Genomic DNA, 44,174 nt, shown 5'->3' with positions numbered 1-44,174 from the left:
GGCGGGGCGTGCTCACCACACCAAACCCCCAGGGGCGGGGGGCCCCGCACGCCCCCGGCCCCCCCCGCGCCGGTGGACTTCTGCATTCGGGCGGGCAGCGTACATTGGGACGGGATTCGCCTGTGGGGAAGGGATCGTCATGACCTTGCGAGACCGTCTGAACGAACTGTCGCGGCCGGGTGCGACGCCGGTGTTCGGGGAGCCGTACGAAACCCAGGACGGCACAACGGTTATCACCGTGACCGAGTCCGGGTTGTTCGGTCCGCGAGCGTGCGGCGTGTTCGTGGTCAGCGGCGGCAACGCCGAGTGGGTGTGCGCCACCAACGGTGAACGGATCGCGCTGCTCGGCGTGCTCACCGGGCTGATCGCGGCGGCGTTCGCGACCGCGGCCATGATCAAGCGGCCGCCGTGGCCGGACACCCGGATCACGATGACGAAGCACCTCTGAGTTGAACGGCGAGTACACCTTTCAGCTGGGCGACGCTCGCCGGGGTGCCCGGCGTGAGGTCGGTGCGGGCGCCGGCGAAGCGGTCGAAGACCAGGCCTTCGATGACCGCGATGAAATCGGCTGCGGCGGTGGCGGGTTCGGACGCGCCGAGGGTTTCGAACAGGCCGGTGGCGTGCTGGTGGGAGAAGAGGCTGCGCACCAGTCGCGGCCGTAGTTCGGTGTCGCCGAGCAGTTCGAGAATGAGCGCCTGCCGTGCGATCAGATGGTTGCGGCGATGTGCCAGTAGATGATCCAGCCAGCCCGCGATGCCGGTCGCGAGCGCGTCCAGGTCGATGTCCGCGCGCGTGCCCGGCAGGGCCGCGGGCGTGATCAGACCGCCCTGTCCGGTCGTGAAATCGGTGCGGGAGCGGGTGGTGATGCGGTCCACGACGGCCTCGATGAGCGCGCGTTTGGTGCGGAAGTAGTACGACGTCGAGCCCGCGGGGAGTTCCAGCGCGGTGTCGAGGGCCCGATGGGTGAGGGCCCGGAGTCCTTGCGCGGCAATGAGATCTATGGCGCTGTCCACGATGAGACTGCGCCGATCGGTTGTGGGAGTGGTCACCTTCGCTCCTCTGCGGCTTCGCGATCCTCTACAACTATAGAGGAAGCTCTACAGCAGTAGAGGAAGCGGGAGGTCGCAATGGAAACCACGGAGATCGTGCTCGACGCCGACCAGCGGACGGCCGCCGAACGACTCGACGCCATCGCCGCCCGGGTGGGCAAGCGGTGGCGGCGGCCGCGCGGGCTCTACCTGTACGGCGGGCCGGGCCGCGGCAAGACCATGCTGATGAACCGCTTCTTCGAATCGGTCCCCACGGCGCGCAAGCGGCGTTACCACTTCCACGCCTTCTTCGCGCGGCTGAACGCGGGCATCCACGAGTACGGCGGCATCGACGCCTCGGCCGCCGCGCTGCTGGGCGACGCCGAGCTGATCTGCTTCGACGAATTCCACGTCCACGACTCGGGCGACGCCCGCCTGGTGGCCCGGCTGCTGGACACCCTGTTCGCCCGGCACATCACGCTGGTGGTGACCTCGAACTACCCGCCGCAGGACCTGCTGCCCAATCCCTATATGCACGCCATGTTCGTGCCGACCATCGACCGCATCCTCGAGCACCTCGATGTGGTGTCGGTGAACGGGCCGACGGACTACCGCACGCTCGGCGGGGGGCACACCGGATTCGCGGCCGGGCACTACGTGGTCGGCGCCTGCCCCGAGACCGGGGCCGTGGACCTGCCGGTCGCGCACCGGCGGCTGCACGCCCGTGCGGTCGACAACGGCGTGATCACCGTCGATTTCGCGGAACTGTGCGGCATCCCGGTGTCGGCGGCCGATTTCCTCGAACTCGCCGCCGACCTCCACACCTGGGTGGTGTGCGACGTCCCGCCGCTGGGCACGGTCCCGCCGGACTGGGTGATGCGCTTCGTGAACCTGGTCGACGTGCTCTACGACGCCGACCTCGAACTGTCGGTCTACGCCGAGGTCCCGCTGGCCGAACTCGGCGGTGAGGTGCGCCGCGTCCCCGATCTCTACCGCACCCTCAGCCGCCTCGGCGAGCTGCGGGAACCTGCCAATCTCGAGGCGCGATAGCCGTTCGGCGAAGCCCCGGTGAACTGGCCGGGGAGATCGACGCGCACGGTTCACGTTCCGGCCATGCGGAGGGGGGCTCGGGTTTCGGGCCGCTTCCTACCGTGGCGTCAGGAGCTGCACCGAACCGGAGGGGACCGATGCGAATCCGCGAGCAGGCAAGGGATTCCGCGCCGCGGAACCCGAGCAGACCGAGTAATAGCCCCCATCTCCGGAACAGTGCCCGCCTGCGGGTGTTGGTTGTCGCCGAGTCCTTTCTTCCCCAGGTCAACGGCGTGACCAACTCCGTTCGGCGGGTGCTGGATCACCTGGCCGCCAAGGGTCACGAAGCCACACTGGTGGCCCCGACCGGACCGGCGAAATACGCCGGGTTCCGCGTGCACGTGGTGCGCGGAGCCCGGCTGCCGTTCTATCGGGACTTCCGGATCGGGCTCGAGACCCGCCGGCGGCTGCGCAAGATCATGCGCGAATTCCGGCCCGACGTCGTGCACATCGCCTCCCCTGCCACGCTGGGTTATCAGGCGGCGAAGGTCGCGGGCGAACTCGGGGTTCCGACGGTCGCCATCTATCAGACCGATCTGGTGGGTTTCGCGCTGCGCTACGACCTGCCCGGCGGCGTGCGCGCCATGACCGCCCTGACCCGCCGCATCCACCTGCGGGTGGACCGCACCCTCGCGCCCTCCACCGCCAGCCTGCGCCAGCTGGAGCTGATGGGCATCCCGGGGCTGGGCCGCTGGCCGCGGGGCGTGGACCTGCAGCAGTTCGGGCCCTTCCGTCGCTCGGAGGAACTCCGAAAGCGTCTGGCCCCCAACGGTGAAGCCCTGGTCGGCTATATCGGGCGGCTCGCCCCGGAGAAGGAACTCGAGCTGCTGGCCGCACTGCGCCCGCTGCCCGGGGTGCGGCTGGTCATCGTGGGTGGTGGCCCGGAGGAGAAGCGGCTGCGCAAGCTGTTGCCGGACGCGGAGTTCCTCGGCGTCCTGCACGGTGAGGAACTCGCGGCCGCGTACGCCTCGCTGGACGTCTTCGTGCACACCGGCCGTCACGAAACCTATTGCCAGGCAGCGCAGGAGGCACTGGCCTCCGGGGTGCCGGTGGTCGCGCCCAAGTCCGGCGGCCCGATCGACGTGATCACGCCCGGCGCCGGGTTCCTCTACCCGCCCGGCGACGCCGACGCCATGACCGCGCTGGTGCGCCGCCTGGTCGAGGACGACCGGCTGCGCGAGCACACCGCGGCCACCGCGGTGCGCAGTGTGCGCGACCGCTCCTGGGCCGCGGTCAACGACCTGCTCATCCGCCACTACCGCGAGGTGATCGCGGAACGCGCGCAGCCCGATTCGGCGCTGCGGTCCGACCCGGTGCCGGGCGAGGTCCCGGCTGCCAAGGAGGCATCCTGATGCTGCGCATCTCCGTCATCGGCACCGGCTACCTGGGCGCCACCCACGCCGCGGGCATGGCCGAACTCGGATTCGACGTGCTCGGGGTGGACAACGACCCGGCCAAGGCCGCGGCGCTGTCGGCCGGGCGGGTGCCCTTCCACGAACCCGGCCTGCCGGACCTGCTGGCCGGGCACGTGGCCAACGGCCGCCTGCGCTTCGGCACCTCGCTGGTCGCGGCCGCCGAGTTCGCCGACGTCCATTTCCTCTGTGTGGGAACGCCGCCCGGCGTGAACGGGGCCGCGGACCTGTCGCAGCTCTACAGCGCGCTGGACGGCCTGGTGCCGCACCTGACCCGCAACTGCCTGATCGTCGGCAAGTCCACGGTGCCGGTGGGCACGGCCGAGGCGCTCACCGCGCGCATCGCCGAGCTGGCCCCCGCGGGCATCTCGGTGGATCTGGCCTGGAACCCCGAGTTCCTGCGCGAGGGGCACGCCGTCCACGACACCCTGCACCCGAACCGGCTGGTGTTCGGCGTGACCACCCCGGACGCCGAATGGGCGCTGCGGCAGGTCTACGCCACCCCCATCGCCGGGGGATCGCCGGTGGTGATCACCAACCTGCCCACCGCGGAGCTGATCAAGGTGTCCGCGAACGCCTTCCTGGCGACCAAGATCTCGTTCATCAACGCCATGGCCGAGCTGTGCGATCTGACCGGCGCGGACGTGACCCTGCTGGCCGACGCGCTGGGCCACGACGACCGGATCGGCCGCAAGTTCCTGGGCGCCGGTCTCGGCTACGGCGGCGGCTGCTTGCCGAAGGACGTGCGCGCCCTGATCGCCCGCGCGACCGAACTCGGTGCGGGGGAGTCGGTGGCGTTCCTGCGGGACGTCGACGCGGTGAACCTGCGTCGCCGCGAGCGGGTGGTGCGCGAGACCCTAGAACTGCTCGGCGGCGTGCACCGGCCGGTCGGCCGGGTGGGCATCCTGGGCGCGGCCTTCAAGCCGCTCTCCGACGACGTGCGCGACTCCCCGGCCCTGGACGTGGCGCGGCAGCTGCACGCGGCGGGCGTCGAGGTGACCGTCTTCGACCCGGCCGCGACGGGTCCGGCGCGCGCGGTGGCGCCGCAGCTGGTGTTCGCGGCCACCCCCGCCGCCGCCCTGCACGAGGCCGATGTGGTGCTGCACCTGACCGAATGGCGGGAATTCCGGGAGCTGGACCCCGGCTTCCTGCGCACCGTCGCGCGCGGGCGGGTGATCATCGACGCTCGCAACACCCTGGATCCGGAGCCGTGGCTGGCCGCGGGCTGGGACTTCCGCGCCCTGGGCCGCCTGGTGGAGCCGCGGACGGCCGCCGGTGCGGTCGGCGCACCGGCCGGGAGCTCCTACCCGGGCCCCACCGCGATCCGGGACGTGGCCGAACCGGCCCGTGCCCTGCCGTCGCCGCTGACGCGCCTGCGCGCCCGGGTGCGCCGCACGGCCTGATCGCTGTAGATTCCGGCACTCCCGGTCCCGCGCCGGCGCCGCCGTTCGATCTCGAGGGTCGGTCCGTCGCGCCCGTGATCCACCACCGATGGTGATAAGTGGGGTTGCGCGTCGGCTGCCCGGCGTGGGTGGGATGACCTGGGTTTTCGGGGCTGGTGACGCTCGCCGCGCAGGTGGGGGATTTATGCGCGGCGGGTATGTGATTCCAGCTTCCCGATTTTGGTCCTGACGAACCGCTTGGCATGTAACTATGTGCCTGTTTCTGCTGGACTCTGGTTAGGAGTGGTCGTGACTGGGGTGGGGACGGTGGCAACGCGGACGATCGCACTGATCGGTCTCGTGGTGCTGGCTGTCGTCGCACTGCGCGGGTACGTTCCGGGAACCGGAGGACCCGCGGCGCCGCATCCGTCGTCGGCGGTGTCCCTGGCATTGATGCCGGTGCTGCTGCTGGTCTCGATGGTGATCCTGGTGGCCGGTGTGATCAACAGCCGGCACCGGCTGCCGCTCGCCATGCCCGAACCCGATCGCGAGAACCTGGTGCGCGTCCCGGGACTGCGGCGGCTCGGGCTGCTGGTGGTGGTCGGCGTCGCGGCGCTGGCGCTGATCGTGACCGCGGTGCTGTCGGTCTACCTGGTGACCCCCGCACGGCACGGCGAGAGCGGCACCCAGCCCACCGTGGCGCCCACCACGGAACCGCTGGAGACCACCGCGCCCCCGATGGACTCGGTGCCGGAGCCGTCGCTGAGCGGCACCGCGCTGCTGCTGGTCGGCATCACCGCCACCGTGCTGGTGCTGATCGCCATGACCGGCCTGGTGGTGGTCGCGGTCAACTCGAACCGCCGGCCCGTGCTGACCCGCACCCCGCTGCCGCAGCCCAGCCCCACCGAGGCGGTCTCGCTGGCCAAGGTGGCCGAGATGGGCCTGGCCGCCATGATCGCGCCCGGACAGGATCCGCGCACCGCCATCATCGCCTGCTACGTGGCCATGGAAAGTGGTCTGGCGCAGGCGCGGGAGGTCGCGCCGCTGGCCTCCGACACCCCCTCCGAGGTGCTGGCGCGGGCGTTCGACCGCGGCTTCCTGCACGACGCCTCGGCGCGGGAACTGGTGTCGCTGTTCGAGGAGGCGCGGTTCAGTCCGCACTCCATGCTGGAGTGGCAGCGGATGCGGGCCGAGCAGCTGCTGCGTATCGTATTGGCAGATCTCCAGGGGCTGGCCGCATGAAAGCTGTTGTGGTGGAGGAGATCTGGTGGGACCGAACGGGGGATCGGCCATGAATCGGGGCGCGATCGTGACCGGCGCGGTGGTGCTGGTGGTGGTGTTCGAGTTCGTCGCGCTCGGCAATCAGCGCGAACTGCTGCCGTTGCTCACCGGCATTCCGGTGGCGGGCGCGCTCGGACTGCTGGTGTGGACGCTGGTCGAGCGGTCGCGGCGGCTCGCCCTCGTCGAGGAGGACAACGACATCGACAACGGCCCCGTCGAGATGCTGCGCCGCTGGCAGGCGCGCGCCACAATGCTGGCCGACCGGTCCGAGGGCACCCGCGCCGACTGGGACCGGCACCTGCGGCCGTTGCTGGCCAAGGAGTTCGAGCTGACCAGCGGGCATCGGATGAACAAGAACCGCCGGGCCCTCGAGGTGGCGGGGCAGCTGCAGTTCGGCCCCGAACTGTGGCGATGGGTGGACCCGGCCAACTCGGCGCTGCGCGACGAGGTCAATCGCGCACCCGGCCGTGAAGCCCTCGACGAGATCCTGCGTCGGCTACAAGACATGTGAGATGAGATGCGAGAGTTGCCATGACATCACCGATGGACGTGACCATCAAGCGCACCGACGCCGTACTGCGCGAAGTATCCCGGGTCGTGGTCGGCAAGCGGGACGAGCTGCAGCTGATCATGATCGCGGTGCTGTCCGGCGGCCACATCCTGATCGAGGATCTGCCTGGCCTGGGCAAGACCCTGATCGCGCGCTCCTTCGCGACCGCGCTCGGGCTGAACTTCACCCGCGTGCAGTTCACCCCGGACCTGCTGCCCGCCGACCTGATCGGCTCCACCATCTACGACATGCATTCGGGCCGTTTCAGTTTCCGGCGCGGCCCGGTGTTCACCAATATGCTGCTGGCCGACGAGGTCAACCGCACCCCGCCCAAGACCCAGGCCGCCCTGCTGGAGGCCATGGCGGAGGGCCAGGTCTCGATCGACGGTGAGACCTTCCCGCTGCCACAGCCTTTCGTCGTCTTCGCCACCGACAACCCGATCGAGTATGAGGGCACCTACCCGCTGCCCGAGGCCCAGCTCGACCGCTTCGCCATGCAGCTGCGGCTCGGGTACCTGTCGGAGAACGACGAGATGAACATGATCCGCCGCCGCCTGGAACGTGGCGCGCAGCCCGCCCAGATCGGGCAGGTGGTGGACGCCGAGGGCCTGCTCGAGATGCGGCAGTCCGTCGAATTCGTGACCGTGCACCCCGATGTGGTCGGCTACGTGGTCTCGCTCGCCTCCGCCACCCGCGGCCACCCGCAGGTGGAGGTCGGTGCCAGCCCGCGCGCCGAACTCGATCTGGTGCAGATGGCCCGCGCTCGCGCCCTGCTGAACGGCCGCGACTACGTGGTCCCCGAGGACGTGAAGGCGCTGGCCATTCCCGCCATGGCGCACCGCATCACGCTGCGCCCCGAGATGTGGGTGCGTCGCATTCGCGGCGAGGACGTCATCTCCGAACTGCTGCGCCGCCTGCCCGTCCCGCGCGCCACCACCGCTTGAGGCACGCATGAAGCATCGCGACACCACCGCCTCCGTCGAGGCCGAACTGCGCTGGCGGCCCGCGCCGTTGGTGTTCATGCTCGCCGCGGTGTCGGCGCTCGCGCTGGTGCTGGCGGTGATCCTGGGCAAATGGCAGCTGGTGGTGTTCGCCGCGCCCATGCTCGGGGTGCTGGCCTCCGCGCCCTTGCAGCAGTCGCGCACCCGGATCCAGATCGACGGGTCCGGGGTGTTGCGCTGCTTCGAGACCGAGGAGGTGGTGCTGACCGCCGCCGCCTTCGTGGAGAGCGGCCACGCGCTGCTGCGGCTGCATCCGGAACCCCTGCCGGACATGGAGATCCACGTCGAGGAGACCGTCGACTCCGGCGTCTCCCCGGCCGGGCTGCGGCTGGCGCTGTCGGCGGAGCGTTGGGGCCGATACCCGGTGCCCATGCGGATCACCGCGCTCAGCCCCGCCGGACTGGCGGTGGCCTCGGTGCGGCTGCCCGCGGGGGAGCTGTACATCTACCCGATCACCGACCCGCAGCGGATGCGGTTGCCGCGCACCGAACTTCCCGAACGCATGGGCTCGCACCTGACCCGGCGGCACGGGCCCGGCGTGGAGTACGCCGACATCCGGGCCTACACCCCGGGCGACCAGCTGCGCACCGTCAACTGGCCGGTGAGCGCGCGACGCGGGCAGCTGTTCGTGACCGAACGCTTCACCAACCGGGCGGCGGACGTGGTGGTGCTGGTGGACACCTCGATGCAGGCACCCGGCCCCGCCTCGGAGTCGCTGGAGCTGTCGGTGCGCGGCGCCGCCCAGGTGGCGCAGTCCGCGCTGCAGGCCGGTGACCGCACCGCGGTGGTGTGCCTGGGCCGCAGCCCGCGCTGGCTGCGACCCGATATCGGCCGCCGCCAGTTCTATCGGATCGTGGACGCGGTCCTCGACGTCGGCGACGAGCACATCGGCATGCAGGGCTCGCTGGCCCCGCACTCCGCGGTCCCGATCGGCGCGGTCATCGTCGCCTTCTCGACCCTGCTGGACACCCAATTCGCCCTGGCCCTCATCGATCTGCGCAAACGCGGCCACGTCGTGGTGGTGATCGACGTGCTGCGCGGGCCGCCGTTCGGCGAGGGCCTGGACAATACGCTCGCCCGCATGTGGCAGCTGGAACGCACCTCCATGTACCGCGACATGGGCACCGTCGGCGTCGACATCGTGCCCTGGCCGGAGGACACCCGGCTCGACCAGGTGATGCGGCTGCTGCCCGAACACCGCCGCACCGTGAGGGTCCGCCGATGACGAAGTTCCTGGCCGTTCTGTCCGGCGTCCTGCTCGCGGGCGCGGTGGCCGTCGTCCTGCCCTGGGCGGCACTGCCGGTGGCCGTGCTGGCCGCGGCGGGCTGGCGCTGGCGGGCCTGCGCGGTGCTGGCCGTGCTGGCCGCCATGGCGGCGCTGGCCTGGGTCGGCACCGGGGCGCTGGTCGCGGGCGGCATCGGGCTGGTCGCCACCACCTATCTGCTGAACATCGCCACCGTGTCGGCCCCGGCGGGCGTGGTGCCCACCACGATTCCGTCGGTCGCGGGCGCGCTCCTGTTCACCGTGGCGGCGGGGGCGGCGACCGTGCTGCCCGCCGGACTGACCTGGGTGCCGATCCTCGCGCCGTTCGCCGTGATCGCCTTGTACGCCATGGTGGTGCGCGGACTGTCGAGCGACCCGGCCGCCTGACGCCCGGGCGAAAATCGCTTCGAATCCGCGTGCGGGACTGATTCACTCGCGAACATGAACGACTATCGCATGAACGAGCAGCAGCTCGTCCGGACCTCCAAGCGGCTGTCCCGGCATCTGCGGCACGCACCCGAGGCGATCGGGCTCACCCTGGACTCGGCCGGCTGGGTGGACGTCACCGCGCTGCTGGCGGGACTGGCCCGGCACGGCCGCACCGTCACGCGGCCCGAACTGGACGAGGTGGTGGCACGGAACAACAAGCGCCGCTTCGAATTCGACGCGACGGGGACCCGGATCCGCGCGAGTCAGGGGCACAGTGTCGACGTTGACCTGGAGTACCGGGCGACCACGCCGCCCGAACTGCTCTACCACGGCACCGTTGCCGCGGCCCTGCCCGGAATTCGCGCCGAGGGCCTGCGGCCCATGCGCCGCCACGATGTCCATCTGTCGGCGGATACCGAGACCGCCGTCAAGGTCGGTTCACGTCGAGGCCGACCCATCGTGCTGACCGTGGACGCCGCCGCGATGCACCGCGACGGGCACGAGTTCCGGGTCAGCGCCAATGGGGTCTGGCTGGTGGCCGCCGTCCCGCCCGGTTACCTCACCGGTCTCTGAGGTCCCGGCAGGACTCGAGCAGGACGGAATCCACTGTGGGCGAGAATTATTGGAGCGCGGGCGGCATCCGGGTCGGCTTGATCCGGCCGGCGTCGATGAGCGCCCGGAATGCCGCGGCTTTGCGCTGACATTCGGCGACCGGGCAGCGGCGGTGCTGCTGCATGGTGCGGTGGGCTTCCTGGACGCCCAGGGGGTGATCGGGGGCGAGGTGCGACCAGGAGGATGGTGCGGTGGTAGCCAACGCCAAGGCGTTGTGCTCCTTGGTGATTCGATCGCGGATCCGATCCACTGAGAGCCGATCCGGATCCTGGTGGGGGTGGTGCAGGCTCATGATGGCGATTGCCGTGACCACGAGCGCTGCGAGGGTGGCCGTGAACACTTGCCAGGCGGCCATTCGTTCACCTTCTCCATGTCTATCGGATGTAGTCAGAGAGATATTCAGTTGGTTAGCTAGATATTCACCGTATGCCCTGAAACGTTACGCCTCCAGCGTGTCCTGGGTCAGGAACAATCGAATTTCGGCCGCTTTCAGCAACTTCCCCGCGTCAAAGCAAACCGAAACGGTCGGTTTGCTGGCGGTGGACTTCACGATCCAGGCAGGGAGCGGCGACCCACTCCGCCGAGTGGAAATTCCACTCGCACAGTTATTTTCGGACGAGACCCGAACCCGTCCGCGCATGGTGGTTCGTCTAGAGGAACCCCGCGCACATCTCCCCGATGAGCAACGCGGGCGCATTGGTGTTGCCGCCGGTGATGTCCGGCATGATCGACGTGTCGGCGACCCGTAGGCCCTCGATCCCGTGCACGCGCAGCCGCGGGTCCACCACGGCGCGTTCGTCGACTCCCATCCGGCAGGTGCCGACCGGGTGATACACCGAGTGGATCCGATTGCCGAGTTCGCGGCGCATCGCGGCGGGATCGGTGAAGTCCGGGCCGGGGTGCAGCTCCCCGAGGCTCTCGCGCGCGATCTCCGGATGGGCCATGATCTCGCGCATCATGGCGACCCCTTCCAGCAGCACCTCGGCATCGGCGGGATCGGACAGGTAGGCGGGGTCGATCAGCGGGGCCCGTCGCGGATCCCGGGAGGCCAGGCGCACGGTGCCGCGGCTGCGGGGGTAGATCATGGTCGGCAGGACGGTGAACGCGGGCCGGGGATCCACCCGGTGCAGAATGTCGCGATCCTGGTTGGGTGCGACGTAACCCCAGGGCAGTGCGTGGATTTGCAGGTCCGGGACGGCCTCGGCGCGTGAGGTGCGCACGAAACCGACGCCTTCGAGGAAGGTGCGCCCGAACCAGCTCGATCCCGGCCGCCGTGTCTCGGTGAGCATGCCGCCCAGGAAATGCCCGAGCGTTCCGCGATGCGGCGAGTTCTTCACGACGTAGGTGAGCGGCACGAACAGGTGGTCGTGCAGATTGTCGCCGACGGGCAGGTCGGCGTGCACGGCGATGCCGTGCTCGCGCAGGTGCGCGGCGGGGCCGATGCCGGACAGCATCAGGAGCTGCGCCGACCCGATCGCCCCGGCGGACAGCACGACTTCCTGTGCCGCCCGGATGATTCGGGGCCCGGACCGATCGAGCACCTCCACTCCGGTCGCCCGGCCGTGCTCCACCACCACCCGGGACACCTGGACGCCGGTTTCGATGCGCAGGCGCGACCGATCGGTCAGGTAGGCGTGGGAAGAGCTGTAGCGCACGCCGTTCCGGGTGGTCTGCTGGAACAGCGACAGCCCTTCCTGGGATGCGCCGTTGTAGTCCTCGATCACCGGCACGCCGAGCGTTTCCGAAGCGGCGGTGAGGAATCCGGTGGTGGCGTCGCTGATGTCGGTGGCCCGGGTGACCGCGATCGGGCCGTCGCCGCCGCGCACCGCGCTCGGGCCGCCTTCCCAGGTCTCCATGCGCTTGAACGCGGGCAACACCTGCTCGTAGCCCCAGCCGTCGCAGCCCTGCGCGGCCCAGCCGTCGTAGTTCTCCCGGTTGCCGCGCACGAACACCATGCCGTTGACCGAACTGGAACCGCCGAGCACCTTGCCGCGGGTCATCGGAATGCGCCGTCCCGCAGCGTGTTTCTGCGGTACCGAGTACTGCTTCCAGCACAGGCGGGCGCGCAGCTGCGGGACGGTGTGGACGACGAACGTCATCCCGGGCACCCGCACCAGCCGGGTGTCGTCGCCGCGCCCGGCCTCGAGCAGGACGACACTGGCGCCGCGTTCGGCGAGGCGGCCCGCGACCACGGCGCCGGCGCTGCCCGCTCCGACGACGATGTAGTCGTACTCGGACGCGCGCGGGTTCGGGTCACGCATGGGGAGTGCTCAACTGTCCCAGCCATTCGTCGACCAACTGCGCGGTCGTAGGCGCCTCGGTGCTGCACAGTTCGACATGTTGCGCGTCCACGGTCCGGGCGGTCTGCGTGGTGGACCAGGTTTCGACGGGCCACTCGTTGAGGTTGTGCGTCGGTGACGGTTTCGTGCACTTGAGCACGAGCGTCTCGCAGTCGACGGGTCGATGCTCGTACTGCAACAGCAGGTCGAGCCAGCACGCCAGCGCGGTCAACCGTTCGGTGGTGAAGCCGGCGAGATCGGGGATCATCGCGTCGGTGTCGACCACGGCGTCCTTCGCGGTTCCGATTTGGCGCTCGTTCGCCTCCGGAGCGATGAAGGAATCGAAGATGATCAATCCCCGCGGCCGGGTATGGCCCTGCTCGAGCATTCGAGCCGCCGTGGCGTGAGCGAGATTGCCGCCGCCCGACATGCCGCCCAGCACGAATTCATCCTCCCCGACGGTGTCGCGGACGGATTCGGCGATGCTCTCGATGGCGGCGTCGAGCGAAGCGGGCAGGGGCTCGCCCGGCTCGTATCCCGACAGCGGGATGACAGAGAGCCGGCGATGTCCGCCCAGGTGCGCGGCGAGCAGAATGTACTGAATGAATCCGCCGAGAAATGCCGGGGTGCAGATCAATACGACATGGGGCAGGACGTCTCCGCCACTATTGTTGGGCGTGCCGCCGCTGAGCGCGATGCCCTTCGGTATTTCTGCCGAATAATGGTCGAATGTCTCACGAAGCTGCGCGGCCGCTAGCAGGAACTCCAGGCCGTCGACGAATTTATCGTCTGCGATCGCCTGTCTGAACATGCGGACAATGGAGGAATCAGCGGACTGGGCGGTCGGCGCGACTGCCTCGGCGGGGGTGTATTTCATTCCGCCGCCGCGCGGTACGAGCAGGATATCTCCGCGCATGGCGAGATGCGGCTCGGCGCTGGCGATCGCGAGGACGGTCATATTCCGTACCGCCATGAGTCCGGACAATTCCGCGAGGCCCTTATCGGGGGAGTCGGTGTCCAGGAGAACGATCCGCCCCGGGTGCTCGGATTGTGCTGACCGCACGAGTTCCCATACCGCCGCTCCCGCCGGGTGCGCGACTTCATCGGGCGAAGCCGAAATCGCATCACGCGTGAGCACCAGGAAGGTGCTGGAATCGAACCGTCGCTGTCCAGACCACGACCCGATAGCCTCCGACACCTTCTGTGTCACGGCGCGTGTATCCGTTGGCAGCGCACCGGATTCGTCCCGGCGACAGTCCAGAACTATTACCTGGGCATTGTCGGCGTCGCCGTTCAGTGCTTCTGCCCAGTCGCAGGGCGCCACCGCGGGCACCGAAGTCGGAGTGGGAATTATCGACCACTCGACAGTGTGCTGCTCATTCATGGATCCCCCCGATGTCTCGACCTGCCTCGCCGCCAGCATGCCACGGCGAACTGGCGTCGTCCACGTCTTGACTAGAACGTGTTCCTACGCGAAGCTGACAAGTACTGCGAGTCAGCTTGATTGGGGTGGGCGGCGGCGGAGCTGGAACGATGGCGTCCGCCGAGGCATTCCGCGATCTGAACCCAAGTCTCAATCTGGATTGGGTTCTAGTTCTCTGGAATAGGGGTTCCGAATGGTTGATCAGCAGAAGTTGCAGCATCTTCTGCGACGTGTCACCGCCGAACTCCAGGAAACCAGGGCCAAGCTGCGGGAGGTGACGGAGCCGAACGCGGAGCCGGTGGCCATCGTGGGCATGGGGTGTCGTTTTCCGGGCGGGGTGGAGTCGCCGGACGATCTGTGGCGTCTGGTGGTCGACGGTCGTGACGTGGTGTCGGAGTGGCCGTCCGATCGTGGGTGGGATCTGGCGGGTTCGTACTCCCCGGAACCAGGTGTCGCGGGTAAGTCGTATGCGCGGGAGGGCGGATTCCTCTCCGCCGCAGCCGAGTTCGATGCGGAGTTCTTCGGGATCAGTCCACGTGAAGCGGTCGGGATGGACCCGCAGCAGCGCCTGCTGTTGGAGACGGCGTGGGAGGCGCTCGAGCATGCCGGGATCCGCCCGGAGACGTTGCGGGGCAGCGATACCGGCGTGTACGTCGGCGTCATGAACCAGGGCTACGGAGCTGATGCCGCCGACGAGGGTTACAGCCTGACGGGTGTGTCATCGAGCGTGGTGTCGGGCCGGGTGTCGTATGTGCTGGGGCTGGAAGGGCCTGCGGTGTCATTGGATACGGCGTGCTCGTCGAGTCTGGTGGCATTGCATCAGGCGATGTCGGCGGTGCGGTCGGGGGAGTGTTCGCTGGCGTTGGCCGGCGGCGTGGCGGTGATGGCGACGGCGGATACGTTCGTGGAGTTCTCCCGGCAGCGGGGGTTGGCCGCGGATGGCCGGTGTAAGCCGTTCGCGGAGGCGGCCGACGGGACGGGGTGGGGCGAGGGCTCGGGTGTGGTTGTGCTGGAACGGTTATCGGATGCTCGGCGCAACGGGCATCGGGTGCTGGCGGTGGTGCGGGGCAGCGCGGTCAATCAGGACGGTGCGTCCAATGGGTTGACCGCGCCGAACGGGCCTTCGCAGCAGCGGGTGATCCGCCGCGCGTTGGCGAATGCCGCGCTGTCGGTGGGCGGGGTGGATGCGGTGGAGGCGCACGGCACCGGCACCACGCTGGGCGACCCGATCGAGGCGCAGGCGTTGCTGGCGACCTATGGCCGGCGTGATCGTGCTCTGGAGCCGTTGTGGCTGGGTTCGGTGAAGTCCAATATCGGGCACACTCAGGCGGCTGCGGGGGTGGCCGGGGTGATCAAGATGGTGCAGGCCCTCCAACATGGGGTGCTGCCGAAGACTTTGCATGTGGATGAGCCGTCCACACATGTGGATTGGTCGTCGGGGCATGTGGGTTTGCTGACCGCGCAGCGGGATTGGCCGATTGTCGATCGGCCGCGGCGTGCGGCGGTGTCCGCGTTCGGTATCAGTGGCACCAACGCGCACGTGATTCTCGAACAGGCGCCGGAATCGGAGTCCGAGCCGGTGACCGATACCGGTGGGGACGGTCCGGCGGCCTGGGTGGTGTCGGGTCGGACGCCACAAGCACTGGCCGGGCAGGTGCGGCGGCTGCGGGATTTCGTGGCCGCTGACCCGGCGATGAACGTGCGGGACGTGGCACGGTCGCTGGTGTCTCAGCGGTCGCGCTTCGACCACCGCGCGGTGGTGGTGGGCGCGAACCGCGACGAGCTGCTCGCCGGACTGACCGCGCTGTCGGAGCAGACGCCGAGTCCCAGCGTGGTGACGGGAGTGGGTGCGGCGCACCGCAAAACGGTGCTGGTTCTTCCTGGCCAGGGAGCTCAATGGCAGGGCATGGGCAGGCAGCTCCTGGACTGCTCGCCGGTGTTCGCACGAAAGATGGCCGAGTGCGATGCCGCGTTCTCACCGCTGGTGGATTGGTCGTTGTTCGACGTGCTCGCGGGTGCCGAAGGGGCGCCGCCGCTGGAGCGGGTCGATGTGGTTCAGCCGGTGCTGTTCGCGGTGATGGTGTCCTTGGCAGAGCTGTGGCGCTCGGTCGGCGTTGTTCCGGACGCCGTTGTGGGTCACTCGCAAGGTGAGATTGCCGCGGCGTATGTGGCCGGGGCACTGTGCCTCGAGGACGCCGCCCGGGTAGTGGCGCTACGGTCCGCCGCGTTGAATGCTGTGGCCGGACAGGGCGGGATGGTCTCGGTGTCCACGCCCCTCGATCGGGTGACCACTCTGCTGGCCGGATACGACGAATTGTCGGTGGCCGCGGTCAACGGCCCGCAGGCGACGGTGGTTTCCGGTGCGGCGGCGCAGCTCGAGGAGTTCCTGGAAGCCTGTGCACGCGAAAACATTCGGGCCCGCCGAATCCCGGTCGACTACGGCTCGCATTCGCCGCAGGTCGATGGGCTCCGCGAACCGCTGCTGAAGGTGCTGGCCGAACTCGAGCCCCGATCGTCGAAGGTGGCGTTCTGGTCCAGCGTGACCGGCGGCGTCCTGGACGGCACCGGGTTGGATGCGGACTACTGGTTCCGGAATCTGCGGGAACCGGTGCGTTTCCAGCAGACGGTCCAGGCCCTACTGGAGGACGGCTACGACGTATTCGTCGAAGCCAGCCCGCATCCTTTGCTCACGGTCGGCATCGAGCAATCGTGTGACCTGCCGGCGAATACGGATCCCGTGACCGTCGTGGGTTCGCTGCGACGTGACGAAGGGGGCCTCGACGGCCTCCTGCGGTCGGCGGCGCAGTTGGAAGTGTCGGGCGTGGGGGTGAATTGGGAGGAATTGCTGGGACCCGCCCACGGGTCCGGGGTGTCCTTGCCGACGTATGCCTTTCAGCGCCGCAGGTATTGGCTGACCGGCGGCCCGGGGCGTGGGGACGCGTCGTCGCTCGGGCTCTCGGCGGCCGGTCATCCGCTGTTGGGCGCGGTGGTCGAGTCCCCGGCCGGTGACGGTGTGGTGCTGACGGGTCGACTCGACCTGGCGACCCATCCGGCGCTGGCCGAGCGTGCCGTGGATGGGGTCGCACTGCTACCCGCGGCCACCTACGTGGAGTTGATGTTCCGCGCTGCCGAGGAAGTGGGTTGTGCACTGGTGCGGGACCTGACGCTGCTGAATCCGCTGGTGCTGCGCGCCGAGGTCGGGATCCGATTGCAGGTGGTGGTGGACGGTGCCGACGAGCTCGGCTGCCGATCGGCGTCGATGTACTCCCGTGTCGAGGACGCCGATGGCACGTGGGTGCTGAACGCACAGGGCGTGCTGGGCATCGAGGGTGAGCCGGTGGATCCCGCCGTGCTGGAGTCGATGCTGGACGGCTTCTCGATGCTGGACGGGTTGCACGGAGTTCGGTGGACGCCACTGGCGGCACCGGACAGCTCGCTTGTCGACCCCGAAACCGTCGGCGATGTGGATATTTTCGATAGCGACCGCGGTGCGGTCGCTGCCGGCACCGACGATGTGCCGAGCCGTGTCCGCACTGCGACGCACGAGACGCTGAAGGTGTTGCAGGCCTGGTTGAGTGGGTCACGATCCGCGGCGAGCACCCTGGTCGTGGTCACCCATGGTGCCGTCGGTCCGGCCGGACACGATGTCACTGATCTGGCGGGCTCGGCGGTCTGGGGTCTGGTGCGTTCGGCTCAGTCGGAGGCTCCGGGCCGGGTCGTCCTGGTGGACACCGATTCCGATGAACTGACCGCCGAAGAACTGGCGGCCGTGGTCGTTTCGGGTGAGACCCAGGCCGTGATCCGTGCCGGCGTCGTGCATGCGGCCCGATTGACCCGACTGCCCGTCGACACGCGACAGCCGGTATCAGGCGCGGGCGGTGTGGTGTCGGCGGGGACGGTGCTGGTCACCGGCGGTACCGGTGGCCTGGGCGCGGCGTTGGCCCGGCATCTGGTGACCAACCACGGGGTGCGGTCGCTGGTGTTGGTGAGTCGTCGCGGTGCCGCCGCGCCGGGAGCGTCGCTCTTGGCGGCGGAACTGGGCGATCTCGGCGCTCAGGTACGAATCATGGCCTGTGACATCGCGACTCGCGATGGAGTGGCCGAGGTGCTGGCGGCGGTGCCCGGGCAGCTCCCGCTGACCGGTGTGGTGCATGCGGCCGGTGTGCTCGATGACGGTGTGATCGCCTCGCTGACACCGGACCGAATGGACGCGGTGCTGGCGGCGAAGGCCGATGCCGCCTGGCATTTGCACGAGGCCACCGGCGGTATGGATTTGCCGATGTTCGTGCTCTATTCGTCGGCGGCGGGTGTGCTGGGCGGAGCGGGTCAGGGCAACTACGCGGCCGCGAATGTCTTCCTGGACGGGCTGGCCGAGCATCGGCGGGCGCGTGGATCGGTCGCGACGTCGATCGCGTGGGGGTGGTGGGCTTCCCACACCGGGATGACCGGGCATCTCGCCGACGCCGACACCGCTCGATTGAGTCGTGCCGGGTTGTCACCCATGTCGACCGAGCAAGGATTGGCACTGTTCGACGCCGCGATCGTTCAGGACCGGGCCGCGGTGGTCGCGGCACCGCTGGATCACGCGGTGCTGGATGCGCGGGTCAAAGCTGGGACATTGAGCCCGCTACTGCGGGAATTGGCGACGAGCGCGGGAATTCGTTCCATCGCCGACCCCCCGGGAGATCCGGGAGCAATACTGCGAGAGCGGATTTCGGTGCTGTCGGACGCCGAGCGCCTGCCGCTGCTCTTGGGCGTGGTACGAGAACAGATGGCGGTCGTGCTCGGTCACGACGGTCCCGACGCGATCGATCCGGACCGCAACTTCCGGGAGCTGGGTTTCGATTCGCTGGCCGCGGTCGAGGCACGCAACCGGCTCAATGCCCTCACGGGACTGCGACTGCCCGCGACCCTGATCTTCGACCATCCCACCCCGGCTACCGTCGCCCGGCACATGCTGCGCGAACTGACCGGAGCCGATGCGGAGACCGTGGCGGAGGAATCCGCCTCGGATTCCGTTGTCGGTGTCATCCGGCAGGCGATCGCGGGCAACAAGCTCGAGCGCGGTCTGGCGTTCTTGCGAGCGGCGGCGAAACTCCGTCCGGTGTCCGACCAAGTCACCGTGGGAGTGCCGAGCGGCATCGGACTCAGCGGCGGGGATGCCCTGCCGCACTTGGTATTCGTCGATTCCCCGGAATTCCTCGGCGGGTCCATCCAGTACACGCAGCTCGCCGCCGACCTGGGCGGTGACCGCCGTGTCTCGGCTATCCCGCTGCCCGGATACGACCCGGATGAACCGCTTCCCGCATCGCTGGACGCCGCCGTCGACAGCATCGTGCAAGCGGTCCTCGACACGGTGGGCCAGGACGAATTCGTCCTCGGCGGTTACTCGATAGGCGCGAACATCGCCCACGCGGCGGCGACTCGCCTCTTGGAACACGAAAGTGCCCAGCTGCGAGGCCTGATCATTCTCGACGGCTTCATCGACCGAGAAGTGGACGAAGGCCAACTGAACGCCCGCGGGCACCACATGCTCGAGCTGGCCGCGACGATCCCCGACCGCGCGGGCCTGACCACCGCACGGTTGACCGCGTTCGGCTGGTGGTTCGACCTGGCGAGGCGACTCGAACACAAGCCCGTCGACACCCCGACGCTCCTCGTCGAGACCACGGATGCCGATCACGTTGCGCTGCACGGTGCCAAGGCCCGCGAAGCGGCGCGGTTGATAGATCAATGGCTCACGCCGCTGACCGCCGACACCCGACCTATCCAGTAAGGGACATTCACACATGGGTACTACGACAACGCGACCCGATCACGAGATCGTGGTGATCGGTGCCGGACCCGGCGGTATCGCGGCGGGGGCGCTGCTCAAACGCGCCGGCATCGAACAGTTCACCATCCTGGAACGCGCGGGTGAGGTCGGCGGCAGCTGGCGCGACAACACCTACCCCGGAATCAGTGTCGACGTACCCGCGCTCACCTACCAGTACTCGTTCGCCCGCAAGGCCGATTGGCCCACGTTGTTCCCGGCGGGCGCCGAGGTGCAGGCGTATCACCGGGACGTCGCCCGCCGCTACGGCCTCTATCAGCACCTGCGGTTCCATACCGAGATCGTCCGCGAAGTCTGGGACGAGAAGCACAGCCGATGGGAGCTGCACACCGCTGACGAGCAGATCATTACGGCCCGGTTCGTGATCAGCGCGGTCGGGGCCTTCCTGCGACCCAAAGCCGATTGCGGCATCGAGGGTCTCGCTGACTTCACCGGTACGGTGCTCTGCCCCGACGCCTGGGACCACGGTCTCGACCTGGCGGGTAAGCGCGTCGCCGTGGTCGGCACCGGCGCGAGTTCCGTACAGATCACGCCCGCGATCGCGCCCGAGGTAGCTCAGCTCGATGTCCACCAGCGGACGCCCGTATGGTGCGTGCCCAAGCCGAACTGGGCGGTCCCGCCGTGGTTTCAATCCGCGCTGCGGGTGCCGGGCGTGGCGGCGGCCCAGCAGGGAATGATCTTGCTCGCGATGGAACCCATCGCCCGACTCGCCACGTATCTGCCGTTGCGACTGGTGAAACCGTTGATGGCCGCATTCGACGCCTTCGCCATCCGGGCCTACGGAAGCTATCTCCGCCGGGTCATCGACGACCCCGAGACGGCCGCTGCACTGACGCCCGCCTACGGCCCCATGACGAAGCGACTCACCCTGTCGACCGGATATCCCGCGGTCTTCAATCGCGACAACGTCCGCCTGGTCACCGACGGCATCGAGCGGTTCACCGAGCACGGCCTCCGGACCAGCGATGGCACCGAGCACAAATACGACGTCATCGTGCTGGCGACCGGCTACCAGATGCACACCGATCCGGAGAGTTACGCCGAAGGCGCCATCGTCGGGCGCGATGGATTCGACCTCGGACAGTTCTTCCGCGCCAATGGCGTACAGGCCTATGAGGGCGTGGCCCTGCCCGGTCTGCCGAACCGCTGGATGCTGGTCGGGCCGTACTCGCTGGCCGATATCGGCTGGCACGGGATGGTGGAAACCACTGCGTCACACGCGATTCGAGCGATCCGCGAGGCACGGCGTCGCGGGGCCGCGGTGGTCGAGGTGAGCGAGCGGGCGCACACCGCTCACCACGCCGAGATCCGCAAGCGCGGCCAGGTGCTGCGCTACTACATCAGCACGCTGAACAAGGGCATTCCGACCTACTACAGCAACTCGCACGGAGACACTCCGTACTTCCGGCCCGCCGGCCTCCTCGAAACACGGTGGCGGGGTCGGCATTTCCCGTTCACCGACTACCACTTCGGTCGGTGAACGGGGCGGGACGCCCGCCTCAGCCGTCGGCCCGGGGAACGACCTTCAGCCGATACGGCTCGGGGCGCAGCGTCCCACGTTCCCGCATCACCAGCGGTGTCCCGTCGGTGCTCAATTCGAAGGCGGACAGAATGCGGGCGATCAGCAGGGTGGATTCGTGGAGCGCGAACTGACGGCCGATGCAGCCGCGAGGCCCGGTGCCCCACGGCTCGAAGAACCGGTCGGGATGGCCGCGCAGCCGGTCGGTTTCGAAGCGGTACGGGTCGAAGCCGGCGGCGTCCGGACCCCAGACGTCCTGGTCTCGGTGGGCGGCCAGGGCCAGGACGAAAACCATCTGCCCGGCGGGGATCCGATACCCGCCGAGATCCTGGTCGGTGCGGGCCCGCCGGAAGTAGCCCGGTGCGGGCGGCCACAATCTCAGGCACTCGTTGAGAACGTGCCGGATCAGGTGCATCCCGGTCACCGCTTTGTACTCGAACCCGCCGCGTGCCGAAACCTCGGCGCGAATTCGCTCTTGAAGTTCCGGGTCGGCGGCGATGTAGTGCAGTGTCGACTCGAGCAGTGCGGCGGTGGTTTCGTATCCGCCCGCCATGAAGGTCAGCACTTGCTCGCGGACGTTGTCCAACGGCAACCGCTCACCGGATTCCGGGTCGGTGGCCGTGAGCATCAGGTTGAGCAGATCCTCGTCATCGGTCGGACGAGTCTGTCGCTCGGCGATGATGCGGTCGGAAAAGCTGTGCAGCACCGCACTATTGCGCCGCACCCTGGGTTCGAGCAGCCGCCGTCGGATCGGGCCGATGACCGGGAGCGCATTGCCCGCGTCCGATGCCATCCGCAGCAGGTCCGAGAGCGCGTCGATGAACGCGCGAGAATCGCCGCTGTCGGGCGCATCATGGAAAAGCCCGAGATCCCTGGTGAATCCGGCCCGGCCGATGACTTCCCCCGCGGCCCGCGTCATCGCCGAGTGCGTGTCGACCACCCCGTCACCGGCGGACCACTCCGTGACGAGATCATCGGCGACCGACTGCATCGCTTGGTGATAGCTGCGCATCGCCTTCTGCGCGAAGGCCGGAGTGAAGATGCGGCGCGCCTGACCCCACAGCGGATTGTCGTTGTCCACCACGAACAGGCTGTCCGGCATGAACCGTTGGAACTCGAGCACCGGCCCGTACAGTGCACGCTCCCAATGTGTTTCATCGGAGCACTGCGCCGCGAGCTTGGCGCCCGCCACGTAGATGAAGTGCAGGCCGAGCACTCGTCGCTCGAATATGGGACCGAGCGATGCGGCCAAGGCCATTTCGTTCTGGATGGGGTTGTAGCGGTCGAGATGGCTGATGTCGCCCACGAGGGGCACGCGTCGAGGGGGGTGCGGCAGGTCTCGACGAATCAACGCGCTCCTCCCGCGGCAGGCTTGTCGGCGATAGCGACGATGTAGTCCAGCCACGGTCCCCACCAGGAGGCTCCCTTGTGGCCGAAGAACCACCGCATCACCGGATTGAGTCGCTTCATTTCCGGACGCTCGAGCCGCTCGCTCATATATTCCGTGTATTGGGGGTAGACGTGATGGCGAATGGAATAGACGCGGACTTCTGTGAAACCGGCCGCGATGAGCGCCTGGCGATATTCCTCCGCATCGGTCTGATTCTGCCGGGCGGTTGTGAAGGTGCCGCGCGCGATCTTGCCGATGAAACGCGACCGACCGGCAAGATTCGGAACATGCTCATCCGCGAGCGGCACCACATCGGCGGTCACCAATCGGCCGCCGGGCGCCAGGACTCGGAATGCCTCTTCGAAGAATTCCGAACGCGATGGGAAGTGCAGCGCCGATTCGAGTGCGGTCACCTTCGTCGCGGACGCATCGGGCTGCGGCAGATCGCTCGCGGACCCGTGCACATACTCGATGACGTCGCCCAGCCCCAATTCGGCGGCCCGCGCGGTCGCGACCTCGACCTGTTTCGCGGAGATGTTCACGCCGGTAATTCGCTTCGGGCCGAACTCGTTCGCCCAGAGAAAGTCCTGATCGCCGAAGCCGAAACCGACGTCGATCACCAGATCGCCGGGTCCGAGGTCTGCTTCGGTCGCTACCAGCCGAGCCAGCGCCGCACTCGCCTCATCGATGGTTCCGGGGTTGTCCTTCCAGTAGCCCAGGTTGATGAATAGGGATTCCTCGCCCAGCACGTTGGAGGAGTTGATGAAATTGTCGTACAGCCGGCTGAATCGATCGGAAATTCCGGGTACGAAGAGCAGGGAAGTCAACTGCCCCCATTCGCGAACCCATCGCAAAGTGCGTCCGGCTGAACTCTCGGACTTGCGGAATTCGATAGCCGTCATGGTTTTGCCACCCTCCCCATTGATCAACAGATCTCAATGGGACTGTAGCGGGAACACGTTCCAGTGTCCAGGGGTATCCCGGGGCTGATAGGCGGCGTCGAGCTGGTAAGAATCGTGGTACTGATTGGTTGCATGGCACATGAACGTGTTCTAGCTTGATTGGTATGACTCGGCTATTTCCGATCGACGAACAGGTTATGCGCCAGCCGATCGCGATAGTGGGCACCGGCTGCAGGTTTCCAGGCGATGTGGAGTCGTCCGAAGACCTCTGGCAGTTGCTGATCGACGGCCGTGATGGGCTATCGGACTTTCCGGCAGACCGGGGCTGGGACCTGGAACAGCTGTACGACCCGGAGCCGGGCGCGCCGGGCAAGACCTATGTGCGCACGGGCGGATTCCTGCATCGATCAGCCGAGTTCGACGCCGAGTTCTTCGGGATCAGTCCGCGCGAGGCGCTGGCGATGGATCCGCAGCAGCGGGTGCTGCTGGAAACCGCTTGGGAGGCAGTGGAATCCGCGGGTATCGACCCGGTGTCACTGCGCGGCAGTGACACCGGAGTGTTCTGCGGGGTGTTCCACAACGACTACGGGGTCGGCGGCGGGCAGGCTCCGGTCGACGTGGCGGGTTATCAACTGACCGGCGGGTCCTCCAGTGTGGTGTCGGGCCGGGTGTCGTACGTGTTGGGCCTGGAGGGCCCGGCGGTGTCGGTGGACACGTCGGCCTCGTCGTCGTTGGTGGCGCTGCATCTGGCGGTCCGGGCGTTGCGATCGGGGGAGTGTTCGCTGGCGCTGGCGGGCGGGGTGACGGTGATGTCCACACCCGCGACATTCGTCGAGTTCTCCCGGCAGCGGGGGCTCGCCGTCGATGGCCGGTGCAAACCGTTCGACGAAGCCGCCGACGGGACCGCTTGGGGCGAAGGCTCGGGTGTGGTTGTGCTGGAACGGTTGTCGGATGCCCGGCGAAACGGGCATCGGGTGCTGGCGGTGGTACGGGGCAGCGCGGTCAATCAGGACGGTGCCTCGAATGGGCTGACCGCGCCGAACGGGCACGCCCAGCAGCAAGTGATCCGGCGGGCGTTGGTCGATGCCGGGGTGCCGGCCACCGAGGTCGATGTGGTGGAGGCCCACGGCACCGGCACCAGGCTGGGTGATCCGACCGAAGCCGGGGCCCTGTTGGCGACCTACGGGCAGGATCGACCGGAGGATCGGCCGCTGTTCGTGGGCTCGGTCAAATCGAATATCGGGCACACCCAGGCGGCTGCCGGTGTGGCCGGGGTGATCAAGATGGTGCAGGCGCTCGCCCGCGGAATCCTGCCCGGGACGCTGCACGTGAATACCCCGTCGACTCAGGTGGATTGGGCCGCCGGGCGGGTGGAACTGCTCACCGCGCAACGGGACTGGCCGACGGTCGATCGGCCGCGCCGCGCCGCGGTGTCGTCCTTCGGGCTGAGCGGCACGAACGCACACGTGATCCTCGAACAGGCTCCCGTGCTCGACGAATCCGAGTCGGAGCCGGTGCCGGCGGGGACGCCGTTGGTGTGGGTGGTGTCGGCGCGGACCCGCGACGGACTGCTCCGCCAGGCTCGACGGCTGCTGGAGTATGTCGAACGACATCCCGATCTGTCGGCGGCGGATATCGGCTACTCGCTGGTGACGACTCGGTCGTTGTTCGAGTATCGCGCGGTTCTGGTGGGATTCGATCGCGACGAGCTGCTCGGCGAGCTGCGCGAACTGGCGGAGTCGTTGCCCGCGACCGTCATCGCGCCCGCGGCGGCGACCAAGTCGGGGAAGACGGCGTTCGTGCTGCCGGGCCAGGGCGCGCAATGGGCCGGCATGGGCCGGGAGCTGTACGAGACGTTCCCGGTCTTCGCTCGAGCCATGGATGCGGTGCTCGCCGAGCTGGAACCGTATCTGGGCGGTGAATTGCGGGCTGTGCTCTGGGGATCGGACGACGAGCGGCTCGCGCAGACCGGGTTCACGCAGGCGGGGTTGTTCGCCGTCGAGATCGCCGTGTTCCGGCTGGTCGAGGACTGGGGGCTGCGACCGGACTTCCTGATCGGCCACTCCGTCGGCGAACTGGCAGCCGCGCACCTGGCCGGTGTGCTGTCCCTCCGGGACGCCGCGCTGCTGGTCGCGACGCGTGGCCGGTTGATGCAGCAGTTGCCGACCGGCGGCGCGATGCTCGCGGTGCAGGCCGACGAGGACTACCTCCGGGCGGTGCTCGAAGACCTGGCGATCGAGGGCGTCGACATTGCCGCGGTCAACGGGCCGGACGCCGTGGTCGTCGCCGGTGCCGAACACTCGATCGACCGTATTGCGCTACACCTGCAACAGCATTCGCGTCGGGCGACCCGCTTGAACGTGTCGCACGCGTTCCATTCCTCGATGATGGATCCGATGCTGAGTGAGTTCACGGTGTCGGCGGCGACGATCGCGGCGACCGAACCGGCGATCCCGCTGGTATCCAATCTGGACGGCCGACTGGCGGGTCCGGGATACGGGTCGGCGCAGTATTGGTCCCGCCATATTCGTGAAACCGTGCGCTTCGGAGCCGGATTGGAGTCGCTCCGCGAGTTGGGCGTCACCACATTCGTCGAGCTGGGTCCCGCGGCCGGACTGGCAGGCTTCGTCGGACAGCTGTCCACGGCGAACGACATGCTCACCATCGGCACGATGCGGAAACGGCAGCCAGAAGTGCCGGCGGTGCTGCGCGGCCTGGCCAGCGCCTTCGTGGCCGGCACCGCGGTCGACTGGGTGAAACTGTTCCCCGGCGGCCGCCGGATCACGTTGCCGACCTATGCCTTCGGGCGGGATCGGTTCTGGCTGGACAACACCTACGCTGTCGTGGGGCCACCGGCGAGCGTCGAACCCGAGTCGGCTGCACTTCCGGTGGCCGAGACTCGGCCTCAGGTGACCGACATCGTTCGCGGCGAGAGCGCGCGGGTGCTGGGGCACGGCCGGGCCACGGCCATCGATGTCGACCGCAATTTCAAGGACCTGGGCCTCGATTCGCTGACCGCGGTCGAGCTGTGTCATCGGTTGAGTGCCATCACCGGGCTGCGGCTGCCCGCGACCCTGGTTTTCGACTATCCGACGCCCGACGCGGTCGCCGCGTACATTCACAGCCGGCTCGCTGATTCCGATACCGCCGCGGTATCGGAATCGGCGGCGGCGATGTCGTCATCGGATCCGGTGGCGATCGTGGGCGTGGGATGCCGGTTCCCGGGTGGGGTGTCCTCCGCGGAACAGTTGTGGCAGTTGGTGGTAGACGGGCGGGACGTGATCTCGGGGTTCCCGGCCGACCGCGGCTGGGGCGGGGTATTCGATCCCGTGCCGGGTAGCGCGGGCAAGTCGTATGTGCGCGAGGGTGGATTCCTTTACGACGCAGCCGAGTTCGATGCCGGGTTCTTCGGGATCAGTCCGCGCGAGGCGACCGGCATGGACCCGCAGCAGCGGTTGATACTCGAAACGGTGTGGGAGGCCCTCGAACACGCGGGGATTCGGCCGGAGACGTTGCGGGGAAGCGATACCGGCGTGTACGTCGGCGTGACCGACCAGTCCTACGGCACCGGCCTCGACACCGGCGACGGCGACGGCGGTTACGGGTTGACCGGTGTGACACCGAGCGTGGTGTCGGGCCGGGTGTCGTATGTGCTGGGACTGGAAGGGCCCGCGGTGTCGGTGGATACGGCCTGCTCGTCGAGCCTCGTCGCATTGCATCAGGCCGTGTCGTCGGTGCGTGCGGGGGAGTGTTCCCTGGCCTTGGCGGGCGCGGTGACGGTGATGGCGACAGCGGGCATGTTCGTGGAGTTCTCCCGGCAGCGGGGGCTGGCGCCGGATGGTCGGTGCAAGCCGTTCGCGGAGGCGGCCGATGGGACCGCCTGGGGCGAGGGTGTCGGCGTGCTGGTGGTGGAGCGGCTGTCCGATGCGCGGCGCAACGGGCATCGGGTACTGGCGGTGGTGCGCGGTAGCGCGGTCAATCAGGACGGTGCGTCGAACGGGTTGACCGCGCCGAACGGGCCTTCCCAGCAGCGGGTGATCCGGCGTGCACTGGCGGCCGCCGGGGTGTCGGCCGCCGAGGTCGACGTGGTCGAGGCCCACGGCACCGGCACCGCCTTGGGCGACCCGATCGAAGCCCAGGCCCTGCTGGCCACCTACGGGCAGGATCGGCCGGAGGATCGGCCATTGTGGCTGGGTTCGATCAAGTCCAATATCGGGCATACCCAGGCGGCGGCCGGGATGGCCGGGGTGATCAAGATGGTGCAGGCCCTGCGTCACGGGGTGCTGCCCAAGACTTTGCATGTGGATGAGCCGTCCACACACGTGGATTGGTCGTCGGGAAATGTGGGTTTGCTGACCGCGCAGCGGGATTGGCCGACAGTCGATCGGCCGCGCCGCGCGGCGGTGTCCGCGTTCGGCATCAGTGGCACCAACGCGCACGTCATTCTCGAACAGGCACCGGAATCGGAGTCCGAGCTGGTGACCGATACCGGTGGGGACGGGTCGGTGGCGTGGGTGGTGTCCGGTCGGACGCCGGAAGCGCTTGCCGGGCAGGCGGACCAGCTGTCACGTCACCTGCGCGAGTGCCCGGATGTGGATCCGGTGGACGTGGCGATGACATTGGCGGGCCGATCGCGGTTCGAGCGGCGTGCGGTGGTCGTGGGCCGAGACCGGACGGCGTTGCTGGCGGGGTTGGACGCGGTGGCGCGAGGGTCGCAGGACGATGGTGTGGTGTCGGGAACCGCACGCGCACAGGGCAAGACGGTGTTGGTCTTTCCGGGCCAGGGCGCGCAGTGGCTGGGGATGGGCCGGGAATTGCTGGTGTCGGCCCCGGTGTTCGCGCAGCAGATTGCCGCGTGCGATCGGGCGTTCGCTCCCCTGGTGGATTGGTCGATCCTGGACGTGCTCGCCACCGATGACACGGGGTGGCTCGAGCAGGTCGAGATCGTGCAGCCGGTGTTGTTCGCGATGATGGTGTCGCTGGCGGCGCTGTGGCGTTCGGTCGGCGTCGAACCCGATGCGGTGGTGGGGCATTCCCAGGGAGAGATCGCCGCGGCCCATGTCGCGGGCGGTTTGTCGCTCGAGGACGCGGCCCGGATCGTGATCGGGCGGTCGGCGGCGTTGCGGGCATTGGCGGGTCAGGGCGCGATGGTGTCGGTTTTCGCGCCCCGGGACCGGGTCGAGGAACTGCTCGACGGGTTCGACGGGCTGGCGGTGGCCGTGGTCAACGGCCCGGGATCGACGGTGGTCTCCGGCGAGACCGGGCAGATGGAATCGTTTCTGCGCGAGTGTGAGCGACGTGAGGTCCGGGCCCGGCGGGTGGCCGTGGACTACGCCTCGCATTCACCCCAGGTCGACCAGCTCCGGGATCAGCTGATGCGGGTACTGACCGCGAACCGGACCTCACCACCCGAGACCGGAGCGTCGCGGGCGGCGTTCTATTCGACCGTCACCGGCACGGTCCTGGATCCGGCCGGGTTGGATGCGGACTACTGGTACCGGAATCTTCGGGACACAGTGTGTTTCGAGCAGGCGGTGCGGCAGTTGTGCCGCGATGGGTACACCGTGTTCGTCGAGGCGAGCCCGCATCCGCTGCTGGGCGTCGACGTCGAACAGATCTGTGCCGCTGCGGCTTCGGACGGTGATGGTGAACCGGTGATCGTGGGTTCGCTGCACCGAGACCAGGACGATGCGCTCGCGTTCACCCGCTCGATGGCCCGCTTGGACGTGGCGGGTGTGGGCGTGGAGTGGGACGCGGTGTTCGGGGGTCGTGGACGGCGTGTGCCACTGCCGGGCTACGCGTTCCAGCGGCGTCGGTACTGGTCGAACCCGGCCGGAACCGGCGACGCGGCGTCGCTGGGGTTGTCGGGGGCCGGCCATCCGCTGCTGGGTGCGGTGCTGACGTCGGCGGATTCGGGTGGCGCGGTGTTGACCGGGCGGTTGTCGTCGGCGATACGGCCGTGGCTGGTCGATCACGCGGTCGGTGGGACGGTGCTGTTCCCGGGAACCGGGTTCGTGGAGCTGGCGCTGCGCGCGGGCGAAGAGGTCGGGTGCTCGGTACTGCGGGAGATGATGGTGACGACTCCACTGGTCTTGACCGCCGAGAACGCGGTGCAGCTGCAAGTCGTGGTCGACGGACCCGACGCGCAGGGTGCGCGGCGCGTGGTCGTCTACTCCCGTGACACCGGAGATCCGCAGGCGGGGTGGGTCACCCATGCCGAAGGGGTGCTCGATAGGCAGGCTGTCGAGTTCGCGAATTCGGCTGCCGCCGTGCCGGATACGGAAGCGTTGGCGGTGTGGCCGCCGCAGGGCGCGGAGGCTGTCGCGGTGGACGACCTGTATCCGCTGCTGGCCGACCGCGGATATGACTACGGTCCGGCCTTCCAGGGGTTGCGGTCCTGGTGGCGTCGCGGTGCGGAGCTGTTCGTCGAGGCCACACTGCCGGATTCGGTGAGTGACGCGTCGGGGTTCGGGCTACATCCGGCGTTGCTGGACGCGGTGCTGCACGCCGCCGTGCGCAGTGCGATGGCGGCCGATCCCGGTGCCCATGTGCTGCTGCCGTTCGCGTGGTCGGAGGTGTCGCTGCACGCGGTCGGCGCATCGGCCGTGCGGGCCCGGATCCGGCCTGCCGAATCCGGAACCGGCGCGGTGGCAATCGATGTCGCCGACCTGGCCGGGCGGCCGATCCTGACCGCCGGGTCGCTGACCCTGCGGCCGGTGTCCCCGGGACAACTGGGCGTCGCGCGTACCCGCGAGCGGTTGTGCGCGGTGCGGTGGACTCCAGCCTCGACGCCGATCCCGAGTTCGGTGCCGGAGTCCCGGGCGTTCACCACCGTCGAGGAGTTCGTGGCGTGGACGCGCGACGAGACCGCGTCGGTGCCACCGGTCGTGGTGTTCGATCAGCACGAGATCGACGACACCGCCACGGATGTGCCGCGGCGGGTGCATCGGGCGGCCGGTGGGATCCTGGTCGTATTGCAGGCCTGGCTGGGTGATCCGCGGTTCGCCGCGAGCACGTTGGTGGTGTCGACCTCCGGGGCGGTCGCACGGACGGGTGAGCAGATCGCCGATCTGGCCGGTGCCGCGGTCTGGGGTCTGGTGCGTTCGGCGCAGACGGAGGACCCGGGCCGGATCGTGCTCCTGGACACCGACCACCCTGGAGAGCCGGGGGTGGATCTGGCCGGGGTGCTGGCTTGTGGCGAACCCCAGGTGATGGTCCGCGGCGGGGTACTGCACCTCGCTCGGCTGACCCGGCTGACCGAGTCGCCGGACGCGGATTCCGGTGTGGCGGCGGCGGTTTCGGCGGGCACGGTGTTGGTGACCGGCGGAACCGGCGGACTGGGGGCGATGCTGGCCCGGCATCTGGTGACCGAGTACGGGGTGCGGTCGCTGGTGCTGGTCAGTCGGCGCGGTCCGGCGGCACCGGGCGCGGCGGAGCTGGTCACGGAGCTGTCCGGGCTCGGCGCGCGGGTGCGGGTGCTGGCCGGTGACGTGTCCGATCGGGCGGCGGTGGTGCGGTTGCTGGCCGCCGTTCCCGCGGACGCGCCGTTGACCGGCGTGGTGCATACCGCGGGTGTGCTCGACGACGGGGTCGTGGTGTCGCTCAGCCCGGGACAACTGGATACGGTGCTGGCGGCCAAGGCGGATGCGGCGTGGCATCTGCACGAGCTGACCCGCGAGCTGGATCTCCCGTTGTTCGTGTTGTATTCCTCGGTCGCCGGTGTGTGGGGCACGGCGGGGCAGGGCAACTACGCGGCCGCGAACGCGTTCCTCGACGGGCTGGCCGAACATCGCAGCAACCAGGGCCGGACGGCGGTGTCGATCGCGTGGGGGTTGTGGGCCGCGGGTACCGGGATGACCGGTCACCTCGGCGACACCGACACCACGCGTCTGGGCCGGAGCGGCGTGCTCGCGATGTCGGACGAGCAGGGCCTGGCGATGTTCGACGCCGCTGTGGCGCAACACCGTTCGGGAGTGGTCGCCGCCCGCGTGGACATGGCCGCCTTGGCAACCGGGGCGCGCGCGGGCACGCTCGCCCCGCTGTTCGAGGACTTGATCACCGGGGTGCGTCGGGCCACGGGAGTCGAGGTGGGTCTGCGGCAGCGGTTGACGGGACTGGCCGACGCCGACCGAAAGGCGTTGGCGCTGGACACGGTTCGCGACCAGGTCGCGGCCGTCTTGGGCCACGAGAGCGGCGCGGGTATCGACGCCGACCGCAATTTCCGGGATCTGGGCTTCGATTCACTGACCGCGGTCGAGGCGCGCAATCGACTGAACGCCGTGACCGGGTTGCGGCTGCCCGCGACCCTCGTCTTCGACTATCCGACACCCGATGCGGTCACCGCGTACATCCTCACCCAGCTCACCGACACCGGTGCCGCCGACTCGCCGGCGCACCTGGACTCGCTGTCGCGCTTGGAAAACGAGGTCACGGAGATGGTCGACGGCAACCGGATGACCGATGAGTTCTACGCGAGACTGGTGAATCTGGCACGAATCGCCGGACGGGCGAACGAGGACCCGTCCCCTTCGGCGGACATCATGGCGATGAGCGACGAAAACCTGATGGACCTGCTCGAAGACGAATTCGGCATCTCGTAGAAACGACGCTGGGCCGCAACCGAATTCGGTTGCGGCCCAGCGTCGAGAGGGTGGGTCAGGCGTTGGCGGCCGACTTCTCCTTTTCGCGCTGGAGTTCCAGGGCGATGTCGATGAGCTGGTCCTCCTGGCCGCCGACGAGCTTGCGCTGGCCGGCGCGGACGAGCATTTCGGCGGCGGAGACGCCGTAGCGTTCGGCCTGGCGCTCGGCGTGACGCAGGAACGACGAGTAGACGCCCGCGTAGCCCATCATGAGGGCCTGGCGGTCGAGGAGGCATTCGCTCGGCATGGCCGGGCGGACGACGTCTTCGGCGGCGTCGGTGATGGCGAAGAAGTCGACGCCGGTCTTGATGCCGAGCTTGTCGCAGACGCCGATGAAGGCCTCGACGGGCAGGTTGCCCGCGCCCGCGCCGAAACGGCGTGCGCTGCCGTCGATCTGGGTGGCGCCCGCGCGCACGGCGTACACCGAGTTCGCGACCGCGAGGCCCAGGTTCTCGTGGCCGTGGAAGCCGACCTGCGCGTCGTTGCCGAGCTCGGCGACCAGGGCGGAGACGCGGTCGGAGACCTGCTCCAGCACCAGCGCACCGGCGGAGTCGACGACGTAGATGCACTGGCAGCCCGCGTCGGCCATGATGCGGGCCTGCTTGGCGAGGTTCTCCGGGGTGGTGGAGTGCGCCATCATCAGGAAGCCGACGGTCTCGAGACCGAGGTCGCGGGCCATGTTGAAGTGCTGGATCGAGACGTCGGCCTCGGTGCAGTGGGTCGCGATGCGGCAGATCGACGCGCCGTTGTCCTGCGAGATCTTGATGTCTTCCTTGACGCCGACGCCCGGCAGCATCAGGAAGGCGATCTTGGCCTGCTTGGCGGTCTCGGCCGCGACCTTGATCAGTTCCTGCTCAGGGGTCTTCGAGAACCCGTAGTTGAACGAGGAACCGCCCAGGCCGTCACCGTGGGTGACCTCGATGACCGGCACGCCGGAGTTGTCGAGGGCGGCGACGATGTCGCGGACCTCTTCGACGACGAACTGGTGGCGCTTGTGGTGCGAGCCGTCACGCAGCGAAGTGTCGGTGACCCGGACGTCCAGATCAGCGGAGAACGGCTTCAGAATGTTCGAATTGCTCACTGTCGGTACTCCTTACACCCGAGCCGAGATGATCTGGTCGGCCAGCACATTGCCCACCTGGGTGGCGGCCGCGGTCATGATGTCGAGGTTGCCCGAGTACGGCGGCAGGAAGTCGCCCGCGCCCTCGACCTCGACGAAGATCGACACCTTCGCCATGCCACCGGAAACCAGCGACGGCTCGTCGAACTGCGGCTCGTTGAGCAGGCGGTAGCCGGGCACGTACTCCTGGATGGCCTTCTCCATGCGGTGCACCGACTCGGTGATCGCGTCGCGGTCGGCATCCTCGGGGATCGAGCAGAAGATGGTGTCGCGCATGATCATCGGCGGCTCGGCCGGGTTCAGGATGATGATCGCCTTGCCGCGCTTGGCGCCACCGATGTTCATGACACCCGCGGAGGTGGTCTTGGTGAACTCGTCGATGTTGGCGCGGGTGCCCGGACCGGCGGACACCGAGGACACCGACGCCACGATCTCGGCGTAGTCGACCGGCACGACGCGGGACACCGCGTGCACCATCGGAATCGTCGCCTGGCCACCACAGGTGATCATGTTGACGTTCATCTCGTCACGCAGGGTGTCGAGGTTGACCGGCGGGATGACGGCGGGGCCGACAGCGGCGGGGGTGAGGTCGATGGCACGGATGCCGGCCTCGGCGTACTTCGGCGCGTAGGCGCGGTGCACGTACGCGGAGGTCGCCTCGAACAGCAGGTCCGGCTTCTCCGGCAGCGCCAGCAGCCAGTCCGCGCCCTCGGCGGAGGTCTCCAGGCCCAGGCCGCGGGCGCGCTTGAGGCCCTCGGAATCGGGGTCGATGCCGATCATCCAGCGCGGCTCGATCTTGTCCGAACGCAGCAGCTTGTACAGCAGGTCGGTGCTGATGTTGCCGGACCCGACGATCGCGGCGGTGACTTTGCTTGCAGTCACGGCTTTCTCCTACTCGGTGAGGTCTGTGTCAGTCGGGGCGGCGCTTACGCGAAACCCAGGTGGACGGAACCGAGTCCGGCGAACTCGGCGATGAACTCGTCGCCCGGGCGGGCGTCGATGGCACGGGTGCAGGAGCCGGGCAGCACGATGTCGCCCGCCTTCAACCGCACGCCGAACGAGGCGACCTTGCGGGCCAGCCACGCCACGGCGATGGTGGGGTCGCCGAGCACGGCGTCGGAACGGCCCTCGGCGATGACCTCGCCATTACGGGTCAGCACGGCGTCGATGGCCTTGATGTCCAGCAGTTCCGGCGCGACGCGGGCCTGGCCGAGCACGTAGCCGGCGGAGGAGGCGTTGTCTGCGATGGTGTCGCAGAGGCCGATCTTCCACTCCTTGATGCGGGTGTCGATCAGCTCGATGGAGGGCGCGTAGGCGACGGTGGCCTTGCGGACGTCCTCCTCGGTGCAGTCCTCGCCGGGCAGGTCGGCGCCCAGGATGAACCCGACCTCGACCTCGACGCGGGGGTACAGGTACTTGGAGGTGTCGACCGGAACGTCTTCGAAGACTTCCATTTCCGCGAGCAGGTGCCCGTAGTCGGGCTCGTCGACGCCCATCATCTGCTGCATGGCCAGCGAGGACAGGCCGACCTTGTGGCCCACCACCTTCGCGCCGCCGGCGAACCGCTGCCGCATGTTGATCAGCTGGATCTCATAGGCATCGACCACGTCGATCTCGGGGTGCCGCGCGACCAGCGGGTCGATCGGGGTGCGATCCCGTTCGGCCGCCGCGAGCTCGTCCGCCAGTTCCTTGCGTAGCGCGTCGGTCAGCACGCTGTGTTCCTTCCATCGGGGGTACCGGCCGGTGGCCCTACGGTAACGAGACTAGAAATTGAAACGAGTTTTTGTGAAGAACATCGCTTCAGCAGTCCCATCTGCCAGACCAACATAGACCAAACCAGGATTGATTCTATAACGTGTTCTACATGACTGATCGGGATTACGACGTGGTGGTGGTCGGCAGCGGTGCCGCCGGTATGTCCGCCGCCCTCACCGCTGCGCACCACGGTCTGCGCACGGTGCTCATCGAAAAAGCCGCTCATTACGGCGGTTCTACCGCGCGTTCGGGCGGTGGCGTCTGGATTCCCGGAAACAAGGTGCTCAAGGCCGCCGGCAAGGGCGACGACCTGGACGAGGCGCGGACCTACCTCTACAGCATCATCGGCGACGTGGTGCCCAAGGAGAAGATCGACACCTACATCGATCGCGGCGCCGAGGCGTTCGACTACGTCCTGGACCACTCCGCGCTGAAGATGACCTGGGTGCCGGGCTACTCCGACTACTACCCGGAGGCACCGGGCGGCAAGGCGGACGGCCGCTCCTGCGAGCCCAAGCCCTTCAACCTGAAGGTACTGGGCGCAGAGCGCTTCAATCTGGAGCCGCCCTACAGCAAGGCGCCGCTGAACGTGGTCGTCATGCAGGCCGACTACAAGAAGCTCAACCTGATCCGCCGCCACCCGAGCGGCATCCTGCGCGTGCTGCGCGTCGGCACCCGCTGGGCGTGGGGCAAGGCCACCGGCAAGGCGCTGGTCGGCATGGGCCAGGCGATCATCGCGGGTCTGCGCAAGGGCCTGCTGGACGCGAACGTCCCGGTGCTGCTCAACACCCCGCTGACCGGTCTGGTCATCGAGAACGGCGTGGTCACCGGCGTCGAGGCCACCGAGAACGGCGAGACCGTGCGGTTCAACGCCAAGTACGGCGTGATCCTGGGCAGCGGCGGCTTCGAGCGCAACGCCGACATGCGGCACAAGTACCAGCGTGAGCCCATCACCACCGAGTGGACCACCGGCGCCGAGGCCAACACCGGCGACGGCATCCGCGCGGGCATCGAAGCGGGCGGAGCGATCGACTTCATGGACGACTCGTGGTGGGGTCCGACCACCTTCCGCGGCGAAGGCAAGCCCTGGTTCTGCCTCGCCGAGCGAAACCTGCCCGGATCCATCATGATCAACACGCAAGGTCAGCGATTCGGTAATGAGTCCGCTCCTTACGTCGAGGCTGTGCACACCATGTACGGCGGCGAATACGGGCAGGGTGAGGGTCCGGGCGAGAACGTGCCGTGCTGGCTCGTGTTCGATCAGCGCTACCGGTCTCGCTACATCTTCGCCGGATTGCAGCCTGGCCAGCCGATTCCGTCCCGCTGGATGGAAAACGACCTCATTGTCAAGGCCTCTTCGGTAGAAGCTCTCGCGGAGAAGATCGGCGTCTCGGCCGACAACCTGGCCGCCACCATCGAGCGCTTCAACGGCTTCGCCGAGACCGGCAAGGATCTCGACTACAAGCGCGGCGACTCCGCCTACGACCGCTACTACGGCGACGAGACCATCAAGCCGAACCCGTGCCTCAACAAGCTCGAGGTCGGCCCGTTCTACGCGGTCAGGATGGTCCCCGGCGACCTGGGCACCAAGGGTGGTCTGGTCACCGACAACGACGCCCGCGTGCTGCGCGAGGACGGCACCGTGATCGACGGCCTCTACGCCGCCGGCAACACCTCGTCGCCGGTCATGGGCCACACCTACGCCGGTCCCGGCGCGACCATCGGACCCGCGATCACCTTCGGCTACCTGGCCGCCCTCGACATCGCCGCCAAGGCGAAGAACGGCGCGCCGGTGAAGGCCGACAAGGCGTCCTGAACCGTCCCAACCCGGTTCAGGATCGGGTTGGGCGCGAGTCGGGTCACGTCGAGTCCGCGCCCAACCCACCCACACATCCCGTCGTACCGCTCTATCCCGGCGGGGTGTGTGACGACAACTGAAGAACCCGGATCCGCCATCGCGAACGCTCTTTCCGATGGCGGGTCCGGCGTATATCCCGAGCATATGGAGCCGAGCGCGGCGACGCGCTACCCGGTCAGCGGGCGCAAGCTTGCGGACTCGGCGGCCGCGTTGAACCATCGGACCCGAGTGGGGTCGCGATCACGAGGAGAACTTTCATGCCCATCGACTTGAGTGTCGCGCTCGGCGCGCAGATCCCGGCGCGCGATTTCAGCTGGTCGGCCAGCGACGTGCAGACCTACAACCTGGCGCTGGGCGCGGGCAACCGCTGGACCGACGCCGCCGAGCTGCGCTACCTCGACGACCGGGACCCGGCCGTGCTGCCGAGCTTCGCGACCGTCGCGCCCTCGTTCCACGAGACCGAGCCGCCGAAGGTGAAGTTCGACGGCATCGACATCGACCTGGCGAAGGTCGTGCACGGCAGCCAGGAGACGATCGTGCACCGCCCGATCCCCGCCGCCGGCAAGGGCTCCATCTCCGGCAAGATCACCGAGATCTGGGACAAGGGCAGCAACGCCGTCATCTGGCGCGAGGACGTCGCGATCGGCTCCGACGGCGAGCCCCTGTGGACCTCCCGCTCCTCCATCTTCGCCAAGGGCGAGGGCGGCTTCGGCGGCGAGCGTGGCCCGAGCGCGAAGGCCGAACTCCCCGACCGCGCACCGGATTTCGAGGTCCTCACCCCCACTCTGCCGCAGCAGGCCCTCCTCTACCGCATGTGCGGTGACCGCAACCCGCTGCACTCGGACCCCGAGTTCGCCCGCAACGCCGGCTTCCCGAACCCGATCCTGCACGGCCTGTGCACCTACGGCCTGGTCCTCAAGACCGCCACCGACACCGCCCTGGCCTCGGACGTCTCCCGCGTCAAGGGCTTCCGCGCCCGCTTCGCCGGCGTCATGTACCCCGGCGAGACCCTCCGCTCGCGCATCTGGCAGCAGGACGGCGAGCTCGTCATCGCGGTGACCGTCGTCGAGCGCGACGACGCCCCCGTCCTCGCCGACGTGGTCCTCACCCACTCCTGACCCCGGTCTCCACTGGGCCGCAACCGACTCCGGTTGCGGCCCGGCGTTGTTGGGGGCGTGGGTTTGTCCACAGCCTTCCCCAATGTGAAAGGCCCCTGTGGATGAAATCCACAGGGGCCTTTTCTATCGCCAGGGTTCTGGAGGAACCCGCCTCACAGCCAGGTGTCGAGCGTGGTGGTGGTGAGGAAGTGTTCGAGATCCGCGCGCCAGGGGGCGGGGGTGGTCTTCTCCGGTTCGATGGCCGTGTACTGGCCGCGGTAGAAGAGCAGCGGCCTGCCGGAGTCCGTGGACTCCGACAGGGCCTGTACCCGGCCGATCACGATGTAGTGATCGCCGCCGTCGAGCACGTTGTCCACAGTGCACTGGATCGTGGCCAACGCGCCGTCCAAAACCGGGAGGTCCAGCTCCGAGGTGTGCCAGTCGATTCCGCCGAACTTGTCGGGTTCGCGGGAACCGAAACGGGCGCACACCGGCTGTTGCTCCTCGGCCAGCATGTTCACGGCGAAACTGCCGTTGCGTTCGATCGCCGCCCAGGAGCGGGAGCCCTTGGTGGGGCAGAACAGCACCAGTGGCGGATCGAGGGACAGGGCGGCGAACGACTGGCACGCGAAGCCGATCGGCGCCCGCTCGTCGCCCTCGCCGTCGAAGGTGGTGATGACGGTGATGCCGGTGCAGAACTGCCCCAGCACATTCCGGAACTGACGCCCATCGATGACGGGGTGCCCGTCGGTGGTCGCGTTCGTGGTCAATTCTGCCTCGGTCACTGTTCGGCCGCCCCTGTTGTCCGTGTTCGCTACTTGAAGCCGACGGTGAAGTCGTGGCCCCACAGGCTGACCGCGGTGGACTCCCGCGCGATCCACGAGTGATCGTCGACCTCGAGTCCCTCACAGCCGAATTCGATGTCGAACCCGCCCGGCGTCTTCATGTAGAACGACAGCATCTTGTCGTTGATGTGCCGGCCGAGAGTAGCCGACATCTTGACCTTCTTGCGGTTCGCGCGATCCAGGCAGAGGCCGACATCGTCGGAGTTCTCCACCTCGACCATGAGGTGCACGATCCCGGTCGGGTTCGGCAGCGGCAGGAACGCCAGCGCGTGGTGGCGCGGGTTGCAGCCGTAGAAGCGCAGCCAGGCCGGGTCGCCGTCGGCGGGACGGCCCACCATCTGCGGGGGCAGACGCATGGAGTCACGCAGGCGGAAGCCCAGCACGTCCTGGTAGAACGCCTGCGCCGCGGCATCGTCGGTGCAGGTGAGGACCACGTGGCCCAGACCCTGCTCGGCGGTGACGAACTTGTGGCCGTACGGGCTCACGAAGCGGCGGCCCAGGTACTGCGCGCCGTAGAACGCCTCGAGGGTGTTCCCGGACGGGTCCTGGAAACGGATCATGCCCTCGACGCGGCGCTCACCGAGTTCTTCCTTGGTGCCCTCGGTGTAGGCGACCCCGGCCTTCTCCAGGGACTCCCGCAGCTCCTGCATGCCCTTGGCGTCGGTGACCTCCCAGCCGGAGACCAGCAGGCGGTCCTGCTCGCCCGGCACGATGATCAGACGCGCGGCGAAGTCGTCCATGCGCAGGTAGAGCGCATCGGGGTCGAGCCCGCTGCCCTCCATCATGCCGAGCACCTTGAGGCCGTACTCGCGCCAGGCCGCCATGTCGGTGGCCTCGATGCGCATGTACCCGAGTGCCTTGATACTCATGGTCACTTCTCCTTGACGCCGAGCAGGAAGTCGGTTGCCAGGCGGTTGAATTCGTCGAACTTCTCCAACTGCGCCCAGTGGCCGCAACCGCCGAACACGTGCAGCTGCACGCGCGGCACCATCTTCAATGCCACGAGCGCGCCGTCGATCGGGTTCACGCGGTCCTCGCGGCCCCAGATCATCAGCACCGGCTGACGCAGCTTGAACGCGTCGCGCCAGATCATGCCCTTGGCGAAGTCGGCGCCCGCGAAGGACTTGCCCATGGCGCGGGTGGCGGCCAGGGATTCCGGCTGCGAGGCCGAGGCGAAACGCTCCTCGACGAGTTCCGGCGTGATCAGCGACTGGTCGAAGACCATGATCCGCAGGAACGCCTCCAGGTTCTCCTTCGTGGGTTCGAAGTTGAACTTGGACAGCAGCTTCACGCCCTCGGTCGGGTCCGGCGCGAACAGGTTGGTGGACAGGCCGCCCGGGCCCATCAGCACCAGCTTGCCGGCGCGGTCCGGGTAGTCCAGCGCGAAGCGGGTGGCCGCGCCGCCGCCGAGCGAATTGCCCAGCAGGTGAACGCGATCGGTGATGCCGAGGGTGTCGAGCAGGTCCTTCAGCGCCGAGGACGAGTGCACGAAGTACTGCGGGTGCTCGGTCGGCTTGTCGGACTGCCCGAAGCCGGGCTGGTCGACGGCGAGGACGTGGAAGTCCTTGGCCAGCACCGGAATGTTCTTGGCGAAGTTCGACCAGGAGCTCGCGCCCGGACCGCCGCCGTGCAGCAGCACGATGGTGGGGCCGTTGCCGACGCCCGCCTCGTGATAGTGCAGCTTCAGGTCCGGTCGCACCTGCGCGAAGCGCGAGGTGGACTCGTAGGTGATTTCCTCTACGGCCGTCACGGATTACACCATTCCGTCGGTGACCGGCAGGCCGAACGCGTGGGTGCCGTACATGACGTAGGCGCGCTCGGGATCCTGCGAGGCGTGCACGCGACCGGCGTGGGCGTCACGCCAGAAGCGCTGCAGCGGAGTGCCTTCGACCAGCGCGGTGGCGCCGGCGGCCTCGAAGAGGCGGTCGACGGAGGCGATCACGCGGCCGGTGGCGCGCACCTGGTCGCGGCGGGCGGCGGCCCGCATCTCGAACGGGACGTCCTTGCCCGCCACGATGCACGCGTACTCGTCGGCGATATTGCCCGACAGCTGACGCCAGGCGGCGTCGATGTCACTGGCGGCCTCGGCGATCCGGACCTTGGCGAACGGGTCGTCCTTGGCGTTCTCGCCGGCGAAGGCGGCGCGCACGCGCTTGCCCTGGTGCTCGACGTGGGCCTCGTAGGCGCCGTAACCCATGCCGATGATCGGCGCGGTGATGGTGGCGGGGTGGATGCTGCCCCACGGCATCTTGTACAGCGGATCGGTATTCTGCTCCAGGCCAGGCGATTTCAGTTCGCCCATGGTCCGCATGCTGAGGAAACGGTGCTTGGGAACGAAAACGTCCTTGACCACGACGGTGTTGGAGCCGGTGCCGCGCAGGCCCACCACGTGCCACACGTCGTTGACGACGTACTCGCTGCGGGGGATCAGGAACGAGCCGAAGTCGACCGGCTTGCCGTTCTTGATGACCGGACCGCCGACGAACACCCAGTCGGCGTGATCGGAGCCGGAGGACCAGGCCCACGAACCGTTGACGGTGTAGCCCGAGCCGTCCTCGGTCACCACGCCCGCGCCCATCGGGGCGTAGGAGGAGGAGATCCGGACCTCGGTGTCGTTGCCCCAGACCTCTTCCTGGGCCTTCTGGTCGAACAGCGCCAGGTGCCAGTTGTGGATGCCGAGGATGCCGGCACACCAGCCGGTGGAACCACACGCGCTGGCCAGCTTGCGGACCTGGTCATAGAAGATCACCGGATCCGCGGCGTAGCCGCCCCACTGCTTGGGCTGCACGAGCTTGAAGAAGCCGGTCGCCTGCAGATCCTTGACGGTCTGGTCCGGAAGGCGGCGCAGATCCTCGGTCTCCTGGGCGCGCTCACGCAGGGTCGGCAGCAGCGCCTCTACCCGCTCAACTACTTCTTGCGTCATCTCGCCAGTTGCTCCTGCCTGGTACGGGGACCGGAAGCGGTCTTCGTTTGCCCCTGAGAGTAGAACACGTTCTTATTCCTGTCGAGAACGCGGTTCACGCCCAGCTCAGAGAGACGCCATCCTGGTAGTTGGTCCTATCGCTGGCAAACCTCCGGCCGATTTTGTAACGTGTTCTAGTACATCCATAGGAGGATCAGGAAATGGCGACAACCCCCCAAGGGCCCCGCGGGAAGGTCCGCGAGATCGACGTGGGCTCCGCGCCCACCCGTTTCGCCCGGGGCTGGCACTGTGTAGGCCTGGCCAAGGACTTCCGGGACGGCAAGCCGCACTCGGTCAATATTTTCGGCACCAAGCTGGTCGTTTTCATGAACAGCCAGGGTGAACTGAAGGTCCTGGACTCCTACTGCCGCCATCTCGGCGGCGACCTCTCCATGGGTGAGGTCAAGGGCGACTCCATCGCTTGCCCGTTCCACGACTGGCGCTGGGGCGGCAACGGCAAGTGCACCGGTATTCCGTACGCCCGCCGCGTGCCCCCGCTGGCCCGCACCCGCGCGTGGACCACGCTCGAGCGCAACGGCCAGCTGTACGTCTGGCACGACCACGAGGGCAACCCGCCCTCGGACGAGGTGACGATTCCCTACATCGAGGGTCCGTACACCAATGCCGACGGCACCCCGTCGGAGAGCCTCAACGACGGCTGGACCGACTGGACCTGGCACTCGCTGCTGATCGAGGGTTCCAACTGCCGCGAGATCATCGACAACGTCGTGGATATGGCGCACTTCTTCTATATCCACTACGCCTTCCCGACGTACTTCAAGAACGTCCTCGAAGGTCACGTCGCCACCCAGTACCTCGAGACCAAGGGCCGTCCGGACGTCGGCAAGGCCGCTGAGAACGGCATCGACGTGCTGCTCAAGTCCGAGGCGTCGTACTTCGGCCCGTCGTACATGATCAACCCGCTGCTCAACATCTACAGCGGCTTCGAGGTCAAGACGGTCCTCATCAACTGCCACTACCCGGTCTCGCAGGACTCGTTCGTGCTGCAGTGGGGTGTGTCGCTGCAGAAGCCGCAGGGGCTGCCCGAGGAGCAGGCGGAGAAGTTCGCGGCCAAGATGACCGAGGGCGTGTCCGAGGGCTTCCTGCAGGACGTCGAGATCTGGAAGCACAAGTCCAAGATCGACAACCCGCTGCTGACCGAGGAAGACGGCCCGGTCTACCAGCTGCGTCGCTGGTACGAGCAGTTCTACGTCGATGTCGCCGACATCGACCCGAAGATGACGCAGCGCTTCGAATTCGAGATCGACACCTCCAAGGCCAACGAGCAGTGGGGTCTCGAGGTCGAGGAGAACCTGCGCAAGAAGGCGGAGGCCGAAGCGGCCGCCGCGCAGGAGGCGAACGCCTGATGACCACCTGGGCGAAGGCACCCGATTTCGCGGACCGGCCGGAACAGCGAGCGCAGGTGCGCGCCCAGACGGTCGTCGACAAAGAGCACTACATGGAGTCCGGGCTGACGCCGATCGCGTGTCAGACCTGCGGCACCCAGGTGCAGGTGCGCAAGCACAGCCACAACCAGAAGACGGTGCAGTGGACGACCGACCCGGCCGCCACCTGCCCCGTCTTCCGCAAGCTGGCCGAGTCCGGGCCCACCACCGGGAAGCCGGACTCGTGCCCGAACCTCGAGAAGACCATCGACCACGCGGTCGCGGAAGGACTTCTCGGGATCGACGACTGAAGTCGGTCGACCCACCGGGTTTCACTTGCAGCGTGCCCGCCGCGCGAAAGCGCGGCGGGCACGAGAACTGAAGAGTGGACACTCCCTCAGTCGAGCCGGAAGTCGGCGAAGTCGAATCCGGGGGAGACGACGCAACTCACCAGCGCGTAGTCGTCTCCCGCCGGACGGGCGGCCTGGCTGATCCCGCCGGGAACCACCGCCTGGGGGCGCTGCCCCTGCTCGACATCGGGTCCGAGGACGATCTCCTCACCCCCGATGTTCAGCAGCAGGGGACCACCCCGATGCCAGAACCAGATCTCGTCCGAGGCCACCGTGTGCGGCGCGGACTTCTCACCCGGCAGTAGCAGGAAGTAGATCGCGGTGCCGCTCGCCCGCGGCCCCGGATAGTCATCCGGCGTGAATTCCACCGGGCTGCGCCAGGTTTCGCGATACCAGCCACCCTCGGGATGCGGCTGAAGATCCAATTCCACGGCCAGTTTCGGACGGTCGTCGCTCATCGGTTCACTGTATTTCCCGACGCCCCGGGATGCGGGGCGGCGCGAGAATCAACAGGCTGTGGCGAGCGGATATGGTCGAAGCGTGGACCTGCTCAGCGAAGCCATCTCCGCCATTCGGACCGGTCACCCCACCTCCGGCATGTTCGTGCGGCACGCGCCGTGGGGCCGCGCGTATCCGGTGGTGCCCGGCTCGGGATTCCATGTGGTGCTGCAGGGTTCGTGCTGGCTGGTGCCGCCGGACGGGGAGCCGATGGCCCTCGGCGTCGGCGATGTGATCTTCATGCCCCGCGGGGCTGACCACCTGCTGGTGGA

General features: G+C 68.2%; 32 protein-coding genes (1 of these 32 running past the window's edge). 18 read left to right on the top strand and 14 right to left on the bottom strand.

The features are described 5' to 3' along the window. Positions 1 to 139 precede the first annotated feature (139 nt). Positions 140 to 448 (top strand): hypothetical protein, encoded by a 309-nt coding sequence (locus ABZ382_RS17820; RefSeq protein ID WP_357089900.1) that lies wholly within the window; start codon positions 140 to 142, stop codon positions 446 to 448. Here ABZ382_RS17820 and ABZ382_RS17815 read toward each other — a convergent pair. Continuing rightward, positions 426 to 1,049, bottom strand: coding sequence for a TetR family transcriptional regulator (locus ABZ382_RS17815; protein WP_357089898.1), 624 nt, complete (start codon positions 1,047 to 1,049; stop codon positions 426 to 428). The two genes, ABZ382_RS17820 and ABZ382_RS17815, sit on opposite strands and share 23 nt — an antisense overlap. Positions 1,050 to 1,127: 78 nt before the next feature. Between ABZ382_RS17815 and zapE the strand changes: the two genes are divergently transcribed. The 9 genes from zapE to ABZ382_RS17770 all read left to right on the top strand — a co-directional run bounded on the left by zapE (position 1,128) and on the right by ABZ382_RS17770 (position 10,008). After that, on the top strand, positions 1,128 to 2,078 hold the full coding sequence (gene zapE / locus ABZ382_RS17810; protein ID WP_357089895.1) for a cell division protein ZapE: 951 nt from the start codon (positions 1,128 to 1,130) through the stop codon (positions 2,076 to 2,078). 224 nt (positions 2,079 to 2,302) lie between these two features. Then, a complete protein-coding gene (locus tag ABZ382_RS17805; protein ID WP_357089975.1) occupies positions 2,303 to 3,469 on the top strand; it encodes a glycosyltransferase family 1 protein in 1,167 nt (388 codons plus the stop codon). Positions 3,470 to 3,471: 2 nt separating this feature from the next. After that, positions 3,472 to 4,932 (top strand): UDP-glucose/GDP-mannose dehydrogenase family protein, encoded by a 1,461-nt coding sequence (locus ABZ382_RS17800; protein ID WP_357089973.1) that lies wholly within the window; start codon positions 3,472 to 3,474, stop codon positions 4,930 to 4,932. Between the two features lie 306 nt (positions 4,933 to 5,238). Beyond that, positions 5,239 to 6,153: a DUF4129 domain-containing protein gene (locus ABZ382_RS17795; protein ID WP_357089893.1), complete on the top strand. Its 915-nt coding sequence runs from the start codon at positions 5,239 to 5,241 to the stop codon at positions 6,151 to 6,153. 49 nt (positions 6,154 to 6,202) lie between these two features. After that, entirely contained in the window at positions 6,203 to 6,703 is a 501-nt protein-coding gene (locus ABZ382_RS17790; protein WP_357089891.1) for a hypothetical protein, read from the top strand. Between the two features lie 20 nt (positions 6,704 to 6,723). Then, positions 6,724 to 7,686 carry a MoxR family ATPase gene (locus ABZ382_RS17785; protein ID WP_357089889.1) on the top strand — a complete coding sequence of 321 codons (963 nt, stop codon included), beginning with the start codon at positions 6,724 to 6,726 and terminating at the stop codon, positions 7,684 to 7,686. A 7-nt stretch (positions 7,687 to 7,693) separates the two neighbouring features. Continuing rightward, positions 7,694 to 8,968 (top strand): DUF58 domain-containing protein, encoded by a 1,275-nt coding sequence (locus ABZ382_RS17780; protein ID WP_357089887.1) that lies wholly within the window; start codon positions 7,694 to 7,696, stop codon positions 8,966 to 8,968. Next, positions 8,965 to 9,393 (top strand): hypothetical protein, encoded by a 429-nt coding sequence (locus tag ABZ382_RS17775; protein WP_357089885.1) that lies wholly within the window; start codon positions 8,965 to 8,967, stop codon positions 9,391 to 9,393. Before ABZ382_RS17780 ends, ABZ382_RS17775 begins: the two co-directional genes overlap by 4 nt. Positions 9,394 to 9,447: 54 nt before the next feature. Continuing rightward, positions 9,448 to 10,008, top strand: coding sequence for an RNA 2'-phosphotransferase (locus ABZ382_RS17770; protein WP_357089883.1), 561 nt, complete (start codon positions 9,448 to 9,450; stop codon positions 10,006 to 10,008). 46 nt (positions 10,009 to 10,054) lie between these two features. On the opposite strand, the gene ABZ382_RS17765 is transcribed toward ABZ382_RS17770, so the two are convergent. The 3 genes from ABZ382_RS17765 to ABZ382_RS17755 form a co-directional block, all read right to left on the bottom strand. After that, positions 10,055 to 10,402: a hypothetical protein gene (locus tag ABZ382_RS17765; RefSeq protein ID WP_357089881.1), complete on the bottom strand. Its 348-nt coding sequence runs from the start codon at positions 10,400 to 10,402 to the stop codon at positions 10,055 to 10,057. A gap of 295 nt (positions 10,403 to 10,697) precedes the next feature. Next, complete coding sequence (locus ABZ382_RS17760) at positions 10,698 to 12,308, bottom strand: GMC family oxidoreductase N-terminal domain-containing protein (RefSeq protein WP_357089880.1); 1,611 nt, start codon at positions 12,306 to 12,308, stop codon at positions 10,698 to 10,700. Continuing rightward, positions 12,301 to 13,710 carry a thioesterase domain-containing protein gene (locus ABZ382_RS17755; RefSeq protein WP_357089878.1) on the bottom strand — a complete coding sequence of 470 codons (1,410 nt, stop codon included), beginning with the start codon at positions 13,708 to 13,710 and terminating at the stop codon, positions 12,301 to 12,303. Before ABZ382_RS17755 ends, ABZ382_RS17760 begins: the two co-directional genes overlap by 8 nt. Positions 13,711 to 13,942: 232 nt before the next feature. Here ABZ382_RS17755 and ABZ382_RS17750 point away from each other — a divergent pair, with 232 nt between their 5' ends. Both ABZ382_RS17750 and ABZ382_RS17745 read left to right on the top strand, forming a co-directional pair. Further along, positions 13,943 to 19,525, top strand: coding sequence for an SDR family NAD(P)-dependent oxidoreductase (locus ABZ382_RS17750; RefSeq protein WP_357089876.1), 5,583 nt, complete (start codon positions 13,943 to 13,945; stop codon positions 19,523 to 19,525). A gap of 13 nt (positions 19,526 to 19,538) precedes the next feature. Further along, positions 19,539 to 21,062: an NAD(P)/FAD-dependent oxidoreductase gene (locus tag ABZ382_RS17745; RefSeq protein WP_357089873.1), complete on the top strand. Its 1,524-nt coding sequence runs from the start codon at positions 19,539 to 19,541 to the stop codon at positions 21,060 to 21,062. A 19-nt stretch (positions 21,063 to 21,081) separates the two neighbouring features. Here ABZ382_RS17745 and ABZ382_RS17740 read toward each other — a convergent pair whose 3' ends face one another. Together ABZ382_RS17740 and ABZ382_RS17735 are read right to left on the bottom strand one after the other, a co-directional pair. Next, on the bottom strand, positions 21,082 to 22,452 hold the full coding sequence (locus ABZ382_RS17740; protein WP_357089870.1) for a cytochrome P450: 1,371 nt from the start codon (positions 22,450 to 22,452) through the stop codon (positions 21,082 to 21,084). Next, positions 22,449 to 23,393: a methyltransferase domain-containing protein gene (locus ABZ382_RS17735; RefSeq protein ID WP_357089868.1), complete on the bottom strand. Its 945-nt coding sequence runs from the start codon at positions 23,391 to 23,393 to the stop codon at positions 22,449 to 22,451. The genes ABZ382_RS17740 and ABZ382_RS17735 overlap by 4 nt, the downstream gene beginning before the upstream one ends. A 164-nt stretch (positions 23,394 to 23,557) precedes the next feature. On the opposite strand from ABZ382_RS17735, the gene ABZ382_RS17730 reads away from it, so the two are divergent. Next, a complete protein-coding gene (locus ABZ382_RS17730) occupies positions 23,558 to 31,993 on the top strand; it encodes a type I polyketide synthase (RefSeq protein WP_357089865.1) in 8,436 nt (2,811 codons plus the stop codon). Between the two features lie 55 nt (positions 31,994 to 32,048). Here ABZ382_RS17730 and dmpG read toward each other — a convergent pair whose 3' ends face one another. The 3 genes from dmpG to ABZ382_RS17715 are packed head-to-tail and all read right to left on the bottom strand — an operon-like array spanning position 32,049 to position 34,864. Further along, a complete protein-coding gene (gene dmpG / locus ABZ382_RS17725) occupies positions 32,049 to 33,113 on the bottom strand; it encodes a 4-hydroxy-2-oxovalerate aldolase (RefSeq protein ID WP_246598189.1) in 1,065 nt (354 codons plus the stop codon). Positions 33,114 to 33,125: 12 nt separating this feature from the next. Continuing rightward, positions 33,126 to 34,034: an acetaldehyde dehydrogenase (acetylating) gene (locus ABZ382_RS17720; protein ID WP_213558314.1), complete on the bottom strand. Its 909-nt coding sequence runs from the start codon at positions 34,032 to 34,034 to the stop codon at positions 33,126 to 33,128. A 44-nt stretch (positions 34,035 to 34,078) separates the two neighbouring features. Continuing rightward, entirely contained in the window at positions 34,079 to 34,864 is a 786-nt protein-coding gene (locus ABZ382_RS17715; RefSeq protein WP_357089861.1) for a 2-keto-4-pentenoate hydratase, read from the bottom strand. 143 nt (positions 34,865 to 35,007) lie between these two features. On the opposite strand from ABZ382_RS17715, the gene kstD reads away from it, so the two are divergent. Both kstD and ABZ382_RS17705 read left to right on the top strand, forming a co-directional pair. Beyond that, positions 35,008 to 36,723 carry a 3-oxosteroid 1-dehydrogenase gene (kstD, locus tag ABZ382_RS17710; RefSeq protein WP_357089858.1) on the top strand — a complete coding sequence of 572 codons (1,716 nt, stop codon included), beginning with the start codon at positions 35,008 to 35,010 and terminating at the stop codon, positions 36,721 to 36,723. Positions 36,724 to 37,022: 299 nt separating this feature from the next. After that, entirely contained in the window at positions 37,023 to 37,883 is an 861-nt protein-coding gene (locus ABZ382_RS17705) for a MaoC/PaaZ C-terminal domain-containing protein (RefSeq protein ID WP_357089855.1), read from the top strand. A gap of 152 nt (positions 37,884 to 38,035) precedes the next feature. Here the strand turns inward: ABZ382_RS17705 and hsaB are convergent, their stop codons facing one another. The 4 genes from hsaB to hsaA are packed head-to-tail and all read right to left on the bottom strand — an operon-like array spanning position 38,036 to position 41,630. Continuing rightward, positions 38,036 to 38,632: a 3-hydroxy-9,10-secoandrosta-1,3,5(10)-triene-9,17-dione monooxygenase reductase subunit gene (gene hsaB, locus ABZ382_RS17700; RefSeq protein WP_357089853.1), complete on the bottom strand. Its 597-nt coding sequence runs from the start codon at positions 38,630 to 38,632 to the stop codon at positions 38,036 to 38,038. Between the two features lie 44 nt (positions 38,633 to 38,676). Then, positions 38,677 to 39,576, bottom strand: coding sequence for an iron-dependent extradiol dioxygenase HsaC (gene hsaC / locus ABZ382_RS17695; RefSeq protein WP_357089850.1), 900 nt, complete (start codon positions 39,574 to 39,576; stop codon positions 38,677 to 38,679). 2 nt (positions 39,577 to 39,578) lie between these two features. Further along, positions 39,579 to 40,457, bottom strand: coding sequence for a 4,5:9,10-diseco-3-hydroxy-5,9,17-trioxoandrosta-1(10),2-diene-4-oate hydrolase (gene hsaD / locus ABZ382_RS17690; protein ID WP_357089847.1), 879 nt, complete (start codon positions 40,455 to 40,457; stop codon positions 39,579 to 39,581). Between the two features lie 3 nt (positions 40,458 to 40,460). After that, positions 40,461 to 41,630, bottom strand: a complete 1,170-nt coding sequence (hsaA, locus tag ABZ382_RS17685) for a 3-hydroxy-9,10-secoandrosta-1,3,5(10)-triene-9,17-dione monooxygenase oxygenase subunit (RefSeq protein ID WP_357089844.1) — start codon at positions 41,628 to 41,630, stop codon at positions 40,461 to 40,463. 200 nt (positions 41,631 to 41,830) lie between these two features. Here hsaA and ABZ382_RS17680 point away from each other — a divergent pair, with 200 nt between their 5' ends. Further along, positions 41,831 to 43,036: a Rieske 2Fe-2S domain-containing protein gene (locus tag ABZ382_RS17680; protein ID WP_357089842.1), complete on the top strand. Its 1,206-nt coding sequence runs from the start codon at positions 41,831 to 41,833 to the stop codon at positions 43,034 to 43,036. After that, complete coding sequence (locus ABZ382_RS17675) at positions 43,036 to 43,365, top strand: hypothetical protein (protein ID WP_357089840.1); 330 nt, start codon at positions 43,036 to 43,038, stop codon at positions 43,363 to 43,365. The genes ABZ382_RS17680 and ABZ382_RS17675 overlap by 1 nt, the downstream gene beginning before the upstream one ends. A gap of 86 nt (positions 43,366 to 43,451) precedes the next feature. On the opposite strand, the gene ABZ382_RS17670 is transcribed toward ABZ382_RS17675, so the two are convergent. Beyond that, entirely contained in the window at positions 43,452 to 43,862 is a 411-nt protein-coding gene (locus ABZ382_RS17670) for a cupin domain-containing protein (RefSeq protein ID WP_357089837.1), read from the bottom strand. 82 nt (positions 43,863 to 43,944) lie between these two features. Between ABZ382_RS17670 and ABZ382_RS17665 the strand changes: the two genes are divergently transcribed. Further along, positions 43,945 to 44,174: the start of an AraC family transcriptional regulator gene (locus ABZ382_RS17665; RefSeq protein ID WP_357089834.1), read on the top strand. The gene runs 685 nt beyond the window's last position; 230 of the gene's 915 nt are visible here — the first part of the coding sequence; its start codon is at positions 43,945 to 43,947; the stop codon falls past the right edge of the window.

Source organism: Nocardia sp. NPDC005825 (assembly GCF_040630175.1).
Classification (GTDB): Bacteria; Actinomycetota; Actinomycetes; order Mycobacteriales; family Mycobacteriaceae; genus Nocardia.
Note: the sequence above shows the minus strand (reverse complement) of the source record. Positions and strands in the feature narration are given on the sequence as shown.

Bases quoted from the DNA above. Each gene is read 5' to 3' on its own strand.
- ABZ382_RS17820 (WP_357089900.1), top strand. From the start codon at position 140: ATGACCTTGCGAGACCGTCTGAACGAACTGTCGCGGCCGGGTGCGACG.
- zapE (WP_357089895.1), top strand. From the start codon at position 1,128: ATGGAAACCACGGAGATCGTGCTCGACGCCGACCAGCGGACGGCCGCC.
- ABZ382_RS17790 (WP_357089891.1), top strand. From the start codon at position 6,203: ATGAATCGGGGCGCGATCGTGACCGGCGCGGTGGTGCTGGTGGTGGTG.
- ABZ382_RS17785 (WP_357089889.1), top strand. From the start codon at position 6,724: ATGACATCACCGATGGACGTGACCATCAAGCGCACCGACGCCGTACTG.
- ABZ382_RS17780 (WP_357089887.1), top strand. From the start codon at position 7,694: ATGAAGCATCGCGACACCACCGCCTCCGTCGAGGCCGAACTGCGCTGG.
- ABZ382_RS17775 (WP_357089885.1), top strand. From the start codon at position 8,965: ATGACGAAGTTCCTGGCCGTTCTGTCCGGCGTCCTGCTCGCGGGCGCG.
- ABZ382_RS17770 (WP_357089883.1), top strand. From the start codon at position 9,448: ATGAACGACTATCGCATGAACGAGCAGCAGCTCGTCCGGACCTCCAAG.
- ABZ382_RS17765 (WP_357089881.1), bottom strand. From the start codon at position 10,402: ATGGCCGCCTGGCAAGTGTTCACGGCCACCCTCGCAGCGCTCGTGGTC.
- ABZ382_RS17760 (WP_357089880.1), bottom strand. From the start codon at position 12,308: ATGCGTGACCCGAACCCGCGCGCGTCCGAGTACGACTACATCGTCGTC.
- ABZ382_RS17755 (WP_357089878.1), bottom strand. From the start codon at position 13,710: ATGAATGAGCAGCACACTGTCGAGTGGTCGATAATTCCCACTCCGACT.
- ABZ382_RS17750 (WP_357089876.1), top strand. From the start codon at position 13,943: ATGGTTGATCAGCAGAAGTTGCAGCATCTTCTGCGACGTGTCACCGCC.
- ABZ382_RS17745 (WP_357089873.1), top strand. From the start codon at position 19,539: ATGGGTACTACGACAACGCGACCCGATCACGAGATCGTGGTGATCGGT.
- ABZ382_RS17735 (WP_357089868.1), bottom strand. From the start codon at position 23,393: ATGACGGCTATCGAATTCCGCAAGTCCGAGAGTTCAGCCGGACGCACT.
- ABZ382_RS17730 (WP_357089865.1), top strand. From the start codon at position 23,558: ATGACTCGGCTATTTCCGATCGACGAACAGGTTATGCGCCAGCCGATC.
- ABZ382_RS17705 (WP_357089855.1), top strand. From the start codon at position 37,023: ATGCCCATCGACTTGAGTGTCGCGCTCGGCGCGCAGATCCCGGCGCGC.
- hsaC (WP_357089850.1), bottom strand. From the start codon at position 39,576: ATGAGTATCAAGGCACTCGGGTACATGCGCATCGAGGCCACCGACATG.
- hsaA (WP_357089844.1), bottom strand. From the start codon at position 41,630: ATGACGCAAGAAGTAGTTGAGCGGGTAGAGGCGCTGCTGCCGACCCTG.
- ABZ382_RS17680 (WP_357089842.1), top strand. From the start codon at position 41,831: ATGGCGACAACCCCCCAAGGGCCCCGCGGGAAGGTCCGCGAGATCGAC.
- ABZ382_RS17675 (WP_357089840.1), top strand. From the start codon at position 43,036: ATGACCACCTGGGCGAAGGCACCCGATTTCGCGGACCGGCCGGAACAG.
- ABZ382_RS17670 (WP_357089837.1), bottom strand. From the start codon at position 43,862: ATGAGCGACGACCGTCCGAAACTGGCCGTGGAATTGGATCTTCAGCCG.